Consider the following 57136-nt stretch of genomic DNA (forward strand, 5'->3'; position numbering starts at 1 on the left):
AACGGCTGCGTGCGGACGTCGTCGATGCTGCGGATCAGCACCTGCGCCAGCGGAGCCGAGATCGGGATGGCCAGTGTGGCCACCGGCAGGACCAGCCCCAGTGCCTCGGGCGGGTTGATGACCGGGATGAGCTTCAGCTGGAAGGAGAAGACCTGGATCAGCACGATGCCGAGCCAGAAGACCGGCACCGAGATGAAGAGCGAGGGCAGCGACTGGATCGCGTTCCGCAGCCAGCTGAAGGGTGCCAGGCTGGAGAGGAACGCGATGGCCACCGCCAGGACCACGGCTGCGAAGAATCCCAGTCCGGCCAGGGCGAGCGTGGCCGGGACGTTGGCGGCCAGCTGCTCCACAACGGGAACACCCGCCTGCACCGAATAGCCGAGGTTTCCGGTCAGGAAGCCGCCCAGGGAGTGCACGTACTGCAGGATCAGCGGCGTGTCCGCGCCGTAGGATGCGCGGATATCCTCGATCTCCGCGGGGCTTAGCCCCATGTCAGGATTTTGGTACTTGATCAGGAGGGCGTCGCCCGGCAGTGCCTGGAGCAGCACAAAGGCGATGGTGAAGGCAGCCCACAGCACCAGTACGGCCTGCCCTATCCGGCTCAGAAGGTAGCGCTGCATGTCAGTGCTTTGCGAGCCAGACGCCGTACAGGCTTGGGCGGCCTACAGCTTCGAACGCCAGTCCCTGCAGGTACGGGGCGGCCGCGAAGACCTGGGGCTCTTCGAAGATCGGAATCACGAGGGCCTGGTCGATCAGGTGGTTCTGGATGTCCGCGACGTCCTTGAGCCGCTGCTCCGGATCGGTGCGGGCGGTTTCTGTTTCCAGGAGCGTGTTGAGCTTTTCATCCACAAAGCTCTTGACCTTCTGGCTGCTGCCGCCCTTCTGCAGCAGCGCATCACGGTTCTTGGGATAGAACTGGCTCTTGATGACGTCCGGATCGGCCCGTCCCACCATCGCCACGGCCACCGGGGTTTTCTCCGGGTCGAGGTTGTCCACCGTCTTGCTGCCGGAATCGCCGGCCAGGACGTTGAGCTTCACGCCTACCTTTTCCCACTGCTGGGCGACGAGCTGCAGCACCGCCTTGTTCTGGGGCTGCGGCAGGGATTCGTAAATGGTCAGCGACAGCGTGGCGCCGTCCTTGCTGCGGATTCCGTCAGCGCCGACCCTCCACCCGGCCTCGTCCAGCAGCTCCTTGGCCTTCTCGGGGTCGTGGCCGAGCTTGGCGGAGAGGTCAACGTAGCCGGTTGCTTCCTTGGCGAGAACCGAGGTGGCCGCCGGGTAGTTTTCCGAGAAGATGGTCTCCACGACCTCCTTCGTGTCGGTGGCCTTCAAGAGTGCCTGCCGGACCCGGACATCAGACACCAGGGCGTTGTCGGGGCGGAACACGACGCTGTCGTTGACGCCGCGGGTGCCGGGAGCGAAGAGCTTGTAATCCTTCGCAGCGACCTGCTTCTCGTCGTAGGCCTGCACCTGCCGGATCAGGTCACCCTGCCCGGCCAGCAGCGAGCCGGTGCGCACGCTGTCCTCCGGGGTCACCACGATCTTGACGGTGTCGAGGTAAGCGCGGCCCTGGTGCTTTGCCGTCTTCGGCCCCCAGTTGTAGTCTGCCCGGGCCTTCAGGACAACTTCCTTGCCCAGCACTTCGCTGGCGACGGTGAACGGACCGCTGCCAATGATGTTCTTGGCGTTCCCCAAATCGTCGAACTTCCGGTCCAGCGTGCTGACGGACACGATGCCCGAGCCGATGGTGGCCGTGCCCTGGAGGAAGCCCGGGGAGGACTTCTTGAAGTGGAACTTCACAGTTAGCGGGTCGATGACCTCGCTGTGGTCGTAGTTGTTGATCACCTCGGACACGGGCTGGTTCAGCGCCTTGTTGCCGAGGCCGTACGTGTCGAAGTTACGGGCGACGGCGGCTGCGTCCACCGGCGTTCCATCGGAAAATGTGACCCCGCTGCGGAGCTTGAAGGTATATTCCGTCAGCTGGGGGTTACTGGTCCAGGATTCCGCCAGCCACGGCTCGATTTTCAGCGTTTCCGGGTCCTGGTAGGTCAGCTTGTCCGTGATCTGGTTCAGGATCCCGCCGTTGGGGTAGAACCCGCCGGCCGGGGGATACAGGTTGGTGTGTGCCTGCTGTTCCAGGTACACCAAGGTGCCGCCGGTAACAGGCGTACCCGTGGCGTCAGCGGCCGTCGTGGCGTTCGTGCCTCCGCTGCAGCCGGCCAGGACGCTGGCGAGTGTCAGTGCGGCGATCCCGGCCGTGACGGCCCGGACGGTTTTGGGAAGAGCCAAGGTGGTTCCTTCTTTCAGATGCGGGTCGCGAAGCTCAACCAGGGAGCGGCGTGTGGAAGTCTTGGCTTCACCATAGGAGCGCGCGGGGTCGGGTGCGAAGCCGCCTGACATCGGCGGTCACCGCAGTTCGCACGGCGCAAAGTGCAGTCATTTTCCGCAATGCTGCGCGGGCCTTCGAACGGGCAGCGCGGAGATCAGGCTGTGACGGAGGCGGACCACGCCGACCATGAAGCGACGTGCAGGGACAAGCCGATTCCGATTCCGTGGGCGGCCGCCCGCAGTACTTCAGCAGGAAGATAGGGCACAAAGCTGTGCGAGGTGGGCGGGCAGTGACCGGCGTGGGCCCGTTACGCCCTCGCGGTGCGGTGCCTAGGGGGTTGGGTCGCCGAGGGTGCAGGGGTCGGTGTTCGCCCCACAGATAATCACGGCTACACGTTCGTCTTTCTGGGGCACATAGGCGCCGGAGGTGAGAGCGGCGAGGGCCGTCGCGGCCCCGTATTCGGCGGGGATGCGGTACTCGCTCCATAACTGTGCCCGGGCGGCGATGATGGCGTCATCGTTGACCAGCACGGACACAGGCGGTTCCTGCGAAGCCATGCTGAAGGCGATGTCGCCCAGGCGGCGTGCTCCCAGGGAGTCTGCGGCGACACCGGAAACGGTGACGTCGACCGGCCGGCCTGCCGCCAGCGCCGCATGCAAGGTAGGGATAGTGACGGGTTCCACCGCCACGATCCTCGCCCTGCCCGCTGCCGCCGCAGCCAAGCCCGCGTACAGGCCGCCCCCGCCGACGGCGACGACGATGGTGTCGATGCCGGGTTCGTCCTGGAGGATTTCCTCGGCGATGGTGCCGGCTCCGGCGGCGATTTCGGGCTGGTCGTAGGCGTGGCAAAACAGTGCACCGCTTTGGGCAACGTACTCCTGTGCTGCCTCGTAGGCATCGATGTACTCGGCGCCGGCTTGCCGGACCGTCGCCTTGTACGCAAGGAGCCGCTCGACCTTCACGCGCGGGGCGTTCTCGGGTACAAACACCGTAGCGGGGACACCCAGAGCGGCGGCGGCGTATGCGTTGGCCAGTCCGGCGTTTCCGCCGGACGCGGCGACGACGCCGACGGCGGGGTCGAGCTCTCCGCGCTCCAGGGCGGCGAGCTGACGGTTGAAAGCTCCACGGGCTTTGAAGACCCCTGTGTGTTGCAGGAATTCGCACTTGAGCCACAGCGGAGCAGAGGAGCTGCCGCCGCGGAGCAGGGGCGTGCGCCGGACATGTTTGCTGATTCGCCTCTCGGCGGCGAGTACGTCATCTCGTGTGATCATCGGTTGTATCCTGCCACGTGTTGGTCGAGTTGGTAGCTCTTGGGCGTTTGGCAGGATAGAGGAAAAAGTCAGCCCAAGGGCGGCAGGTCCGTCTGGCGCCGCTTTTCCGTTCGGCGGCGGGCAGCCTCCTCGACCAGTTCTGACATCCACGGACGGTGCCCCCGGTGGAACACCATTCCTTCGGGCAGTCCCTGGACGGACGGGGCGGAATTGTCAATGTCGATGGTGATGCGGCCACCGCCCAGCGGGGCGTTGGTGATGTGCAGGTCCCCGAAGGACTCCGGAAGGACGGGATCCATCCACACACCGCCGGCGGAAACGACGGGGTCATACCGCATCAGGCTCGTCACCAGCTGGATCGGCGCCGTCGCTGCCCATGCCTGCGGCGAGCACGCCGTCGGATAGGGGACGGGGGCGGTGATCTGTTCCCGGCTGAATCCGCAAAACAGCTCCGGGAGACGACCGTCGGAATGCTCGGCTGCGTCCAGCATGCCGGTGGCGATCCGTTGCGCCTCGGCCACGAAGCCATAGCGGAGCAGGCCAGCTGCGACGATTGCATTGTCATGGGGCCACACCGATCCGTTGTGGTAGCTGGCCGGGTTGTAGGCGCCCATGTCGCTGCCTAGTGTACGGACACCCCAACCGCTGAACATTTCCGGGGACATCAGCCGCTCGGCCACCTGTGGGGCTTTGTCCTCGTCAATGAGGCCTTGCAACAGGCAGTGCCCCATGTTCGACGCGCATGCGTCGACCTGCCGCTTCTTGCCATCAAGGGCGATGGCGTAGTACCCGCGCTCGGGTATCCAAAATTGCTCGTTGAACCGTCTCTTCAGCTGCGCGGCGCGGTCGGCGAGTTCGTTTCCCAGAGCTGTGTCCCCGGCGTCGTACGCCAGCCACGCGCGCGACAGATAGGCGACGTAGACGTAGGCCTGGACCTCGCAGAGTGCGATCGGAGGCTCGGCCAGCGTGCCGTCAGCGAAGTTGATCCCGTCCCAGGAATCTTTCCAACCCTGGTTGATTAGCCCCTGGTCATTGAGGCGCTCGTACTCGACGAACCCGTCCCCGTCCTTGTCCCCGTAATTCATGATCCATTCCAGGGCAGGGTCTGCATGGGCAGCAGGGCAGCTATGGTCTCGGCGGCGAATCCCCAGCGGCTGACCGCTCCAAGTACCATCAGGAACAGGGGTGTGGCATCGACGCTGCCGTAGTAGTTTGACTTGCCGCCCAGCGATAACCCGCTGGAAACGTCGAGCCTGACCTCGTGGAGGATCTTGCCCGGTTCCTCCTCCGACAGCGGGTCCACCGCCTTCCCTTGGCGGTCTGCCAGGGTCTGCAGCGTGCCCAGGGCCAGGGAAGGATCCACCGGCAGCGCCATCGCTGAAGCCCACAGCGAGTCCCTGCCGAACAGCGTCATGAACCAGGGTGCGCCGGCTGCCACCACCACACGGTCCGGATGGTTAGGGTCCTCGATCCGGAGGGCGCCCAGATCGTCGTAACTGCGACGCAGAGTCCGTTGAATCGACCGGTTGCCCATCTGCAGCACCGGAATCTTCGCCACCCACTCCCGCCGGCGCCGGTCCCGGGGGGACAATCCGTCCCCGTCAGGATGGACAAAAGCCGCCGGGGAAATGGCTCCCTCGGTGCTGGGCACCACGGTCAGGACGGTGCTCCAGTGGCCGTGCGGCGGGACGGATACGCGGTACGTCAGGGCCCCGGGCCCAACGTCTGCACCAGGTGCCTGGATGGCGACGCCCTTCCGGACGTCCTGCCAGGCCGCCCGGATGGTCAGCGCGCTGCCATCGGTCTCGCGGATTTCGTCCCAGTGCCGCTGGATCCGCGCCTCTTTCACCTCGAAAAGATCGGCGAAATCCGCCTCAATCTTCAGGGAGATCACGCATTCGGAGGGCTTAGGGGAGTAGTTGCGGACGGTGACCTGCTCCTGAAATCCCGCCCCCACTTCGCGCAGCCGCTCGACGATCAACGGGCTGTCCGCATACCCGTCCGAGCGGGAAACCCGCCCGACAAACAGGGCACGGTAGGGCTCCTTCGTCTCCGCAGTCAGCGGCTCAAGGGGCTGGCCGTTAATCATGAGGCTCCAGCCGGAAAGGATCCGGGCGTCCTGGACGAAAAGGCCATGCGGATGTTCGGCATGGATGTCCCCGTTGGGCAGTGAAATACAGAAGGACGATCCCTCGACCAAAGTGACAGTCCCGGCCCCGAGCGGACCGGCCGCCGTATCAGCATTCCAACCAGCCATCGCGGACCCCTCAAGCTGCCGTTGTCCCTGGAGCGCGCCCGCTGTCAGCGCCACTTCTCCACACGACGCTACCCTTGCTTGCGCCCCCAAACCAGAGCCCTGCTTCGCGTTTCAGCGGCAACGGTCCTGCTGGAATAAGTGTCACGCCGCTGGCTGAACGGCGCTCCCGAACAGGATGTCGCCGGCGCCGGTCGTGGGGTAGGGTCGTCCGGTGACTTCTTACGGCATCCTTGGAGTTGGTTCAATCGCGACGGCGATCGTCACTGGGCTTTGTGACGGGGTGGTCGACCCGCCAGAGATCGTGCTTTCCCCAAGGAATGCCGAACGTGCGGCAGAGCTCGCGGCCCGGTTGCCATCGGTGCGGGTGGCCAGGGACAACCAGCAGGTCGTGGACGACAGTGAGGTGGTGGTCGTCTGCCTGCTGCCCATCCACGCCGCAGAGGTGCTAGGTGGGCTGCAGTTCCGCGCCAACCACGCCGTGGTCAGCGCGATAGCCGGACTCCCTCTCGCGCAGCTGGCCGGACTGGTCGCGCCCGCGACGGACATCGCACGAAGCATCCCGCTCAGCGCCGTGGCGACCCGCGGAAGCGTGACACCCGTGTTCCCGGCGACGCCGGCGGCAACGGGGGTGTACGACCGGCTTGGCGGGAGCCTGGAGATCGCCAACGAGGTGGCATATGAATCGGTGTCCGCGGCATCCGCCACGGTCGCGGCGTACTTTCGCTACCTCGGAACGATCGCAGACTGGCTGTCCGGCCGCGGCATTCCGACAGCAGCGGCGCGCCGCTACGTCGCCGACACCTTCGCGGCCCTGTCCGGCGAACTCGACTCGCCTGGCGCTGACTTCACTGCCCTCGCCCAGGCACACACTACGCCCGGAGGGCTCAACGAGCAGTTCGCGCGCGACCTTGACGCCGCAGGAACGTACGACGCTGTGCAGGCCGGCCTCGACGCGCTGCTTGCGAGGATCGCTGAGAAGTAGCAATCGATAGTCCGGCGGACCCAGTGGCGCGCTTCCTTGGCTTCACATGTGAACTGAGCCAGTAACGCCGGCCGCCGCGTAGCCCCGCCTGACAGCAGGAGGAGAGCTGTCCAGTTAGGGGGATGCTGAACGATGGATCGCTACCCCTGGCTGATGTCGACGCCGGTGATCGGCGCGCCCGCGCGCTCGTACATGAGGGAGACCGCACCTTTCGGGAACGACTGCGGCGGCTGCGCGAGCCGGAACGCCGCCGGCACGCCAGTGCCGTCGGCAAACAGCCGCTTGCCCGATCCGAAGGTGAGCGGGTAGAGGAAGAGGTTCAGCCGGTCGACGAGGTCGGCGTCGAGCAGCGATCGCGCGAGGTCGCCGCTGCCGATGACGTGGATGTCGTTGAACCGGTTCTTCAGCGCGGCCACCTCAGCGACATCCGATAGCGCCGTGGTGCCCTCCCACGCGGGGTCGGTCAGGGAGCGCGACACGACGAACTTCGGCAGGGCGTTGAACGTCACCGCGATCGGGTCGTCGTCGCCCCGGGTGGGCCAGAACGCCGCGAAGATGTCGTAGGTTTTGCGTCCGAGCAGCAGTGCGTCCATGCGGTTGATGCCGGCGCCGATCGCCTCGCCGGTCTCGTCGTCGAAATACGCACCCTGCCAGCCGCCGAACTCGAAGCCGCCCTCGCGGTCCTCGTCGGGGCCACCCGGCGCCTGGTACACGCCGTCGAGGGTGATGAACAGGTCGACCGAGAGGATTCCCATGGCGTGCTCCTTCGCGTGAACGGCGGCCGGATGCCGCCTTTACCTGGGCGTCGATGGGGATGGCCCGGAATCGACATCTGCGTGCCACATTATCGACCAACGCACGGCAGGTCGAGAGATGGGCGCCGGAAGGAATCAGATAGAGGGGGAGGGAACGCTCGGCTGGGATTCCCAGCCGAGCGTTTTGCCTGCTGGACCACGCAGCATGATGCAGCCCTTTGCTCCGCTATCGGACGGATGTCAGTTCTGCTTCTTCCAGGACCACAGTGGCCTCCCCGCCTTGGTTGTCGACGCCTTGGTTCTCGGCACGGGATGCCTTGTCGTGGCGGCGCCCGAGGACGGCGGTTGCGATGGCGTTGCCGAGGATATTCGTCGCTGTCCGGCCCATGTCGAGGAGTTGGTCAATGACGAGCAGTACGGCGATTCCGGCGGCCGGGATACCGAACGCAGGTACGACGGCAGCCACGACGACGAGCGAACCGCGGGGGACGCCCGCCATGCCTTTGCTGCTCAACAGCAGCATGGCTGTCATCGCGATTTGCTGACCGAGGTCCATGTTGACGCCGTAGGCGTTCAGCAGGAACACCGAGGCGAACGTCATGTACATCATGGAACCGTCAACGTTGAAGGAGTAGCCGAGCGGAAGGACGAATCCGGTGGTCCGCTTGTCGACGCCAAACGTGGTCAGCCCTTCAATGAGTTTCGGGAGTGCGGCTTCGCTGCTCGAGGTGGCGAAGGCAATGACCATGGGTTCCCGGACGGCGCGCACCAGGCCGAATGCCGCCTTACCGAGGAACAGTGTGGCGACGGCGATCATAATCACCCACAGCCCGGAGAGGGATACGTAGAAGCCGCCGATGAACGAGGCGTAAGTTGCGAAGGCGTCGAATCCTTCGGCGGTGAAGGCTGCGGCAATAGCTGCAAAGACGCCGATGGGCGCGGCAAGCATGACGTACCCGGTGACCTTGAGCATGACTTCCATCAGTTCATCGACGGCATTCGCGATCGAGGAATGCCCCTTCTTGCGCATGTTCAGGAGCGCAATGCCGAACAGTGCCCCGAAGACGAGGATCTGTAACGGGTTGTTGCTCGTCAGTGCGGCGAAGACGCTGGTAGGGATGATGTTGGTGATGAATGACGGATAGTCAATGGGTTTGGATTCGATTCCAGCTTCACCCGTGGGCGCCAGGTGCAGACCCGCGCCGACGTTGAGGAGGTGTGCCGTTATGAAGCCGAAGGCTCCTACCAGGGCGGAAGCAGCAATGAACCAGAGCAGTGAACGGGCAAAGAGCTTCCCGACTCCTGCTGATTTGGCTGCTCCGGCGATGCCGGAGACCAATGTGGCGAAGATCAGCGGTGCGATGATCATTTTGATCAGGTTCAGGAACATGTGTGTCACGGTGTCCAGGATGGTGACGAGTCCGTCACGCGTACCTTCGCGGAGGAGCCAGTGAGACAGCAGTCCGCCCGCGATGCCAGCCACGAGTGCGGCAAGAATCCATAACGTTGTCTTGTTTTTCATGATGAGTCCTAACGGTCAAACGTTCAGGGCTGATGCTGGCCAAGTTGGATTGAGAGTGTGGGCTGCATCTCACTGCGTCCAGTGTGCAATATATCGCATACTGACGTCAAGGGCGCGTGGATTCCCTTCCCCGCCTTTTATGAACTCCACGACTGGGATGTTTTACCTGATACGCAGTGTGCAATATATTGGAGGCATGGACACATTCCCGGTAGGAACGATTCCGACGACGACTCTGTTCGACGAGACAAGGCACGCGCCTCCGCCCATGGTGCCCATACCCGCCGTCGGCGGTGTTGGGGTAAAGGGAGCCCCGGCTGCGCGCGGTGTAGTAGGGATTCTCGGAGGCATGGGTCCTGAAGCAACGGCCGATTTCTATCTCAAGCTGGTGCACGCGACCCCTGCTTCGCGAGATCAGGAACACTTGAGGGTGTTGATCTGGTCAGACCCCACGATTCCCGACAGGACAGAGGCGCTTCTTACGCAAGGCGCAGATCCAACACCGGCCTTGATTGCCGGCGCCAAGCTGCTCAAAAGTTCGGGGGCTGAGATGCTGGCGGTCCCATGCAACACTGCCCACGCCTTCCTTGCGGCCGTTCAGAGCCAGGTTGACGTTCCGATCATCCACATGATCGAGGAGACGGCCAAGTATGTCCGGCAGCTTGCGCCACCTGTCCAAAAGGTGGGGCTGCTGTCGACGACCGGTACCCAGAAGGCCGGCCTGTACCAGTCCTGGCTCGAAGCGAACGGTGTCGCTGTCATTACACCCGCAGATGACTGCCAGGAGGATCTTGTCATGGGCTCCATTCGGGCCATCAAAGCGGGCAAGTCCAGCTCGGAGGTCCGGCCGCAGCTCACGCGCGCTGCACTGGGGCTTATCGAGGCCGGTGCCCAGGCCATCATCGGGGGCTGCACAGAAGTTCCTGTTGGACTTTCAAGCGCTGACATTCCGGTGCCGTTCATCGACCCCGCTGAGATTTTGGCGGCCGCGGTGGTCCGGCGCGTTCTATTGGGGCAGTGACGCAGAGTACAGTATCCAATATGCCACTAGTTCGCGCCAGCACTGTTGAACGACCCAAGATGAGCGACGCAGCTTACGAACGCCTTCGGGATGCCATCGTCCGGGGCGAGCTTGCACCGGGTGAGAAGATCAGAGACGCAGAGCTCGCTGAAATGCTCGGACTCAGCAGAACCCCGGTGCGCGAAGCCATCACGCGGCTAGTTGACAGCGGACTCATAGAGTCCAAGCCCGGCGTATACACGCGGGTTTCGACACTCAACCAACACGACGTGGCAGCCAATCTGGCTGTCCTGAAGGCGCTCGATACCGTGGCGATGGCCGCCGCCGTCCCGCAACTTACCGAACGCGACTTCCACACAATGCGGCAGGCAAACCGCAACTTCGCTGCGGCAGTGAAAAAACAGGACGTCTCCAAAGCCTTGGCGGCCGACGACGCCTTCCATGGCGTGGTCATCGACGCCGCGGGAAATCCTGTCATCAAGCGCATCATCGAGCAGCTCCACCCGCAACTCCACAGAATCCTTTACCGAAAGTTCTCAGGACTCTTGGGCGGCGAGGAAACCATCAAGCACCACGACGAACTGATCAGCGTCTGCGAACAACGCGACGCCGAAGCAGCCGCCGCGATGTCAGGCGAACACTGGTCGCGCCTCGGAGACCTTATCAGCGGCCTCTTCGACTCCAACGAGCTCGACAGGTAGGGCACGTTCGGCACCCTATGGCTGCCATACTCCCTGCTCGTCAGGCGGTCGCGGCGGCGGCAAATGTGGAGTGGGTGGACGGGTTCCCGTCCAAGGATGTCGGTGATGTCGGTGCCTGTTTCCTCGAGGAATCCATGGCGTGCGGCGGAATGGATGGAGAGCAGCATAGGGGACTGGAAGGGCAGCAGCGGTGCAGAGTCCAGGGCCGGCCGCAGTGTGCTGAGCTTGCCCGGCCGGTATTCCGCCCCCACCGTGTCAGCCAGGTCCTGCGCCGTGATGACGGTGTTCCCCACGAGGTTGTAGGTCTTGCCTTGGTGCTTTTCGGGGTTCCAGGCGATGATGGCCGCCGCTTCTGCCAGATTATCCCGGGCGACCGCGGCGACGCCGCCCTGCCCGAATGGTGCCGAGACGACACCTTCGCGGGGGGCCAGGAGCTGGCCGATCAGTTCCGCGTAGAGACCGTTCCGCAGAATCGTCCACTGCGCCGTTCCGCTGCGGAGGCGGCGTTCTGTCCAGCGGTGGGCCAGCGCGAATCCTAGGTGGTCGCCGGCATCGGTGAGGCTTGTGTACACGATGTGTCGGACCCCATCGCGTTCGGCCGCCGTGATGGCGTTCTCATGGCGGGTGACAACCACGTCGTCTTCTTCAGTTCCGGCGGACACCAGGACCAGCACAAAGACTCCATCGGCGCATCACGGACGCTGTACGATCTGCAGAACCCTGACCAGCAGATCCGCTGAAACAAAGCGGGGCTCAGCGAATTCCGCTATCAACTATCAGCGTGATGTGGACGGGATTGCCGGAGACGACCACGGCCTCGGAAGCCGTCGAGGCGTAACCGCCGACATTGGTCGCCCGAATGACGTAACGGCCCTCGGGCAGCGTCAGGCTGAAAGCCCCTGCCGTGTCCGTGAGCGTCGAGCTGCGGACGCTGTCTCCCTGCAGGGCAACGACCGCCGCCCCTGATACGGGGCGCGGCGGACACTCCTGGCCAACACGTTCGACCGGACACACCGGTGCCGTCAGGACGTAACCCGCGACCAGCCCTGAATGGCCTGTCACCCGCCCGGATTCGTTCGTGCACCCGCCGAGCAGGACCAAAGCAGCGGAGAGCAACACCAGTCCGAAGCGCGTCAGCATCACTCATCACCCGATCCCGAACACCATGAAGCGGGTCCTGCGTTCTCAACGGAAGAGCGGCCTCCAGTGCTTCAACGCTTGTTTACCACACAGAGTATCCACGCTTCGCGAGCCGGAATATAGAGCGATGGACACCCGTCTCCGGAGGCAATAAAAGGTCCGTCACCCATGCCTGGCGGTTCTTTGCCAGAAAAGGTATTGCATTTATCATACAATGATGTATCTTTAGTGGTGTAGGTCACGTTGTTGAGCAGCGTGGCAAGGGAGGGTGGCAAGGATGCGCGGTGCGAGACCCCTGTGTGGTCCGTTGCCATCACGCCGCCTCCCTAGAGCAAGGACAATCTCATAGTCGTATTGGGCGGGCCATGGCGCGCTGATGGCATCCGGCGGACTTGAATCTGCACAACATGCCCATCGCTTCGAGCACGCCCAGTGCCTTCATTGACCGGGAGGTCAACATGCAGCAGCGCCAACTTCTCAGCGCCGCGAACAAGGCGGAATCCATGTCATGCACCCCAGCCGTCAGGAGTGAACAGTGTCAGCGATAGATAATGCAACTGCCCATCGGGGCGATGCCTCGGCGGCAGGCAAACGCCGCTTCCTGATCAGAATGGTCACCGTCCTGATCGGCGGGATGGTCCTGGACGGTTACGTCCTTGGCATCATCGGACCGGTGTCGGGGAGGATGGCCGAGGACCTCCAGCTCACGGCGTTTTGGCAGGGGCTGATCGCCGCGGCCGCCCTGATCGGCATCCTGATCGGCTCACCGATCGGCGGCTGGGCCGCCGACAAGTGGGGCCGTAAGCCGATTTTCATGTTCGACATCGGCCTGTTCGCGATCGCGTCCGGAATGCAGTTTTTCGTCGACTCACCGGCACTGCTCATTGTGGTGCGGCTGCTGATGGGCATCGCGATCGGCACCGAGTACGCGGTCGGTTGGCCCCTGATGGCTGAGTTCTCACCCACCCATCTGCGGGGAAAGCTGATGGCCGCAATGGGGATCGCCTGGTACGGCGGCTTCATGATCGCGTTCCTGGTCGGCCACCTGCTCAATGAGTACACCGATCTGAGCTGGCACTTCATCCTGGGTACGAGTACGTTCATCGCAGTGGCCATATTCCTCGCCCGGCTAGGCATGCCGGAGTCACCACGCTGGCTGTGGAGCGTGGGCCGCAAGGACGAGGCCCGAGCCCTCGCCAAGAGGTACATGCCCGACGACGCGCTTGACGACGTCCAGCACGAGGACGTTCGCAAGGGCAGCTTCGGGATGCTGTTCTCCAAGGAGTACTGGCGCTCCACACTCTTCATTTCAGGGTTCTGGTTCTGCGCCGTGACACCGTACTTCGCGATCGCCACCTTCGCCGACAGCGTGTTGAATCAGTACGGCCTCGCCGGAGGGCTCGCCGGCGGAGTCGGGCTCTCCGCCGTCGCCCTGGCTGGGGTCGTCATCACGTTCCTGCTGATCGAAAAGGTCGGCCGACGCCTACTGACCGTCCCGACCCAGTGGCTGTGCGCCGTCGTCCTCGCGGTCATCGGCCTGTGGTCCGGCGCGCCGGCGCCCGTCGTGCTCATCCTCTTCCTGGTCTTCTCGTTTTTCAACGCGGGGTACAACACGTTGACGAACGTCTACCCGGGCGAGGTCCTTCCGACCGAGATCCGCGGGATCGGAACCGGTTTCGCGGCAGCTGTCAGCCGCGTCGGGGCAGGCATCGGCATCTTCCTCCTCCCGATGTCGATGGAGAGCCTCGGCGCCGGCCCCACCATGCTGATCGCCGCCGCAGTCGCCCTCGCCGGCGCCGGACTATCCCAGTGGCTCGCTCCGGAAACAAAGGGAAAGACCCTCACCGAGGCAGCGGCAGGCTACGCGCACTAAGGCTGACTCTCGACATAGCGAACCAGGCTCGTGGCCCTGTTGGACGAAATGATCGTTCAGCAGGGCCACGAGCCCTTCATGCTTTATTGGCGCAGGCTGATGAGCTTCCAGGGCAGGCGAGTCGGATTGCCTGGTGAGACATCCAAAGATTCCTCCACGCGGCGCATGTCATCGTCCAGAATCAGGGTGCCCGAAGCAATGCGGGCGTCATTGGAGGCGATGACCCGGCCGTTCGGCCCGAGCAGCACCACCGAAGGGTCGCGTAACTGGAGCGCCCGGAGAAAAACGCCCTCGAGCTTCGCCAGGGTGAGGTCACCGCCAAGAATATGGGTACCGTGCGGTGTAGGCGCGGGAACGCAAAGCGTAATGATGTTGACGTTGATGCCGCCGAAGTCAACGTACGGGCCCACTGCGACGGGCTTACCGCTTGCGGAGGGGGCTGTGAACCATTCCCGGCTTGTGTAGTCGTAGTAATTTAGCGAGTCCGGGTTGAGGTCGTGCGTGACGAAGCGCGGCTCACCCGAAGAACCTGCGGGTTGCGCCCGCCACCATTCGAGCCAGTGCGGCGCTTCGGCGAGGCTCCCGGGAGCGTAAGCGATTCCGGCTCCGACGATCACGCCGGAGTGTTGGGAGATGAAGTCTGCCAGGTCCTGTTTCAGGAAATGGAATGCACTGCGCCGCGGAACGCCGCGGGCGTTAAATGCCGCAGCAGTGACTGCGCCGGCGATCTTCTCCAGATCCTCGAAAACGCTGCCGATACTGAACGAGATGGCCTCCGCCGTCCGCTCAAGGGTTGCCCGCACCGTTTCCACGTCACGCATCTTCGCCAGCCTGCATCGTCAATTTCAAATGCTGCTCTATCAAGTATTCAGTCTCGCTTCTACTGTGGAGTTCAGCTGCCTCTGCGGCGGCGTCGGGGTCGCGCTCCTTGATCGCGTCGACGATCGCCATATGCTGCTGCGCCAATATGCTCTGGCTGCTGGATTTTTCTGCGTGGCCCCACCACAGAGTCATCAACTCTGCCTCAAGTTGAAGGGCTGCCGATGTCAACCGGCTGGACTGCGAGGCAATGCTGACCGCCACATGAAAACGGCTGTCCATCCGGCGCCGCGCCCGTTCATCAGCGGTGTCCGCGTGGCGTTTGGCCAGATCCATCAGATGGGCAACGTTCTGGGGATCTGCACGGCTGGCGGCGAGCCGGGCGGACATCGACGCGATAGCGGCCCGTAGGTCACCAAGGTCCCTGAGGGATTCCGTGCTGGTGTCCCGAAGTTTGTGCCGCAGCTGAGTGTCGGTGAGTTCGATCTGGCGGCGGATGACACTTCCGCCACTGCGGCCTCGACTGGTCTCGATTAAGCCCTTTGTCCGGAGGGCGGCGAGGGACTGGCGCAGGGTTATCGGCGAGATACCAAGTTCTCCTGCAAGTACAGACTCTGTCGGCAGCCTGTCGCCTTCGGCCAGAATCCCCATCAAAATCGCGGTTTCTATTTGATACGAAACCTGGTCGGCGCGGCCCAGTCCTTCGGGCTCGCTTCCGCGCAACAGCAAGAGCAGATCCAAAGCGCGCGTGGAGATTGCCGTGTTCTGCATTCCCGGTTCCCTCCTGCTGGTATGGGAGCGAGCTAACGAGCGCACTTTCCCTATTACGTTGAATCTTTACACATTCAATGTTTATTGGTAAAGGCTCGGCCAAGCAGCCGCGACACGCCTGTTCACTGATTTGAGAGCCTGCCATGCGGACCGCAGGTAACAGTGGCTTCTCTGCTAAAAAAGCTATTCCATTAATCCTACAATGATGTATGCTTTAGATTGTGATCAGGGGCACACTTCTGATGCTGGCGGACAAGGCAGCTGGCTCCACGAAGCCGCCTCAACAGACTCGCCGTCACCCCAGGCTCGATGCCGTCTGCTGATGGCAGCCCTGGCACCCTTAGACCCCTCGAGAATGAAAGTTTTCACTATGAAAGATGTAGTCATCGTCGGCGCTGGACTCGCCGGTCTTTCGGCCGGGTGGCGCCTGCGTCACTGGGATACGCTCCTGCTGGAGGCGGACGGGCGTGCCGGCGGGCGGATTCGCTCGGAGCGCCGGGGCGCCTACTGGTTGAACTGGGGAGGACACGTCTTCGCCGGGGCCGGATCGTCCACGGATTCCTTGCTCAACGAGGTCGGCGTTACGGCTGTTCAGATCCCCGGATCCCTCCAGGCATTGTCCATGAACGGCAAGTTCATTCGCAGCGGACACATCGCCACGTACCCATTCCGCATCCCCATGTCCCTCTCGTCGCGCATCGACACGCTGCGGGCCGGCATGAAGGTGGTAAGCGGCGTCGCCAAGTACACGGGCGTCGTGAGGAAGCGCGCCGGGGAATCCGGTGCCATGCGGCAGCAGCGCATCTATGACTTCGAGAACGACAGTTCGTTCCTTGACTTCATTGGAAACCTGTCAGAGGACGCAGCCGCACTGTTCAAGACCACTGTCACACGATCAGCCGGTGACATGGACGAAATCTCCGCCGGCGCGGGAATCGGGTACTTCAGCCTGGTGCTGGGTATCGGCCAGGGGCTCAACCGGGGCATCGTCGGTGGCCCGTCCACACTGACCGAGTCGATCGCGGCCTCACTGGGCAACCGCATCCAGCTCGGAGCCACCGTGCAGGAGGTGGTGCACAGGAAGAACTCCGTCGTCGTCAGGTACAGCCAAGACGGGGTCGACCGTGAAGTGGAGGCCCGCGCCGTCGTTCTTGCGACCACCGCTGATGTGTCGCACAAAATTGGCGTGGACCTTCCCGCGGATCTGCGCGGTGCACTCGGCCAAGTCAAGTACGGCCCGCACGTCAGCACGGCCTTCCTGACCAACGAGACATCAGCCCGGCCCTGGGACGACATCTATGCCATCGCGGCGCCGAAGCGCTCGTTCGCGATCGCGCTGAACCAAGCGAGCATCGTCCGTGGTTCCGAGTCCGTGCGGAAGCCCGGCGGCAGCTTCATGACGTTCTCGCCGGCCGGCCTGGGGCGCGCGCTGCTGGACAAGAGCGACGAGGAAGTCACTCAGACCCACCTTGCCGATCTGGACCAGGTTCTCGGCCACGGATTCGCAGACAGCGTCGTCGAGGCCAGGACGGAACGGTGGAAGAATGCTTCCCCCTACTGCTTCCCCGGAAGGGCCAAACTCCAGTCGACGCTCATGCGGGGGACGGACCGCGTGTTCCTGGCGGGAGACTTCCTCGGAACCCTCTACACCGAAAGCTCAATCACCACCGGCTTCTCGGCGGCCCAGGAAGCCGCCAGCCTGCTGGCCACGGAGCGGCAGGCACCGCCGCACGCCGGCTTCTCGATCGTCGCCTGAACCAATACTTCCCACAACCGTACAGAAAAAGAGGAATCACTCATGGCCAAAGAACTCAGCGGTGTCCTGACGGCACTGTCCACCCCCTTCAACCAGGACGAAACCATCGACGTGGCTACCCTGCGGCTGATCGTTGACCGCTCCATCGACGCCGGCGTCGACGGCGTCGTCGCCGCAGGATCAACCGGCGAAGTCGGCGCCTTGTCCTCCGAGGAACGCCTGCTCCTTATCAACACGGTTATCGAGCAGGCAAACGGGCGCGTTCCGGTCATCGCCAACACCGGCGCAACCTCAACGGCCGAGGCCATCCGGCTCTCCCAGGCGGCCGAGAAGGCCGGCGCCGACGTGCTCATGCTGATCACGCCCTACTACGAGCCGCTGTCCCTGGAGGAAACGGTCACGTACATCAAGGACGTCGCCCGGTCCGTCAACATTCCGGTCATGCTCTACAACATCCCGGCCGTCACCGGCGTCAACCTGGACCCGGCAACGGTCCGCGCGCTGGCCGAGGACGTGGAGAACATCAAGTACATCAAGGACTCCAGCGCGAACTGGGAACAGGCACTCCAGCTGATCCACCACCACAGCGATGTCATCGGCACCTTCATCGGATGGGATGTCTACCTCTACAGCGCCCTCGCCGAAGGCGCAGCAGGCGTCATGGCCGGAACCGCCAACGTCGTCCCCAACGAAATCGTCGCCGTCAGCCGACTGATCGCCGACGGCGACCTCACCGGAGCCCGCGAACTCTGGAACTCCGTGTACCCCGTCATCGATGCGCTCCTGTCCGTGCCGTTCATCCCCGCCGTCAAGGCCGGCCTGACCTTCCAGGGCCTTCCCGCCGGCTCGCCCCGGCGACCCACGGCCGACCTCAACGCCGAGGACCTCGCGCGGGTCCAGCACGCCATCTCCGCCCTCAACGTGAAAGTGGGATAAGACCATGACCACGACTGAAACAGCATCATTTACCGTCCGCAGAGCCGAAGGCGCGCTCACCCCTTCCCTGCCTCCTTTCGGCCAGTTCATCGGCGGGGCGTTCGTCGCGTCGAGCTCCACTTCGACCGTCGATGTGGAGAACCCGGCCACCGAGAAAATCCTCATGCAGGTCCCCTCCGGTTCGGTCGAGGACGTCGACGCCGCCGTCGCGGCCGCGGTAGCGGCCAAGGCCGGCTGGGCAGCGAAAACCCCCAACGAACGTTCCTCGGTCCTGCTTCGCATCGCAGACATCATCGAGGCCAACCGCGAACTGCTCGAGACCCTCGAGGCTGCCAACACCGGCAAACCGGCCGCGGTGGCCGAAGACGATATCTCCAGTGCGATTGACACCTTCAGGTTTTCAGCAGGCGCGGCCCGCACCTTCACCGCACCCGGCGCGGGCGACTACGCAGAGAACCACACCTCCGTGATCCTCCACGAGCCTGTGGGAGTCGTGGGCGTGATCACGCCGTGGAACTACCCGCTGCTGATGGCCGCCTGGAAGATCGCCCCGGTCCTGGGCGCCGGCAACACCCTCGTGCTCAAACCCTCGGAGCAGACGCCGCTGACCACGCTCAAGCTGGCTGAGCTCATCGCCGACGAGGTTCCGGCCGGTGTCCTGAACATCGTCACGGGCCCCGGGCGCGTCGTGGGAAACCGGATCTCGGAACACCCCGACGTCGACCTCGTCGCCATCACCGGAAGCGTTGGCAGCGGCCAGAAGGTCGCCGCCAGCGCAGCCTCAACCGTCAAACGCGTGCACCTGGAACTCGGCGGCAAAGCGCCCGTCGTCATCTTTGACGACGCCGATTTGGAGGCAGCCGCCAAGGGCGTCCGCTCCGCCGGGTTCTGGAACGGTGGGCAGGAATGCGGCTCGGCGTGCCGTGTCCTGGTCCATGAATCGGTCGCAGAGAAGTTCACTGAACTGCTGGTGCGTGAAGTGAGCGACATCTCGGTCGGCGCCCCCGGTGCCGGCGACGACGTCGAAATCGGTTCCATGATCTCGGGGTCCCACTACAAGAGGGTGCTGGCTGCACTTGACGACATCCGCAAGGAGGGCCTGACCATCGCCGTCGGCGGCAACGCCCTGGAGGGACCGGGCTACTTCATCGAACCCACTGTCGTGACCGACGTGCCCGCCGGTGCCGCGGTCATTAGTACGGAGATCTTCGGCCCGGTCGTGTCGGTGGAGACCTTCAGCACCGAGGAAGAGGCCGTCACACGGGCCAACGAAACCGTCTACGGCCTTGCCGCCTCGGTGTGGACCACCAACGCGGCCCGCTCCCTCTCCGTTCCGCGCCGGCTTGACTTCGGCACGGTCTGGGTCAACTCGCACCTCGTTATCGCCAACGAAATGCCCTGGGGCGGATTCAAGGGCTCCGGCTACGGCCGGGACCTCTCCACCTACGCCCTCGAGGACTTCTCCCGCACCAAACACGTCATGTACAACCACGGCTGAGGCTGCTTCATACTTCTGGCCCCAAAAGATCATGCACCCCGGATTTCCGGGGTGCATGATCTTTTGTCCATCGGCTACTCGTCCCGGCCAGAGTGGAATGCCTCATCCGAGGTCTTCGAACCTCACCCGGCGCCTCGGCAAGCTCGTAGCCCACAGAACCGCGGCAACCCCTGCGGCCAGTTGAACAGCTACGAGAATGGCCGACGCCTGACCTGCGTACAGCGCGCCAGCGAGAGGTGCGGCGCCGAGGATGAAGGCATCGGGGCCACGGATCAGACCAGCCAGGGCGGTTGCCTGAACTGATCGGGGCGAGGACAGGTCTTGTTCGGGGCGGAATGCCCATCTCACGCTTGCCCCGGCCATCCCCGCGATGGCGACTCCTATCTGCAGGGCGAGCAGCGGTCCGAGAGGATCGAAAAAGGCAAGTGTAAGGAAAGTGCCCGCCCCCCAAACTGCCAAGTAACCTGCCGGGATGAGCAGATGAAGCCTCCGGGCTTTCTGTGCACTTAGCGGAAAACACGACTCGAGGGCAGGCTGGTCGGCAAAGGGTATGGCGGCCGTGGCCGCGAGCCGGCACGCGATGCCAGCACAGACCACGACGGAAAGGGACAATGCTGCGTTGCGGGAGATTCCCTCAACGCTTAGCGCCGCCGCCGGGATCAGGCAGAGGGCTATTGTCTTGCCGGCAAGGCCCGGCGTCCGGAGAAACGCTGTTCCAATTGCCGAAAGGAAGGCTCCAGTGATCCCGGGGAGCCTTAGCAAAGGCTTGCGGGAGGATCCACTGCTACCAGAACGCAGGGCCAGCCCAGCCGACCTGAAATCCATGAAATACAGCGATGCCGCGAAGTAGCCGGAGGCGTTTCCTGCCTCTTTGAGCTCCTCAGCCCGGAAGAGGTGAAGCCGCCGACCTATCCACGACAACCACAGTGCCACGGCCACAAACGCCGGCGCTGCGATCTGCCAGGGTGCATCTCCGGTTAGCGCCAGCACCGGCCAGAAAGTTGGCAGGAACTGAAGCGTCTTGGTGAACGGATCAATGTTCCCTCCCGAGGCATAAACCAGCGCGGAAATCAGAATTGCGAGTGGCGCGGCCACAATGAGCGCGAGGCAAACCTTGAGGGTCCGCGCCCGGAGTCGCTGAAGCTGTACAGTTGCCGCGACGCAAAAGCATGATGCCCCGAGCAGGCCCGACATCACCAAGGCCGTCAGCAATGACATCCAGTTATCAGATTCAGCGACGGCAAGGGGCATAAAGCCGACTAGTGCAACAATCACCGCCACCGTAAACAGCCTGAAATACCGGCTGCGCAACATGCTGCGCTGGTCCAACGGCAACCCCAGCCACCAGAAGCCCTGGGGCCCGGTGACAGACATGGGTCCCATGCGGACGAGCAGAGTCACACCCAATGCAGCCACAGCAACCATCGAAACCGACAATGCGTCGTTAAGGGGCACCAGGCCTGCCGCATCATCCAGGCTGCCGGGCTCTCGCTGGGTAAGAGCTTCCCGCACGACACCCAAAAGGGCCACTCCGTACATGGCAAATACGAACACCCAGAGAGAGGCTATGTAGATATCGCCCATTACCTCCCGCATCCGCCCCCCGCGGTCGGGGTGGGAACGCAGCCGCGTAAACCGCGACGGGCTGAAGGGCTTTTCTACCCGGGCAGCAGCCCGCGCCGATGTTGTCACAGTCACGCGATCTGCCCAGCCTGGAAAACTTCGGCGGGCACCATGCTCGCGCGAGCACCCGCAACGAGGTAGTAGTCCGCAGCATCTTTGACCAGTTCGAGATCGTGGGTCACCACCAATGCACTCGCCGCACCGCCTGCTACGGTCCGGCGCAGGCGGTCCGCGAGTTTGCTCCGCATTTCAGCGTCCAACCGCTGCTCTGGTTCATCCAGGACGAGGAGTTCGAATGGCCTGATGAACGCCGCAGCAAGTAGGACACGGCGCCGCTGCCCGGACGAAAGTTCGTGCGGCTGCGACCGGGCATGCTTCTCGAGCCCAAAAAACGACAGCTCATATTCCACGTTTGCCGCCACGTCCGGCATGCCGTGACCCCTCGCGATCAGCTCCAGATGCTCGGCGACGGTCAGCGAAGGAAAGAACGCGTCCTCATCGAATACGGCGGAAACAGCAGAACGGTACGCTGCCGTCCTGTCGTCCACCGCCGCCCCCCTCAGCCGCACGGTCCCGGCGAGGGGAGCCTGACGGCAAAGTATCGTCCTTGCGATGGTTGATTTCCCGGAGCCATTCGGACCGACTATCGCAATCGTCTGCCCCAACCCGAGCTGAAACGTGATGTCATCACAGATGCTTGCCCTGCCGTAGCCGGCGGACATGTTGTTGCAGCTCAGCAGCACTTGACTTGTCTCTGACACGATGTTCTCCACTCCTTCAGAGCACCAGTCCGGCATTCCGATAAATAGTCAAGGGGTCGATCCCCGACACAGTTAGCATTTCAGCGATGACGGCTTTCGCTGCACTTGACGGCATATCCTTCGTATCGACGAGTGCGTTGGCCAGAACATGGCTTCGATGTTGACCAAAACTCATCCCGCGGAAAATTCCAGCGGATCGAGGCTCTTGCCCGACCGACACTCCCGCGGCAATTCGGCACGTGATTGCGGATGTCTCGGGATTCACGGCTGCGGACTCGACCAATGATTCAAACACAGAGCGCAGTTCGTCGTTCCATGATTCCAGATAAACGACCAAGGCATCCCGTCGGGAGAACATCGCCTCGGTTGCAGCAACTTTCGCGTGGAAATTCATAATCCCTGCACGGGGAAGGGAGCCAACGAGATTCTTCCAAATAGCTAGCGCTGAATCCATGTCTTTCGCATTGACGTACACCCTCCACGCGACCGACGGATCATCGAAGGGCAAGTGGCTGTAGTAAATGTAGCCGGGAGAAATGTAGGGCCTGAGCTTAGGCACGTGGATCCAGTGCCTTCCGCCAGGCAGACAATGCTCCCGGAGGCGGAACCGCACCCGTATTCCCTGAAGAGAAGTCAAACCGCAGTCTGCATTACCAAGGCACGGAACCTCTCGGGCGGCCAGAGGGTCCTCCGTAACAGCACGAAGTCTTGCGTAGAAGCCGTCATCGTGAAGATCTTCCTTGGATAAGCTCGGTGCAAGCGTCGGCCCGTCACCGTGCCATGCCCGGTAAATATAACTGCGTAAGCTATGCCGCAATTCGCGGGCTGACGCATTGGCGTGGGACTCGCCGCGGGCTGTAAACATTCTGCAGTCGTCACTAATCTGTATCTCGCGTCGGATCTGGAGAACTACAGGATCAAGCATTTTGTACCCTTGCCTGGAAGTCAAAACCGAACGCGTTGGCAGCAGCAGGCAACTGTTGGGCAATCTCCAACGCGATGGCTACGATTCCGCGGTCGATTCCTGTCAGTTGAGTGCTTATCGCACTCCGGGAGCCAACCCGCTCCAAGAGGTGCCGAAACATATAGTGCGCGACCCGCCGTCCGAGCAGCTTTAGATGCCCCAGCTCGGCCACCCGGCGTGAACTCGTGAACTCCGTCAAGTATCCGTCGACGACAAGCCCGATGGCCCGACTTGCGCGCCGCCCGGCCGAAATCATCAGCGCACCTACCGCTTCGTCGGGTGCAAGGTCAGACTCGTCCAAGTTGTCCAAAACGCCGTAAACCGTCTCGGACAAAATGTCTCCGAAGAACATCCCCAAGTCACGGGCGCGGTCTCCCGAGCGCATCTCCTCCCAATCGAGCAACATCACCCGGTCGTGCACGCACAAGGCCTGGTCCAGGCGCAGGTCGTAGTGAATGAGAACCGGTTCGGCCGGGACCTCATGGGCATCGAGATCCACCCTTCCGTCGGCTGCAGCCTTCTGCAGGATCCGCCACAATTCGACCTCAGCTGCACTCAGCGACCAGAATGCCTCGAAGCTGAATTCCTTCAAGATGTCCATTCCCGTCCGCGGTACCTCCCGAGGCGTGGCAGGCAGACCTTCGGTGCCGCCCGAATGAAGTTTGCCGAGCACGCTACCGAAATCTGCCCACAGCAGATCCGAGTCCTGACCCGACTTGAGTACCAGGGGGAGTGGTTCTCCGCCGGAAAACTCATAAACTGCCAGCCTTTGCGCCGGGTCGATGCCGATCAGACCTGGGGTGGGGAGCGGTATGCGGCTGAGCCTTCCCTGGGCATCCTCCAGAATGGACATACGTCCCGCCGATCCTTCCCCGTCCCTCAGCCGCTTAATGAAGTAGCGTTGGCAGCTCGAATCCTGGACAACTATGTTGAGGTTCCTGCCCTTGAGCGGGGTAGGTGTCGTCACCAGCGTGAGCGGCCTACCAAGTATTCGTTCGGCGGCTCTCATTGATGCTTGAGTTCCTCCGCTATCCGGCATGGTACTGCCCTCCAAGGTTGCTCGACCCGCTGAGGACGAAACTCAGGACTGACCCGCCTTCACCCAAGATCTCGGGGCCGATGAGATCCAATGCTTTCGTGGCGTGAACCTGATCAAGGTCTGGGTGCAGGCGATACTCGACGTAGTGGTAGATGATTCGCAATTGAGCGGCGATCTTCAATGACTTTTCCGTCGCCTGGTCGTCGGGCGACACGGTTTGGGACGCAGCACGTTCGTATCCCTGGCGCACCAGGCGGGCCGCCTCCGCAGCGTCGCGAGCGGAAAATGGCGTCAGCGGTGATAGCGCAAACTCGATGAAGTCGCCGATGAGCCAACCCACGTCAAAGCCCCGTGGTGCAGCAACTGATGTCGGGTCCCGAAGTACCACAGGTCCGGTCGGCGAAAGCGTAATGTTGGCGACAGAAAATTCGCCATGGCTGGAGCCGGACGCCGTCTCCTGTAGGTACCAGACCTCCAGGTCCTTAAGCCATTCAGCCCCAAGAGTCGCCACCAGCTCCGCACGAATCCGAACGCTCCCTTCAACAACGTCAAATGACGATTTCCAGCCCAACAGAAATGCCACTACGGCCGGCACCGGGTTCTGGACAAGCGCCTGCTGGGTCTGTTCAAACTGAAACGCCCCCTCCCCAAGATCGCTGAGGAGTTGGGGGAGTGAAGGATCTGCGCCGTCAAGGGTCGTCTGGAACAACGGGTGTATGGACGTTGAGGCTTCGAGAGTATGAAACCACTTTCCCTCGTGGCACCGCCCTGCGCTGAAAACCAATTTCCCCACACGTTCGAATTCCGGCGGCGCTTGCCAGGACTGGGGGCTGAGGTCCTTGTGCTCGCGGACCCATACATGCCTGTCCTCGAGAGAATAGATTTCGGTCGAACGCCTGTGGTTGGCGTTCCTGTGGAGAAGGACGGGACGGATCGGCTCAGCCAATGAGCGCCTCCGCAAGATCGACAGCAGCCGAGAACGGCCCGCATGCACTGTTTTCGGTGCCCCCGGTACCGTTGCTAAATGCCGGCGCAAAGGGAAGGACATGGGTTCGTTCCATCTGCGCCAAACGGTTGAGCCAAACGTTGGGTTCGATGCCTGGGGGAAACGACGGGGCGAAGACAATCGGCGCTGAAGTGCAGTGAAGTGCCAGCAAAGAAGGAGATTCGGCGAAACCCGCGGCGAATTTGTTTACGTAACTGAAAGTCGCCGGATGAACCACAGCCGCGTCGGCCCACGTTCCGAGGTCAACATGCGGTGAACTGCCGTCGGGGAAATCGGACCAAACGTCAACGTTGACCCGGGATTGGATCAGGGTCTTGATGGCAAGGGGCTGCACAAACCGACAGGCAGACTCCGTCAGCACAACGTGCGGCTCTATGTGAGGCTTAGCCACTCGGAGCCAATTGAGGTGAAAGGGCGCAAACATGGCGCTGGCCGCGCCGGTGACCACGACTAGAAGTTTCATTTTTTATCTGTGTCCTGTGCCGGAGAAGATCGTTAAGTGTTGAGTGGCCAAGGGCGCGTCATTGAGATCGGCCAAAATATCGCGGGGCCGAAAGTCGTTTATTTCTTGAACGCGTTCGCCGATGAGCGCTGGCTCTGTAACGCTGGCTAGCAGATTGGCTATCAGGTCCACGAGGACGCCGGGATTGGAAGCTCCCAGCCTTAGCCAGCGGGAGAACCCGGAGTAGATGGAATACACGCTGTCTGACGATAGGGGTTCCGTTGCCCGTTGGATGCCGTCGAGAGCGTCCATCTCGTTTTCCGACGGGATGGAGAACGATAAAAGATTTAGGCCCCCTCCGCGCCCATGGAGAGGAACGTTGATCAGGGAATAGGTGATCGGGCGCCGCATGACAATTTCTTCGTACAGCAGTGAGCCCGCACCGCCGGCAGCGAACTGGTGAATTGCCAGGGTCGCCAGGGAAGCGCCGAGGGCGCGGGCGGGCACAGGCAGCGAAAAAAGTACGGTACTCCGGTCCCCTGGAATGTGGATCCGCTGGGCTGAACGCACCCCAGCATGGACGGGGGCGTAGGCAGCGACTTTCCGTTCGACCTCAAGGTCAAGCTGATCCAGCACGGTGGACAGCCATGGCCCGTCGGCACCCTGGATGACAAGAGTCAGCTGAGCCAGGAAGGGCTCGGCATTCGCAGCCGGTACGGACTCCTGTGAGGGACTCTCCTTCCACCGGGGAGACTTCGTCCACGCAATTGGAAAGTGCAGGTGCAGCGGATTGGGCTGTTCCTTGTCCAGGTGGTCATCAGCAGGCGCGTTCGCGGCTTCCCTGATCGCCATCCGTACTCCGTCGGCGATGCCGGACAAGACAACAAGCAGGTCCCGATCCGCGGTCCTTGCGGCGACCACCATAGAGTCAGTCCTGGCGATCACCTGAATTGTCGCCGGCAAACCGCGGAGGTTCGTTCTGACGCTGTTCAGCAGACGTTCGGCTGGAGGGCCATCCACCGACGTTCGTACCAGGAATCGCAGGTCGTATACATTCAGCGCCGAAGGAGTTGGAATGATGACCGGGCCGGTTGGCGATAGAGAAATAGGAACGCCGATCGGTTTCATGCTGACATTCCTGATTCTGATTGCTGTTGGTCTAGCGACTCCATGAGTAGGCTCGCACCTCTGCAGAGGTGTGCTGGGCCTAGGTTTTCGAAGGCGGCACGAAGCGCTCTGCTTCCAGTGCCCGGACCGCAGAGGGCTGTCAGTCGTCCAAGCGTCGACGTACGACCTTGCTGCCCGGAAAATTCGTGATGCATGGCAAACCGGAGGTGCCTTCTGGCCTCGCAAACCTCGTCTTCCGTAGCGGTGAGTAGTCGCGAGACCGTAGCGCGGACGTGATGAATGTCAATTACTCGTCCCATGCGGTCAGACATGACCAGAGTCTCCGGAGAGCGTGAACGTAAAGGCCCGAAAAACCCGAGCGACATGTCGATATCAGGCAGACTCATCTTCAAGGCCTCGACGGCAAACCACACTGCCATGTAGTCCGCGAGCGACAATTCCGGCCCAGGCAATATCGCGCCTGACGACCCGGCTACTATCTGCTCCGAAGGTTTATGCCACTGAATCGGTTGCGTTTCTCGATCGGCGCTGGCGTAAGTTTGGGAATAGGCGGGAAGTTCAATTCTATCCAAGTAGTTTATGACATCAGAGGAGCGGAAATCTCCGGTAACTGTCAGAACGCAATTCGAAGCACTAAAGGCGGATGCCAAGAAGTCGTGAACGTCACCGTATGCGCCTCGCAGTTCTTTCACGCCGTAGCCAAACCCATCGTGCGAGAGACTCCACTCGCGATAGAGACTCTGGCTGAGGTCTACCCATGGTTCCCGTCTGCCATGATGCCGCGCGAGTGAGTCCCGAACCTCCGCATCGACGGCACTTATGGCCGAGAGATAAGCCTGCTCCCCACCGAGCGGACGCCCGGGCAGGTGCAGCTCCAACGCAGCAAGAACGTCGGCGGCGTCGCACAGAAACGTGATCTGCGTACAGTTGGGCATCGTCTTGGCGCCCGCAATTAAGCCCTGGCAAGCGGCACGGTGTTCGACACTCCCCGAAGTGTCAGTCGTGCCTTGCTCAAATACCAGGTGCTCACCCACGTGAACGAGGCCTGCCAGACCTGCGGGGTCGTCCCTAAATCCCGACTTGTACGTCCAACATATGGCGACGCTGCCGGCTCCACGATCCTCATACAGTTCCACAGCCAGTCCCGTGCGGTGGGTAAATCTCACGAACACTCCTCCCAGGAGAAGCCGCCCGGCAATGGAACACTGCCGGGCGGCCGTCGATCACGGTCTCCTAGCAGAGGAAGGAGCTCGTTGCGAAGAGCCACGGCGTGGCGGGAGTCGCCACGGTGGCCGGCGTCGTGCCCGGTGCTTCTGCAACTGCAGACGCTGCCACGTCCTGAGCTGAAGCCAGGTTCGAGTACGACGCCATAAACGCTTCGATGTTCGTTTCCAATTTTCCCCCTATAAAAAAACTGCTGCTGATGCGGCAGTTTGCTTTTCTTGTAAGACACTATTCCGGATAGCAGAACGAACCTAACATCGCCTATCTGAGCGGGTCAAATCGTAACTAAACTCGATGGATATAAGCCTATATTCACCCTAATTTGCTTCTTGAGCTCCGATATATGGTCCATTAAATTTCGTCAAGTCATACGGCATTCATCTCTGCGGAAGGCGTCATGAGGGAACGGCTCGAAGGCCCTTTCCAGGCAGCTGAGTCAGGGGCCTGCATCGTCAACTTTTGTTGACGCCGGCATCGACGTCAACTAAAGTTGACGCATGGAGGTGGAGCGGATGAAAACGCTTGTGGCATCGATGGACGGCAAGGGTCCAGCCGAGGCACTGTATGCCGTGGCGGAACTGCAGAAGGAAGTTGGCCGCACCGAAGCGTCCCTGGTCCGCAAAGCCCGGCAGGCGGGCTTGTCCTGGGAGGCGATCGCATTGTGCCTCGGTGTCAGCAAACAGGCCGTCCACCGCAAATACGGCAAGCAGTAAATCCGGCCCATATCGGGCCTAGCTTCCAGGCGCCCGGTATCCCCGGGTGTCTCAGGCCAGCTTCAGCGGGTTTTCGACGAGTGCTCGGGTATACACGGCCGGGTCCACGTTGCCACCTGAAGCGACGATCGCTACCGTCTTGCCCGCGAAGTTGGCCTTCTTCGACAGGACTGCTGCCAAGGATGCCGCGCCGCCGGGTTCGATCACCGTTTTCAGGGTGTAGAAGGAGGTGGCGACGGCCGCCAGCGCTTCGCCGTCGTCTACCGTGAGTGCCTTCACGCCGTGGCGGAGAAGAACTTCCAGGGGAAGCTTTCCGGCGACGGGACCGCTGATGCCGTCCATAATCGTGTGACGCACGGCAGGGTTGCTGCGTACTTCACCGGCGGCGAGCGAGTGCGCCATTTTGTCGTAGCCCTGCGGCTCAACGATGTACTTTTCGATCTCCGGGAAGAAGTGCCCCATCGCTTCACTGACGCCGGATGCGAGGCCGCCTCCGCTGCAATTGATGACAACGGCATCAGGTTTCTGGCCTGCCGCGATCAGCTGCTCAGCCATTTCCAGGCCAGTGGTTCCAGCACCCGCCATGATGGCGTGGTCGTCGAACGGCGAGATGATGGTCATTCCTCGTTGGGCTGCGATTGCTTGGGTAATCTCGGCGCGGTCTTCCGTGGCCGGGTCATAGAAGACAACCTCTGCGCCCCACCAGCGGCAGTTCTCAACTTTGATCCGCGGTGCGTTGCTGGGTACAACGATGACGGCAGGGCAACCAACGATGCTCGCGGCTGCGGCGACGGCCGAGGCATGATTGCCTGCCGAAAATGCCGCGATTCCGTTCTTGCGGTTGTCCTCGCTGAGCCCCAGGACCTTGTTCAAGGCCCCGCGGATCTTGAAGGAACCCGTCAGCTGAAGAGCTTCCGTTTTGACCCACACGCGGGCACCGGCTGCCTTGTCCAGCATCGGCGAAGAGAGCAGCGGCGTCCTAACAACGTAGTCCGTGATCCGGTAGGCGGCCTGTCTAATTTGCCCGATGCTGAACACGTCCATGGGCTGCTGGTCAGTCATTGTCTTTCACCAGTTCAAATACGGTCGAAATCTCGACGGCTGCCTGCCGGGGAAGCGCATAGACGCCGACGGCGGTCCTGACGTGCCTGCCATTGTCACCGAGGGCACGAAGGAAGACTTCGGATGCACCATCCATGACCTTGGCCTGTTCGCCGAATTCAGGGACACACCGGAGAAAACCGCTCAAACTGAGCAGACGAAGACGGCTGAAGTCCCCGCCGCACGCTGCCCCCGCCACGGCAAGGGTGTTCAGGGCGCACAGTCGTGCAGCCGCTTGGCCGTCCTCGACGGTGAGCCCATCGCCCACGACTCCTGTGAATTGCATTTCTTCCCCCACGCGGCAGATCTGGCCTGCAACCAACAGTTGATTCCCCGACCAAACGAACGGCACGTAGCTGCCGCCGGGTCGCAGAGGCTCATCAGGGAGCCGAAGGCCAATCGAAGCTAAACGGTCATCAATTGTTTCCATCAAGTCGTCTTTCTCATCGTGGAAGTAATGGAGCTGGGTCACTCCTTTGACACGGTACGTCGTCAGCTGCGCACCCGCGCGTTCCCCTGCTGAGTCGGGACGAGCTTCAGAACAAGCATCCAGCAGACAGGCCTGCCATCAAGCGAAGGCATCAGCTCTCCTTGCTGCAGGTAGCGGTACGGCGTGGGGTCGCCGTCGGGACGCCACCAACCACTGGCCGGTGCATGGTGGCCAGTCATTGCTCCCAACTCAGGACCTTTATTGCTGATGATCGGTGTAACAACCACCTGGATACCTTTCTACTCGGGTCGGCTGTCGAGGAAGTTCGACGGCGGTCCGTCGCCAAAGCTGCACGGCGCCGCCGTCGAATGCGGAGTCAAAGGGCGGGTACCGCGACCTGCCGGTCCGCCGCCTTCGCGACGGGTTTCCGGCCCTTTCGCAGCTTGTTCTCGACGGTCACGGCGAGTTGGGACAAGGCGAAGTTGATGGCGATCATGACCGCCGCCACGACGAGCAGCGCGGGAATGTAGTTGGAGTACGCCGACCCCGCCTGGATGCCTTGCCGTACTGCTTCGACGTAGGTGATCTGATAGCCCAGGGCCGTGTCCTTGAGCGCGACGACGAGTTGCGCAACGATCGGGGGCAGCATCGCAGTGATGGCCTGCGGCAGGAGGACCATGCGCATCGTTTGACCGTTTCCCAGGCCGAGGGCGATCGATGCTTCGCGTTGTCCCCGGGGCAGCGCCTGGACGCCCGCACGGACGATTTCGGCGATCACCGCGCCGTTGCAGAGGGTCAGGCCCGTGACGACCGCGGCCATCGCGAGCTGGGTGGAAGGGAAGAGGGAGTAATTGGCGAAGACCTGGAAGCAGAAGATCATCAGGATCAGCAGCGGCATGGCGCGGAAGAACTCCACGACGGCCGTGCATCCGTACCTTACGGACCTCTTCTCTGACATCCGTCCGATGCCGAGCAGGATGCCCAGGACTGTGGCTAGAACTACGGCCAGCGCTGCGGCCTGCAACGTTCCGATGATGCCCGGCAGCAGGTACGTGCGCCACATGTCGGCGGTCAGGAAGGGCAGCCATTTCTCGGGCGCGAGCTGGCCCTTCCCGCTCAGTGCTGAGAGGACCCAGACGGCGCCGGTGGCAAGGCCTGCCAGGCAGGCGGCGCTGATGATGAGGTTCAGGATTTTGCCGCGGGGGCCGGGCTCGTCATAGAGGGTTTTGAGTGCGGGTTTGGTACTCATGTTCTTACCGCCAGTTTCTTGCTCAGGTGGCTGAAGGCAGCGCCGGTGGGGAGGGTCAGGCACATGAAGCCAAGGGCGAAGATCAGGCCGACCACGATCAGGGCCGAGGTGTTTTCGATGACTTCCTTCATCAGCAGCGCGGCTTCCGCGACGCCGATGACGGAGGCGACGGTCGTGTTCTTGATCAGTGCGATCAGAATGCTGCCCAGCGGCCCGATCACGGCCCGGAAGGCCTGGGGCAGCACGATGTACCGAAGTCCCTGGGTGAATCCCAGGCCCAGGGAGCGGGCGGCTTCAGACTGTCCCACGGGGATCGTGTTGACCCCCGCACGGATCGATTCGCAGACGAACGTTGCCGTGTACAGGCTGAACGCCAGCACGGCGAGGCGGAAGGAACTGTCCGTAATGGAGGTCGGGGACTTCGCATCGACCAAGGTAATGCCCAGCTGCTGGGCCAGGCCGAAGGAGGCGAACAGGACCACGAGCGTCAACGGCGTGTTCCTGACGATGTTCACGTAGGCGGTTGCCACGGTGCGCAGCGCCCAGACCGGGGAGACGCGCATCGCGGCCAGTAGCGTGCCCAGCACCAGCGCACCCACGGCGGACAGCGCTGCCAGTTGAATGGTACGGATGAACGCCGTGAGCAGCTGGTCGCCGTATTCAGTGAGGATTTCCATGGATTGGCTCCGGATTCCTTGAGGTGCTTTTAGTACCTGTTGACTGCCGGGGCCGCAGGCTGCTGGTATCCGGAGGGACCAAGATTCTTTGCGAAGGCCTTCGCCCACGAACCGTCCTTGATCATGTCGTCGATCGCGTCGTTGATCTTGGCCCGACCCGCGGTGTCGTCCTTTTTCAGCCCGATGCCGTAGGAGTCTTTGGTGAAGGGCTTGCCGACGACCTTGAGCTTGCCGGCGTTGATTGCGGCGTAGCCGGCCAGGACGACGTCGTCCGTACTGATGGCGTCAACGGCGCCCGACTTCAGCGCTTCGACACAGGCTGCGTTGGTGTCGTACTCCTGCAGCTGCACATCCTTGCTGTAGTTCTTCTTGATGTTTTGTGCGGGAACGGATCCGGCGGTTGAGCACAGCTTCTTGCCGCCGTTGAGGGATTCGGGACCGGTGATGTCTGTGTTGTCGGCGCGGACCAGCAAGGATTGTCCCACTGTCAGGTAGGGGCCCGCGAAGCTGATCTTCTGCTTGCGGGCGTCGTTGATGGTGTAGGCGGCGACGATGTAGTCCACCTGGCCGTTCTGCAGCAGGTTTTCGCGCTGCGCGGTGGGCGCTTCCTGCCACTTGATCCCGGATTCCTGGACGCCGAGCTTCCCGGCGACGTACTTTGCGACATCAACGTCGAAGCCGCTGAAGCTGCCGTCCGGGTTCTTCTGGCTAATGCCGGGGCGGTCGAAGACAATGCCGATGGTCAACTGGCCGGCTTCCGCCCTGGCCTCCACGCCCTGGGCCTCGCTGCCGGCCGCGCTGGAGCAACCGGTGGCCGCACCCGCGACGATGAGGGCAAGGGCGGGCAGGGCAATGAGGGACTTGAGTTTCATGATGGATTCTTTCTGCGCTGCTGGGAGGGATTGGTTGCTACAGGATCAGTGGCTGAGGATTTTGCCGAGGAAGTCCCGGGCTCTCGCGGTGGCCGGGGCGGTGAAGAATTGTCCCGGTGTGGTGTCTTCCAGGATCTGGCCACCGGCCATGAAGACCACGCGGTCTGCTGCCCGGCGGGCGAAGCCCATCTCGTGGGTGACGACGAGCATGGTCATGCCTCCCTTGGCCAGGGACGTCATGACGTCCAGGACTTCGGTGACCATTTCCGGGTCGAGGGCCGAGGTTGGTTCATCGAAGAGCATCACCTTCGGTTCCATGGCCAGCGCCCTGGCAATGGCCACGCGTTGCTGTTGTCCCCCGGAGAGCTGGGCCGGAAGTTTGTCGGCCTGGTTGGCGATGCCCACCCGTTCCAGCAGGGCCATTGCCCGGTCCCGGGCGGCGACCTTGGACAGTCTGCGCACCTTCAGAGGTGCCAGCATCACATTTTCAAGAATGGTCTTGTGGGCAAAAAGGTTGAATGACTGGAAGACCATTCCGACGTCGGCCCTGTAGCGGGTGAGGGCTTTGCCCTCCTGGGGGAGCGCCCTTCCGTCGATGGAGATCGATCCGGCATCGACGGTCTCCAGCCTGTTGATGGTCCGGCACAGCGTGGACTTGCCGGATCCGGACGGTCCGAGGATGACGACGACCTGGCCGCGAGCAACCTCGAGGTCAATGTCGCGCAGGACGTGGAGCGGCCCGAAGTGCTTGTTGACTCCCTGCATTGAGATCATGAGCTGGGAACCTCCGGTTTCGGCGTCGCGGTCGAGGGTCGTTTCAGGGTTCTGTGAAATAGTCATGGGTCACCATCCGTAGCGCTGAAGGGTGGGGAGCAATCCGAGGAGTTCGGCAGTGGAGGCGCCGTCCATGATCCTGTGCCGGAACTCTTCCTCTTTGGCTTCCCGTTCCTCGGCGGACTGAAGAGCGTCAAGAACCTCGCAGGCTTTGACCACCACCAGCCCGTCACGATCGCCGACAATGATGTCGCCGCGCTCCACCGTGCTACCCGCAAGGTTGATGGTGCCTCCGATCGAGCCGGAATCCACCTTGGTGGTTCCCCGAATGGAGATCCCGCGCGCGAAAACCGGGAACTCTGCCTTGATGATCGCTTCGGAGTCGCGGATTGATCCGTCGATGACAAGCCCCGCGATACCGGCACGTTGAGCGGCAAGGGTGAGCACGTCGCCCCAGGGGCCGGCGTCGGTGAATCCCTTTGCGTCGACTACGAGTACGTCGCCAGGCTGGGCCATCAGGACGGCCTGATGGAGCATGAGGTTGTCACCCGGCGCGGTGTTGACCGTCAGCGCGGTTCCCACCACTTTCATGTCGGGATGGATCGGACGGATCGCCGAGGCGATGGATCCCCTTTGACCCTGCGCCTCGTAGACAGTGGCCGTTCCCAGCGACAGCAACCGCTGTAACTGCTCGCTGCTAACCGCCCCTTGTGCCGGGGCGTCATTGTGTTCCTGAATTCTTGTCATTGGGATCGGCGTGCTGCCTGGTCTCCTTCTGGTTTGCGACGGCGGACGGGAACCGGTGTCTGACGGGACTGAGTTGAGGCAACTGTGCCGCGCCGCCGCTTGGGCGAACCTCCGCACTTCGCTGTGCCTCACGTCACACTAAAGCACAATGCGTCAGCACTCGCAACTACGAGTACACTCGCAATATATTCAACAAACGTCCACCAGTTAGGCGATATGCGCCCGGAATCCACGGCGTCGACCGCAGAAGGACGCGGCAAACTAGCGCCCTTAGGGGGTCAAGAGCATGGCTCTTGTCAACTTGCGACTACTGTCTTAGTTTTAAGTGGAAACCACAAATATTGGAGAAAAGTTGAACTTGTATCGCGCATCAGCAGCCATTGACCGTGTCGTCACCACATCCCTCCGTCCCATGGGGGGAGCGGCACCGGCCGGGGCTCTTTCGCTGTCCATGGGCGAACCGGACTTTGATACGCCGCCGGAAATCGTCGATGCTGCCGTGGAAGCCCTCCACACCGGCTGGACGCACTACGGGGATGCAAACGGTGATCCGGAACTGCGGCAGCACATTGCGGACGAGGTTTCGTCGGCATCCCGGCACGCGGTCGGGCCCGAATCCGTCCTGGTCACTCACGGAGGGTCGGCAGCCATCACGGCAACAGTCCTCGCGTCTGTAGATCCCGGAGAAAGGGTTGTCATTCCGGAGCCTACCTACTCCCTCTATCCGGACGCCGTGCGGCTGGCCGGCGGGGTTCCGGTCTTCGGGCCCACCAGGCCCGACAACCAGCTTGATGTGCCCGCCTTGCTCGACGCCGCTGCTGGCGCCCGCCTGATCACCCTCTGTAATCCGGTCAATCCCACCGGCGCCGTTTTCAGCAGGAGTTCCCTCGAGGAACTCGCCGAGGGGCTGGCAGGCACTGACACGTTGGTGTTGGTCGACGAGGCCTATGCCCACCTGGTGTACGACGACACTTTCGTCTCGTCACTGGCCATCGAGTCGCTGCGGGAACGCTTGGTCTATTGCCAGACTCTCTCTAAAACGTACGCGATGACGGGGTGGCGGATCGGCTATCTGGTTGCGCCACCGGAGCTCATCGGTTCAATCCGTGCCGTGCACAGGACCATGAACAGCGCAGTCAATGCCGCGGCGCAACGCGCAGCGCTGCAGGCGCTCCGGCTCGGCCCGGGAATTTCGTCCAACATGCTGGAGGCCTACAGGGAACGGCGCGACTACGTGGTGGAACGGCTGAAAAACATCCCTGGAGTGGAGTTCACCGAGCCGGCGGGAGCTTTTTACGCCTTTTTCCGCTATCCCCAGGCCCTGCCATCCCCTGAAATGTTGGACCGATTCAAGCAGTATGGCGTTATCCTCCGAGCTGGAAGTGAGTATGGTCCCTCCGGGGAGGGGCACCTGAGGCTGTCCTTCGCAGCAGATCTCGATACCCTAAAGACTGCCCTTGATCGCATTGAACAAGGAATATTGGAGATACAGGGGTGACCGTCCTGGCCGCTGAACAGCTTTCAAGCCCGCCGTCGGTGCGGAGTCGTCGCGACACCGTCCGAAACAAACGGCGGCTCCTCAATGCTGCCGGAGAACTTCTGCGCGAGGATCCCCAGAACGCCTCCATGCCTGCGATCGCGCAGAAAGCCGAGCTGTCAGTGGCCACCGCCTACCGCTACTTTCCGACTCTGGAAGAGCTCCACAAGGAGTATCTGCACGGTGTTCTGGTAAACCTGCGCGATTACAGCCTCGGTTCCCCTCTGCATGGAAAAGCTTTGTTTGAGGATGTTGTGGCCCGCCACGTGAAGCTGCTGGAGACCTACGGGCCGGCCATGATCCAGCTCCGGTCCCGGGAAGGCTTTTTGACAAGGCTGCACCGTGGCGACGAAGTGATAGGCACGCTCCACGAAGCATGGGAGCGCCCAGTGCGGGAGGTCATTAGGGAGCTGGGCCTCTCCGAGGGTCTTTTTGACTTCGCCCTCATGTTCTGCAATTCGCACTTTGATCCCCGTGAGGTGGACGACCTCTTGAAAAACCGTGGCAGCCTCAGTGAAGCGGCAGCCATCAGGATGTTCATCAACGCGTTTTATGGCGCCCTCAAGGGCATGGCCGAAAGCTAGTCGGCACGGGCCGGGCTACTCGGCGGACGGCCGCTTACGTTGTCGTTTGGTCGCCGCCCGCCGTTCCTTTGCGGCGAGGCGCCGGCGGTTCGAGCTCCGTGTGGGTTTGGTCGCACGGCGGGGAGCAGCTTCGGGAGCTAAACCCTCCGCCACGAGGTCGGAGAGCCTGGCCAGGGCGATCTCGCGGTTGCGCAGCTGAGAGCGCTGCTCGGAGACGGCCACGGTGATCACCCCGTCGATGAGACGCCGCCCCAGGCGCGTGGCCAGCATCAGCCGTTGGCCCTCCGAAAGCGCCGCAGAGGTGCCGACGTTCCACGAGAGCTCGACCCGGCTGTCCGAGGTGTTGACGTGCTGACCGCCTGGTCCGGATGAGCGCGAGAACCGCCAGCCGAGTTCCGACGACGGAATCGTGAGCGCGGGTGACACTTCCAGATCCATGCCACCAGCGTTGCACGATATGGGCTCGTTCGAAGACCGCGCGGGCTGCAGGGAGAACGATGCTCTTAGGGGGCTTCGCCCGGTCAGGGTGCCGGAACAATCCAGAAACCGGCGACGGCGGCGGTCCCCGGTTCGGTGCTCATGCGAAAGCCGTGTGCGGACACCGGGCCCACTTCAAGGTTCACCTTCGTGCTCGTCACCGTTCCGCAGTCGAGGGCCAGCTCATGTGCGGTTCCTCCCCGACGGTCGGACTGCGAGATGGAGAGTGATGCAGCGCGTACGCCTACGCACGCTGCGGTCACCGTGTAGCTACCCTTTGATATTCCAATGACCGAGGTCCTGAAGCCGTCGCTGCCCAGTCCGCCTGATCCGGCCAGCACGACGCCCTCAGGCGAAGGGCCCAAAAGGCTGTCCAGCTGGGCCTGGTTTCTGGCCGCGACCTCGGCAACGCGCGGGTCGGCAGTCGGCGGGCGAGGGGGCGCGGGCCGCGACGGTTCGGGTGATGCCGCCGCCGGAGCCGGGCTGTCGTCGGCGTATTCACAAGCCCCCAGGGCCATTCCGGAACAGGCCAAAACCAGCAGCCGCCCCGTAGGCCGGATCCATCGGTTTCCCCCCATGCCCCAAAGCCTACCGCGGTCCGGCCGGCCCTTACCGTGTGTCAGGCAGGAAGCCGTTTCAGCCCATAGGTCAGCAGCACTATGCCGGACGGAAAGTGGCGGCACTCCCGGAGCTCCAGCCTCGTCCACTGGCTGATCCTGCCAAAGAAGGGCACTCCGCCGCCCAGGATAACCGGCACGATAGCGACGCCCAGCTCATCCAACAAACCCAACTCGATAAACTCAGTGACGAGCTGGCCCCCTCCGAAGACGCAGATATCCTTTTCGGCAGGGATAGAGGACTGGATCCGGGCAACAAGATCGCCCAGATCCCCTGAAAACAGCTGCGTGTTCCCTGTGGTGGCCAGAGTTTCGTCATGGGTGACAACGTGGGTGGGAACCGCAGAGCCCCCGCCGCCCATGCCCGCCACTTCGCGGTACGTATTGGCCCCCATGACGTAGGCGCCGGTTCTGCGCTCAGTCGCCTCAAAGCCGTAGTCCTCATCCTCGGCCATGGCATCGTTCAGCCACGACAAGTCCCCGTTCTCAGAACGGATGTACCCATCGAGGCTGACGGCCATTCCGCCGAAAACGGTGCTCATGAACGCAGACTAAGCGCGGAGATGCGGCGTTTCCTTGGTGACTCTCTCGATATCGGTAGCGGTGGCCTCGATCAGCTGATGCGCCAAGTCTGCCAGCGCCCGTGCGGTGGCCAACTCGTCACCGATCACGGGGACATCCGAGTCCCTCGGATTCAGCCTGGCCATTCCAACCCCTATCAGGTCGGACCGGTTTTCCGCGTGCAACTGCGCCTTCGCCCGTGTTTGGCCTTCGTGCTCGTCAATGACGATGTTCACGGACCAACCCTTCTCACGCATGGTGGTCGCCTCCTCCATCAGAATTCAACAATGTCAAGCTCGATTCACCCCGTCAAGGGTCTGCCACTAGGGCTGCGGCGCACGCGGCTGTTGGCTGGACAGAACGGTGTCAGGTTTCGTCCAGCCTGGTTTGGGAGACTTGGACAGGGCGCGCGATTGGTCGCCCTCCAATCACATGCATGTCAACACGCAAGGGTCGGTTCTTGCCTTTCGCCTGAAGCTGGAACCGGCCAGATAGAAGCTCCGGAGGTTATGTGACGTTGCTGGCTGGTGGGACGGTGGCGACGGCCGTCCTGCAAACTACCGAACGCCCAAGGCTGGGCGGCCTGGACGTCCTTCGCGGAGCTGCCGTCGGTGCCGTTCTGCTGGGACATTCCTGGCCCGGGATTTTTCAAGGCGCCGGAATCGTGGGTGTCATTGTCTTCTTTGTGCTGAGCGGCTACCTAATCACCGGCGTGCTTCTCAGGGATGTCGAAAGGCACCGTGAAATCCGTTACGGCCGTTTTTATGCGCATCGGGCGTTCCGCCTCCTGCCGGCGCTCATCGCCTTCCTGGGCGTGTACGCCATTGTCGAGTTGGCGGCCGATGTGCTCGGTGATCGATCCAAGGGAATAATCGGGTACACCCTCCTCGCCGGCTTCGGCCACCTCAAAGACATACCGCTGCCGTTCGACGTCAGCATGGCCATCGGCCCCCTCTGGACACTGGCCGCGGAGGAACAGTTCTATCTCATCTGGCCAGCACTCCTGGTTTGGGCCCTGCGGCGGAACCGTCAGGCACGGCTGCTTTGGTGGTCCGCCGCCGTCGTCCTTTCCTTGATGACGGCGACTGTGCTGGCGATGCTCGTCCTTGCACCGCACCTTCACTCCCTGGTCTACGCCCTGCCGACGACGTGGGGCCTCGGGCTTATTGTCGGTTCGGCACTGCGCCTGTACCGGAACCACATGTTCAGCTGGTTCTCCGGCGACCGGCTCAGACGGGCGGCCCTGACCGGATCGATCCTCGTCCTGGCGGCGCTCGTCTTCTTCCCCAAGGCCAACGAGACGCCGGTCTTCTTCTTCGTGGGAGGCCCCCTTGCCATGGCTGCGGCAGCAGTCCTGGTGGTACTGGCCGCCTCCCGCACCCGCCCGATGCCGACCTGGACACGCCCGTTGCAGGCGCTGGGAACAGTGTCCTATGCCGCCTACCTCTGGAATTACATCGTCATCCTGTGGCTCAATGGCGGATCCACAGCCGATCTGCCGCCGCTGGTGGCTGTCTCGGCCATCGTGCTGACCCTGCTGATAGCGGTCATCAGCTGGCACACCGTCGAAAGGCTGGGACGAATGGCGCGCGAACGCTTCGACCGGCACTATGCTGCCGCTCAGGACCGGCGCCGCTAAGCCTTGCCTCGCAGTTCGGCCTGTGCCAGCAGCTCCGTCAGCCATGGCCGGTGCTCACGGTGGAAGACAATGCCGTCGGGCAGCCCATGCACGGTGGGTTCGGAACCGGCGATGTCGATGGTGATCCGGCCGCCGCCCATCGGCGCGTTGGTGATGTGCAGGTCGCCGTAGGATTCCGGGAGTACGGGATCCAGCCAGAAGCCGCCGCGGGAAATATGCGCGTCGTACCGCATGAGGCTGGTGACCAGCATGATCGGTGTGGTCGCTGCCCAGGCCTGGGGCGAGCATGCTGTCGGATACGGCACAGGCTGGGGGACCTGGTCCCTGCCGAAGCCGCAGAACAGCTCCGGGAGCCGGCCGTCGCTGTAGTCGGCCGCCTCCAGCAGGGCAGCTGCGATCCGTTGCGCCTCCGCCACGAATCCGTAGCGCAACAGGCCCGCCGCGATGATGGCGTTGTCGTGGGGCCAGACGGACCCGTTGTGGTAACTGGCGGGGTTGTAGGCGCCCATGTCGCTGGCGAGCGTCCGCACGCCCCAGCCGCTGAACATCTCGGGGGACATCAGCCGCTCGGCCACCAGCGGCACCTTGTCCTCATCGATAATGCCGTGCCACAGGCATTGCCCCATGTTGGACGCGCATGCGTCGACGGGCCGTTTCTCGCCGTCCAAAGCGACGGCGAAGTAGCCGTGGTCGGGCAGCCAGAACTCCTCGTTGAACCTTTTCTTGAGCCGCGCCGCTTGGTCAACGAGCTCGGCCGCTAAAGGCGTGTCGCCGGCGTCGTATGCCATCCATGCCCGGGAAAGATACGCGCTGTAGACGAGTGCCTGGACCTCGCAGAGCGCGATCGGGGGTTCCGCCAGTGTGCCGTCGGCGAAGTTGATGCCGTCCCAGGAGTCCTTCCAGCCCTGGTTGATCAGGCCCTGGTCGTTGAGGCGCTCATACTCGACAAACCCGTCGCCGTCCTTGTCGCCGTAATTTCGGATCCAGTCCAGCGCCCGGTCCGCATGGGGCAGCAGCGCGGCGATGGTGTCTTTGCCGAAACCCCAGCGGCTCACCGAACCGAGCGTCATCACGAACTGCGGGGTCGCGTCGACGCTGCCGTAGTAGGCGGACTTGCCGCCCAAGGAAAGCCCGCTGGAGACACCGAGCCTGACCTCGTGCAGGATTTTTCCCGGCTCTTCCTCGCTCATCGGATCCACGACCCTGCCCTGGCGGTCGGCGAGCGTTTGCAGGGTGCCCAGGGCGAGGGAGGGGTCCACCGGCAGCGACATTTCCGATGCCCAGAGCGAGTCGCGGCCGAACAGGGTCATGAACCATGGCGCGCCGGCGGCCACCACGATCCGCTCCGGATGAGCCGGGTCCTCGATGCGCAGTGCGCCCAGGTCGTCGTAGCTGCGCCGCAAGGTCCGTTCGATGGAACGGTTGCCCATGTGCAGCTTGGGAATTTTCGCCACCCACTCCTCGCGGCGGCGGTCGCTTGGAGACAACTCACCTGCCGCCGGACGAACGAACGATGCTGACGGCGCGGCGGTGCCGTCGACAGCAGGCACCACGCTCAGCAGCGTGCTCCACTGCCCGTGCGGCGGGACAACTGTCCGGTACGTCAGGGCATCGGGGGCGACGTCGGCGCCGTCGGCCTTGACGATGACGCCCTTGCGGACGTCCTGCCAGACAGCCCTGATGGCCAGCGAGTCGCCGTCCGGCTCCCGGGTCTCCTCCCAGCGCCGCTGGACCCGCGCTTCCTTGACTTCGAACAGATCCGCGAAGTCCGATTCAACGCTGAGCGAAACCACGCATTCGGCCGCGTCCGCGGAGTAGTTCCGGATGGTGATCTCCTCCCGGATCCCGGCGCCCACTTCGCGCAGGCGCTCCACGATCAGGGGACTGTCCGCATAGCCGTCCGAGCGGGGAACGCGGCCAATGAACAGGGCCCGGTAGGGCTCCCTCGTGGCCGCAGTCAGTGGTTCCAGGGGCTGGCCGTTGACGCTCAAGTTCCAGCGGGACAGGATGCGGGTGTCCTCATGGAAAACCCCGTGCGGATGTTCCGGATGTATGTCCCCGTTCGCCAGGGAAATGCAAAAGGATGAACCCTCCACCAGCGTGACCGTGCCGGACCCCACAGGTCCGGCTGCCGTGTCTGCATTCCAGCCAGCCATCACCGCCTCCTTCGGCTCAAGACGGAGGCGGCGGAGAGTGAACCAGAGTCCAACCGCTGATCGCCGCCTTGCTCTGTGGTAGACGCTACGCTTGCGCTCCGCTTGATGCTAGGCACCTTGATGCTACGTACTTGATGCATGGCTAGCGGTCTGCACCTGGCCTTGCATCCCGGCCGTTCCCGGTACTTACTAGGTGATGGGAGGTCTGGCCACGCAGGTAGGGATGCCGGTGGCCAGGCATCCCGTCGGCGCCAGCCGACCCAACAACTGAAGCCGGAGGAGAAAATGTTTGCTCGAGTCAGCACCTACAAAACCAGCCTCGGCACCACCGGAGAACCTTCGGAGGACACCGTGAGGCGCGTGCTTGAACTGCCCGGCTGTGTTGGCCTCTACTACCTGAAGGGAAAGGACGACAAATCCCTCTCCATCACGCTGTGGAATACGCAGGAAGCCCTCGCCGAGAGCCAGGAGCCCGCAGGCAGGATCCGCTCCGAAACCAGCCGCGAACAGGACATGCAGATCCTGGACGTCGAGGAATTTGAAGTGCTGACCGAGCATCTGAAGCAATGAACGGCGGATGGCCGCCAGCCTGCGGCTGAGGCCGCTCTGGCGGGCTCCGGCGAAGGGGACGAGAATGGGCTCGTGCACCCTCGTCGCCCCAGCGGGGACGTAGACGCGATGAACGCCGACGCCCGAAAGATCCAGCGCATTTATCTTACGTTGACGCTGGGCAATACCCTTGCGGCCTCGTTCATCTGGGGGATCAACACCCTCTTCCTGCTGGATGCCGGGCTCAGCAACCTCGAGGCCTTTGCCGCGAACGCCTTCTTCACGGCCGGCATGGTGCTCTTCGAGGTGCCCACCGGCGTGATAGCCGACGGCTGGGGGCGCCGAGCTTCATTCCTGCTTGGCACCGTGACGCTGGCCGTATCGACATATCTCTACTACATGCTTTGGCAGTTTTCCGCCCCGTTCTGGATGTGGGCGGTGGTGTCCGTATTGCTCGGACTGGGCTTCACCTTCTTCTCGGGGGCGGTTGAGGCCTGGCTCGTCGACGCGCTGCGGTTCTCAGGCTATGAAGGCGGGCTGGAGACGGTGCTCGGTCGGGGACTGATGGTGTCCGGCACCGCGATGCTTGCCGGCTCGGTGGCCGGTGGCGTGGTGGCGCAGGCCACTGACCTCGGTGTGCCGTTCCTGCTGCGGGTGGGCGTGCTGTTGGCCATGTTCGCCGTGGCCTTTTGGCTCATGCACGACGTCGGTTTCACGCCGGAGCGGTCCACCCACCCTCTTCGTGCCACCCGTGCCGTACTCTCCGCCTCGATCGAGAACGGATTGAAGAACCCGCCTGTACGGTACGTGATGCTGGCCGCGCCATTCACCGCGGGCGTCGAGATCTATGTGTTCTACGCCCTGCAGCCGTACCTGCTTGAGCTGTTCGGCGACCCGCACGCGTACTCCGTGGCGGGCCTTGCGGCGGCGATGGTGGCCGGGGCAGAGGTGCTCGGAGGCTGGATGGCGCCCCGGGTCCGGCGCCTCGTCCGTAAACGCACGACGGTGTTGATCCTGACCACCATCATGAGCGCGCTGATTCTGGTCGTGCTCGGGTTCATTCAGGTGTTCTGGGTGGCGCTGGTGCTGTTGGCGCTCTGGGCGGTGGTTGCCGCGGCGGGCACCCCGGTCCGGCAGGCCTACCTGAACGACATGATCGCCTCGAAGCAGCGGGCAACAGTCCTGAGCTTCGACTCACTGGTGGGATCAAGCGGTGGCGTGGTGGTGCAGCCGCTGCTCGGCCGGGCAGCCGATGTGTACGGTTACCCCGCGTCGGTGGCGATCGGCGGCGTGATCGAGCTGATCGCGGTGCCGTTCCTGCTGGCCAGCCGCCGGCAGGGCCCACCGGCAGATCTGGCCAGTGCCGCGGCCAGCACGACCGACGCGGAATCCCCGCCGGCGTAGACGATCTCGGGGTCGCCCCTGCGGCCTGAAGGCTATTGAGTGTCCCACTGCCGCGGAGTAGCGTGGCAATACCGTCAACCGCACCACCCAGACCCGGGAGCGACCATGCCTAATGTGAGACGTCGCCTGGCTGCCGTCACGGCGGCCGTGACCATGAGTGTGACCAGCGGAGCCGTCATCAGCCCCGCGTTCGCCGATCAGCTGGAGACCAAAAAGACCGCGACTGCCACCGGCTACGGCGGCGCGGTCAGCACCGTGGACCCGGAGGCGTCCGCCGCGGCGATCGAGGTCCTCCGCGAGGGTGGCAACGCCGCCGACGCCGCCGTCGCGGCCGCTGCGACGCTGGGCGTGACCGAGCCGTACAGTGCCGGGATCGGCGGCGGGGGCTACTTCCTGTTCTACAACGCGAAGACCGGCAGAGTTGGCACGATCGACGGCCGCGAGACCGCACCGGCCGCAATGCCGCGGGACGCGTTCATCGATCCGGCCACAGGCAAGCCCTACAACTTCACCCCCGAGCTGGTCACCAGCGGCGTCTCCGTAGGCGTTCCCGGCACGCCGGCCACCTGGGAGCGTGCACTCAAGCGGTGGGGCACGCTGGACCTTGATGATGCCCTCGAGCCGGCCATTGAGGTGGCGGACCGGGGCTTCCTGGTCGACGAAACGTTCCGCCAGCAGACCAAAGACAACGAAAACCGCTTCAGGGCGTTCACCTCCACGAGCAAACTCTTCCTCCCGGGCGGCAAGCTGCCCGCCGTCGGAAGCGTCTTTAAGAGCCCCGACCTTGCCAAGACGTACCGGCTGCTGGCGGACAAGGGCACCCGCGCTTTCTACCACGGCCAGCTCGCGAAAGAGATCGTAGCCGCCGTCAAGGCGCCGCCCAAGACTGCCACCACGAAACTGCCCGTCCCGGCAGGCCACATGACCACGGCTGATCTTGCCGCCTACCGCTCCCTGGATCAGGCGCCCACCCACGTGGAGTACCGCGGCCTGGACGTCTACGGCATGGCGCCGTCCAGCAGCGGCGGCACCACGGTCGGCGAGTCACTGAACATCCTGGACACCTTCAACCTTTCCGGGATGTCAACGCCCGACGCCCTGCACCATTACCTCGAGGCCAGCGCCCTCGCGTTCGCGGACCGCGGCAAGTACCTGGGCGACCCCGCGTTTGTCGATGTCCCCACGCGCGCCCTCACCGACCCGCTGTTCGGCAAGGAGCGCTCGTGCCGGATCGACCCGAAGCGCGCGGCCGTGAAGCCCGTCGCACCCGGAGACGCGTCCACGTACGACGGCGTGTGCCCGGCTGCCGCCGCGGCGCTCGCCGACGAGAAGGACACGGAGAACATCTCGACGACCAACCTGACGGTCGCGGACAAATGGGGGAACGTGGTCGAGTACACGCTCACCATCGAGCAGACCGGCGGATCCGGCATCGTGGTCCCGGGCCGCGGGTTCCTGCTGAACAACGAGCTGACCGACTTCTCGACCGTGTACGACCCCAAGGATCCGAACCGGATCGAACCCGGGAAGCGGCCGCGCTCCTCGATGTCGCCGACCATCATCCTCAAGGACGAGGAGCCCTTCCTCGCGCTCGGTTCGCCCGGCGGGTCGACCATCATCACCACAGTCCTGCAGACGATCATGAACCGCGTGGACCGGGGCATGAGCATTTCCGAGGCGATTGCCGCACCTCGTGCGGCGCAACGGAACACAGCCAATATCAGCGCAGAGCAGGAGTTCATCGACGCCTATGCACCCGACCTGGAGCCACGTGGCCATGTGTTCGCCAAGGCGGGGGACTCGTTCACGTCGCTACCAGAAATAGGCGCGGCGACGGCGATCGAGTTCAAGCGCGACGGGAGGATGGTCGCCGCGGCCGAGCCGGTCAGGCGCGGGGGCGGCTCGGCGATGGTGGTCAAGCCCGCGAGGTGAGGCCTGGGCCGATCGGTATCTCCAGGACATTGTCGGCCTCAATCCAGCTGCTTGGCGTGCCGAGCTGCGCGCACTGGCGCTGCATCCGCCAGGCAACTTTCTGCGCCCCCGGGCCTGCGAACCGGGTCTGCATGCGGGTGATCGTTGTCGGATACAGACGCAGCGTGGAGGGCACGCTTCCCCTGGTGTCCAGGAGGAAGACGAATGACTGGTCGTTGCGTTCATTCGGGTCCACGGCGTAGTCATCCACGAAGTCGCCGGCACTGTAGACAACAGGCCGGTTCCGGTAAATTCCGACGCCGCGGAAAATGTGGGCCGAATGCCCGAATACCACGTCGGCACCGGCATCTATCAGTGCCCGTGCCAACCTTTGGTGCTCAGGCGGGACATCGGATCCCCAGTTGCCGCCCCAGTGGGCCGAAACGATCAGCAACTGGACCCTGCCCTTCGTCCGCCGGACCAGTTCCAGCAAATCCGTCACCCGGCGGTCGCCAGGTTCCACAGGGACGTAGTAGATTCCGGGGTCGCGGCCGGTTGCCTCCCAGTCCGGCTCATTGTCAGTGAAGGCAATGAAGCCGACGGCATGTGGACCCACCCGCCGGACTGCCGGCCGCCGGGCCGCCTCCAGGTCCATCCCGGCGCCGGCCCGCAGGATCCCGTGCTGATCGAGTACCCCTAACATCTCCCGCAGCGCATCAACTCCGAAGTCCAGCACATGGTTGTTGGCCAGCGAGACCACATGGATAGCCGCCGACCTCAGGCTCTCGACGTTCTTGGCGTCCGAGCGGAAGCGGTACACCTTGCGGGGCGCAGGTTTTCCGTGGTCAGCCAGGACGCACTCGAGGTTCGCGAACGTGATGTCGGCCTGGCGCAGGAGTGGCAGGGTATCGCCCCAGGGATAGGCGGGATCGGCCGTCTTCAGCCGGTCGTTGACCAGCCGGCCCAGCATGACGTCCCCCAGGAGCGCGATCTGCATGCCCAACCTCCATCTTGCAAGGCCTTTGATATCAGGATGCACCGGCTGCTTGCCCTGGTGCCAGTCAACCGGCGGAGGCCATACCCGCCGTCGAAAAAGCGCAGGAGCTTCAACGGTTCCCGCCCAAAAAAGGCCTCGCAAGGTCCGGATTCGTGAGGGATAGTTGGAGCAGGAGCAGTGGGCCGCAGCGCCTTATTCCCTGGGTGGCTGAGTCTCCGGTCGGGAAGGGGTCTGCGGCCGCCGTGTTGATGGGAACGTCGCGGTGGTGGGCATGTTCGCGGACAGGGCTGATGCAGGGCGGCAGCTGGGGCTGCGGCTGGAGTATCTGCGCGGAGGCGGCGCCGTCGTACTGGGTGTGCCCCGCGGCGGAGTTCCCGTGGCATTCGAGGTAGCGGGGGCACTCGGCGCGCCCCTGGATGTGATCCTGGTGCGCAAGCTGGGGGTTCCGTTCCAGCCCGAGCTCGCGATGGGAGCCATCGGCGAGGGCGGGGCCAGCGTCCTGGACAAACGCGTCCTCTCACTCACGAGGGTCAGGCAGGAAGACCTGAAGGCTGTTGAAGAACGGGAGCGGCGTCTGCTTAATGACCGGGTGGCACGGTTCCGGGCCGGCCGGACCCTCATGGACCTGAGCGGCCGCACGGCCGTGATCGTAGATGACGGGATCGCTACCGGGTCAACCGCCCGCGTGGCCTGTAGCATCGCGCGCAAACTGGGGGCTGCGAGGGTGATTCTGGCCGTTCCCGTTGCCCCTGCCGACATCCTCGGCACATTTAAGGAGGCGGACGAAGTGGTGTGCCTCGCCACGCCCCGGCAACTGACCGCCGTCAGCCAGCATTACCGTGACTTCTCCCCGACGACCGACGACGAGGTGGCGTGGCTGCTGGACGCGTCCGCCGAGCGTGTGCAGAGAGCCTCTTCAGCCTCCGGCAACCCCGGCCTCGACCAGGACGTGCAGATCCACTCGGACGGGGTGCGGCTCCAAGGCCACCTGGCCCTTCCCCGACCGGATGCAGCGGTAGTGGTGTTCGCCCACGGCAGCGGCAGCGGCCGGCACAGCCCGCGAAACCGGTTCGTCGCCTCGATGCTCCAGCAGGCGGGGCTGGGGACCTTGCTTCTGGACCTGCTCAGCCCCGGGGAGGAACTGGACCGCGCCAACGTGTTCAACATCGAACTGCTTGCGCGGAGGCTGACCGCAGCCACAGGCTGGCTTGGCAGCCAGCCGGACACGGCCTCCTGCAGCGTGGGATATTTCGGCGCGAGTACAGGGGCAGGTGCCGCGCTGTGGGCGGCTGCCGAACAAGGGGAGAAGATCGGCGCAGTCGTCTCGCGGGGAGGCCGGCCGGATCTGGCAGGTCCCTGGCTTGCCCGGGTCCGCGCCCCGACGCTCCTGATTGTCGGCAGTGCAGACCACCAGGTGCTCGAACTCAACCGCCGGGCGCAAGCCCAGATGCGCTGCCCCAACCGGCTGGAACTTGTCCAGGGTGCAACCCACCTCTTCGAAGAACCCGGAACGCTGGAGCAGGCGGCAGTTCTGGCCAGGGACTGGTTTGTGCAGTATCTGCCTTGGGAGCGGGATGCGCCATCCGGGTCCGCCCCGTGAGCAACGCGCCGACCTGCGGCAGCCTGCACGGGAGGCCGCCACAGTGCTTCCCGCCTTCACAGTGTTTCCCAAGGGGGCTCCCGCTCTGTTCCCACGTGACGTGACCATGGTTAAGGCGTGAGGTTCTGGAGAGAGAGCATAGTTCCCGTTCTTGCAGCCCTTGCGGTGGCTCTTTTGGGCGCGGCGGGCGCCTCAGGAGTGGACCAGATGGCGAACGCAAGGGTGACGAATCCGGCCTGGCTCGTGGTCCCTGCTGGCGCGGCGGATGGGCACCCGCCGCTGCGTCACCTGGTCCTGCGGGGCCTGGCCGCGGGGTCATTGCCCGGAGGGTTCCCGTACGACGAACCGCGGGAAGAAAAGTACGACGAGGACTACGACGAGGCACTTCACGACGGGCCAGCGACCCGCGCCGCACAGGGGTGACGGCAGAACGGGGCTACGCCTCCCGCCACAGGGGCAAGGGGACGACTCCCCGGCTGCGCCCTGACTCGTCCAGCAGGTGGCCGAGCCGCTTGTAGGTGCGCACCACGGCCTGCCGCGAGATCACCGCGCTGCCCGGCGCCCGGGATGCCAGTTCCCGCTCGTGCCCCTGGACTTCGAGATAGTCGCGCACCCACAGCGTCACCACCAGATTCTGGGCACCCAAAACCTGCGCACTCAAGCGGCAACTCGGCAGGCCGGCGAAGTAGCGGCCGATGGAATCCACATGGGTCGCGGGTACGTTGAGGCTCAAGCTCACTTCCCGCAGGCCCTGCTGGACGGCGACGGAAGTATCGCACCTCATCGTCATGTAGCCGGACGCCAGAAACCGTTCCACCCGCCGTCGGGCAGTCTGTGGCGAAACGCCGGCGGCTGAACCCAACTCTGCCCAGCTGGCCCGCCCGTCGCGGGCTAGCTCCTCCAGCAGGGAGGCGTCCAGCCGGTCCGGGGCGTAGGCGGGCGGCGGCGGTGCGGACTCCTTCGCCATGAGCCTCGCCCGCGCCGGTTCCAGGGTGCCGCTGCGCCACTCCGAGGCCTGCCGGTAGAGCTGCGTGACGAACACCACCTCTCGGCGCGTGACCCCCGGCAGGTCCGCGAAAGAGCCTGTGACTATCGCCATGAGTTCCTCATGGCTTGATGCGAAGCAGTCCACGAACAGGTCGTGGGGTCCCGAGACCAGGGAGACCGTCCCGAAAGCGGGCTCTGCACAGAGCCGCTGGATGAGGGCCTCGTGCTCGCCCGGCACCGAGGACAACTGGATGAAGGCGGACCAGCCGGCGCTGAGGTAGCGGGGCCCGGGAGACGGCGTGATCCAGGCGAGTCCCTGCTCCGCGAGCGCATGCCAGCGGCGGGCGATGGTGGGCCCGGACAGGCCCAGGGCGTCGCCCACGCGGGACCAGTCGGCCCTCGGATTGATCTGCAGGGCATTTACGATTTCGAGATCCAGTTCAGAGATCATGGCTGATTCTTTCAGATTCGTCGATGCAAGGGGGATTTCGAGCAATTTACCGCGGGTGCATGGAGCTATGGCTAACGTTGTGACTCGCATCACCACCGGGCGTAAGGGCCCCGAACCCCAAGGAAGCACATGACAAGCAAAACAGCGCCACCGGCTACGGCGGCGATCACCCGCAGGACCATCACCGGCATGATCGTGGCAATGGCCGTGATCGAATCACTCAGCGGCGTCACCCAGGGGTATTTGAACCCCATCCTGCCCGCGCTCGGGCCTGTCTTTTCGATTGATGACCCGACGATCAATGGCATCTTCCTTGTCGCCAACGTCAGTTTTGCCGTGCTCACACCCATCATCTCCAGGCTCGGGGACAGTTACGGATACCGGTTGGTGCTCCGCTGGTCCACTGCCGTCGTGGCCGGGGGAGTATTCATGATGGCGCTCTGGCCGTCCCTGTGGACGGTGACCGTGGGCGTCGTGCTGCTTACGTGCGTCGTGGGCTTCATCCCGCTAATGATGGGAATCCTGCGGGTCACCAGCCCCGCCTCCACACGCACCGGCGTCAGCGTGATGATCGGTATGCTGATGATCATGGTCGGCGCCGGCGGGCTGCTGGCGGGGGTTGTGGGCGTCAGCGACCCCACCCTCGGGTTCTGGGTGGCCGTTCCGTTCGCCGTCGCCGCCCTGGTGTGTTCCTTTCTGCTCCCCGACGCAGGAACTCCCACCCGGGAGGGACTCGCCCTGGTGCCCCTGACGGCGTGTTCGCTCGGGCTGATCTGTTTCGTCGTGGCCCTCTCGATGGGGCCGGACTGGGGCTGGCTCGACGCGCGGACACTCGGATCGGGACTGCTCGGACTGGCGCTGCTGGTCCTCTGGGCCGTGCTCGACGCCGGCGGGCCGGAGCGCGGGAAGAGGTTCATGGACCTGCGCATGCTTGCAAATCCGCGTATCCGCGCCGTCTCGCTGGCCACCTTCTTTTTCGGCTTCGCGTCCATCAGCTACTTCGGCACCAACGGCATCTTCCTGCACGCCAACCCCGACAAGGCCGGCTACGGATTTGCCCTCAGCCCGCTCATGATTGCCATCGTCCTCGCCGCCGCATCCGTCCTTTCGCTCGCGTCTTCGCTGTTGACCGCGCGGGCGCTCAGGGCGTTCGGCGAGCGCGCCACGCTGGTCTTTGCGGGCCTGCTGCTGGCGGGCGGTTTCGTGGTGATGATGGCGGCGCACACTTCCCTGGCCGGGTACTGCGCCGGTTTTGCCTTGTTCAACCTCAGCCTGGGCATGTACCAGGCCGGGACCCGCGCGCTGTCGGTTGAAGGTGTGCCGCTGGAGGAGACGTCGACGGCGGCCGGACTCAACGAGTTGGCCCTCTCGGTCGGCATTGCCATGGGGGCCGCCGTCGTCAAGCTCCTCTCTTCGGCGTCGGCCGAGTCCGGGCGCATCACTGAGAGCGGCCTCGTCTCCATCTGGGGAGCGCTCGCTGTTGCTGCTTTGATTGCGGCCGCAGCGTCCGCACGCTACCAGAAGCAGCAGGCCGCGGAGGTGGGTGCATGAAAGCGGCAACAGTGATCCAGACGGGCGTTGCCTCTGCTGCCGAGACCGGGATCCAGGGTCGCATCTGCGCGGCATTGGAGCGCTGGCAGCCCAGAATCCTTCGCCTGAGCCATGCGATCCATGCCGATCCCGAACTCAGCGGCGAGGAGTTCCGGGCCGCCAAACGGGCCGGCGCGCTGCTGCGCTCCGGGGGCTTCAGCTTTGACGCCGCCCAGCCAACGCTGCCGGCTGCCTTCAGCGCCCGGTATGGAAGCGGTCAACTCGTGGTGGCCCTGTGCGTCGAATACGACGCGCTGCCGGCCATTGGACACGCCTGCGGACACAACGTGAACGCCGCCAGTGCCGTGGGGGCGGCGCTTGCACTCGCCGCCGTGGCGGACGATCTCGGCATCACCGTCAAGGTGCTCGGCACCCCCGCCGAGGAGACCACCGGCGGCAAGGCCGACCTCATCAAGGAAGGCTTCTTCGATGACGTGAGCCTGGCAATGATGGCCCATGCCGGCGCCGAGGACGTCGTCGGCGGCTCCTCCCTGGCCATGAGCATGTGGGATGTGCTGTACGAGGGTCGCCCGTCACACGCTGCGGCCGCGCCGGCTGAGGGAATCAACGCACTGGACGCGTTAGTGGTCGCCCAAACCGCAGTTGCCCTGGCCCGGCAGCAGCTTCCGTCCGGATCCGTTGTGTCGCTGATCGTCACTGAGGGCGGGAGTGCCGTCAACGTCATCCCGGATCGCGCCCGGGCCAGCGTGGAGATGCGCTCGTCCAGCCTGGCGACGCTGCGGGTCATCGAGGAGCGTGTGCGGCGCTGCCTGGAGGCCGGCGCCCTCGCCAGCGGTGCCACGCTTAAGGTCACCCCTGTCGGCAACGCGTATGCCGAGCTGAGGCAGGGCCGTTTCCTTTCCGAGGCGTACCGCGAGGCGATGACGGCCCGGGGGAGGAGAGTGGAATTCAACGACAGTCCGGTGGCTTCCACGGACATGGGCAACGTCTCGCAGTTGGTGCCGAGCATCCATCCGTTGCTCGGCTACGACGTGGGAGGCGCAGCCCATCACACGGCGGACTTCGCCGCCTTTGGGTCCTCCGCATCCGCCGACAGTGCCGTGATGGACGGCGCGTTCGGCCTGGCCGCGGCCGCCGCAGCGGCGGCAAGGGATCCCAGGCAGCGGGCCCGCCTGCTGGGCGGCAGCCGTGATTGATGGAAAGGTCCGGCCAACGTGCAGGCCGGACCAGCCTCGGCGCACCCACTCAGGTGTGCCTCTGCGCCACACTTTCGAGCCAGGCCGTGATGAGGGGCACGACCACGCCGCTGTGCATGGCGCCCAGATGGTCAAGGCCGGGAAGTACCCGCACGTCCCATCCTGCCGCTGTCAGCTCCCCCTCGTGGGCCGCAAGGGGCGCGCCGATTCTCACCTGCACGCCGCCCCAGAGGGGGGAGTAGTCGATCTGATCGTCTGATCCGGCAAACGCCAGCCGCGGCAGGCCGGGCACCACCGCTGCGGCTGCATCATCGAAGTCCTGCAGCGCTTCGTAGAGGGTCAGGAATTGGCGGGTCTGTGCCTCGTCCGTTTGAATCGCCGCGGAATCCCAGTCGCCCGGCTCCGGAGCCTCGACCGCTGAAGCCGCTGGCGCCGGGGCCTTCGCCGCCATGGAGTGCGCTGCCCTGGTGACCGCGAGCATGCTCTCGTACGGACCGTCGAGAGGCGGGAAGCCGCCCATGATCAGCGCCCAGAGACGGTCGGTGCGGATGGCCAACTGCAGCCCGCACAAGGCGAGCCATGAGTACCCGTAGTACCCGAACTCGCCAGCGTCTGCCGCGTCAGCGATGGCCAGGAGATCCGCGGTGACGTTCTCCGGGGTGAGGGTATCCGGCGCCGGATGCGCCATCCGGTGCCCTTCGTAGTCTGCCGCGATGACCCGATAGGACAGGGACAGGCCCGCTCCGAGCTTCGGCCCCAGGTCCGGGTCTGCGCCCCATGCGCGCATCGTCTGAGCCTCGGACTCGGTGCGGGGCTCGACCCTCGCGGGGATGAGGAGCGCCCTGCCCGTGCCACTGACCGCGATGGGAATCCTGGACCCGTCATGGAGCACCGCTTCAGCGCTGTAGTTCATCGCTCCCTGCCGTCCCTGCGTGTACGAGTGGTTTGGTTGCCGGTTACCGGTTGCCGGCCTCCATCCGGAGGCGGTGGTACTCCTCGCGGGGCATGGGCGCCGCGCCCGGGGTACCCAGCTCGTTGAGGGGGATGCGGTGAGTCTCCGGGGCAGACCACGCGGCAAGCGCACCGATTATCGTGATTCCAAAGCAAATGGACCCGATGACAAATGGTACGTTCGCGGACCCCGGCGGGGCGACGGTTGCGAAGAGGGTGGGCAGGAATGCCGTGAGCACAAGGCCAATATTCTGCGAGACGGCGAACCCGGTGACACGCGTGCGGGAGGGGAAGAGCTCCTGGAAGAAGCTGGCGAAGGTCGCGTTCCAGACCTGGTAGAGCGTGCCCCACATGAGGATCGCCAGGACAACAGTGAGCACAACATTGTTCTGGCTGACCGCGTGCAGGTAAGAGTAGGCCAGGGCGCCGGATCCCAGGGAGCCGATAATCATCAGCGGCCGGCGGCCAAACCGGTCGGAGAGATCTCCAAACCAGGGGATAAGAGCCAGCGCCACCACGTTGGCCAGGACAGGGATCCAGAGGTACACGCTCGTGCTCATGCCGACGCCGTAGCCCGGCTGCGTGGCATACGCCGCGCCGAAGACTGCCACGGTCACGCCAACGACGTTGACCAGTGTCATGCAGACCGCGCGCAGTACGTTGAGTCCGCTTTCGCGCATGACCTGGACAATTGGTGCCTTGGGGATCTCCTGGTGCGCCTTCTCCTTCTCGAAGACAGGGGTTTCCTCAACCCGCCGCCGGATCATGTATCCGGCGAAAACGACCAGGGCACTGAGGAGAAACGGGATCCGCCATCCCCACGATTTGAAGGCCTCGTCGGAGAGCACGGCCGAGAGCGGGAGGAAGACCGCAGCCGCGATAATCTGCCCGGCCTGTGTGCCCTGCAGGGCGAAGCTCGCATAGAAGCCGCGCCGGCCGAACGGTGCATGCTCCACGATCATTGCACTGGCGCCACTCAGTTCTCCGGCCACGGCAAAACCCTGGACCAGCCGCAGGGCAACCAGCAGGGCAGGCGCCAGGATGCCGACTTGGCCGTAGGTGGGCAGCAGAGCCACCGCGAACGTCGACACGCCCATCAACAGCATGGCAAGAACCAGCACGTTCTTCCGGCCGTGCCTGTCACCCCACTGGCCGAGGACGAACGCACCGATAGGCCGGGCGACGTAGCCCACGGCGTAGGTGCCCAGCGAGGCGATGAGCGCCACGGCCGGGTTCCCCTCCGGGAAGAACACCCCGGGGAACACCAATGCGGCGGCCTGCGCGTAGATGAACCAGTCGTAGTACTCAAGGGCGCTTCCGACCCAGCCGCTCGCGGCCGCCTTCCTCGAGGTTCCGGTGGAAGCACGCTGTTCACTGGATCCCGTCCGCTTGCGCGTCTGGCTCTGCATATTGTCCTCCTTTGGACAAGTCGTCTGGCGCGCTGGACGCGTTGCCCTTCGTCGGGGTCCGCGCCAGCGGAAGGCGGCGGCTCGGCGTGCATTTTCGACCGGCACCGCGCTTGGTAAGCGCTTTCCATGAGACACCCTGAGGGCGTGGGCTGTCAAAGCCTATTTGTTGCGCCCGTCACATTGCCGCCACCGAGCCGCCGCCGTCCTCCCGCGGCGGCGAGGGGTAGCCTCTACATCAGGAAACCCTCGCGCTGGCCAGGAGCGGCAGATGACTGAGAAGATAACCGGCGGGCTGGCCGACTTCGCCGCAGACGATGTGGCGCGCGCCGGCGGCAAGGGCGCGAATCTCGGCGAATTGGTGCGGCACGGCTTTCCCGTGCCGCCCGGCGTCGTTCTCACCACGTCCGCCTACGCCGCGTTGCTGGCGGACACCGGACTGGGCCGCAGGTTGGACCGGCTGCTGGAATCCGGATCCGACGGATCCACGATCCGGGACGAATGTGCCCGCACCGCCATGCCGGAGCGGATCCGGGCGGAGATCTCTGCCGCGTACGCCTCCTTGGGCGCCGGCCCGGTGGCGGTCCGGTCCAGTGGCACCGCCGAGGACCTGGCCGGCGCCGCGTTCGCCGGACAGCATGACACGTATCTGAATGTGCTCGGCGAGGATGCAGTGCTTGCGGCGGTCACTGACTGCTGGGCCTCCTTGTGGACAGACCGCGCGATTGCCTACCGGAAGCGCGAGGGGATCGCGCCGGGCAAGGCGGCGATCGCCGTCGTGATCCAAAAGATGGTTCCGGCGGACACCGCCGGTGTCATGTTCAGCGCCAATCCGGTGACCGGCGAGCGCGGCGACATCGTCGTTGACGCCAGTCCGGGGCTGGGTGAGGCAGTGGTTTCCGGACGCGTCACGCCGGAACACTATGTTCTGGACGGCAGCGGCCGGGTCAGGGCATTCACTCCGGGTGGCCGGGAGGTGGCCATCCGGGCTGCTGCCGGCGGCGGCACGCAGGAGTACGCCGCACGCGAGAGCACCGGGCCCGCCCTCACTCGGCAGCAGCTCACGGAACTGGCGCGGCTGGCGCGCCGCGTGCAGGACCATTTTGGCAGGCCGCAGGACATGGAATGGGCCATCGCCGGGGGCCGCCTCTACCTGCTCCAGGCCAGGCCGATGACCGCACTTCCGCCGCAGCCGCCGCGGCTCAGCCGCTTCCAGCGGCTGGTGGGCCCGTTCTTCGTCGAGATGTTCCAGGAGCGTCCTTATCCCCTCGACGTATCGGGGTGGATGCAGCGCGGAATCCTGGCGATGCTTCACGGCATGGCCGGCAGTGTCGGCATCGTCTTCCCCTCAGTGGCTCAGATCCTTCCGGAAGAGGACGGGGTGGTCATCCGGATGGTACCGCCGGTGCCGAGGCCCACACTGCGCGTCCTGGGAGCGCCGGTCTCGCTTGCACGCCGGGCACGGCAGTTCGATCCGGCCCGGTGGACCGAGGACCCCAGGTTCGCCGCATTCCTGGAGAACGTCCGGCGGCTAGGGGGCGGCGAGCCGAAGTTGCTGTCGTGGCGCGAAGTCATTGCGCTCGCGGACGGTGCCTTTGACGCGATGCGGGGGATCACTGAACTCCGGAAGTCCTACCTGCCCGGCGTTGCGGTCCCCGTGCTCAAGCTGCGCGTGATGCTGCTGCTTCTGGGGAAGTCGCGTCTTGCCTCGGCCCTCATCGCCGGCGCCGAAACCCGCACGAGCCAGGCGAACCGGGCCCTGGAGGCCCTGGCCGAACGCGTGCGGTCCAGCCCGAGCCTGGAGCGCGCCTTCACGGGCCTGCGGCCCGGTGAACTGTTGGAGCAGCTAGGGCATAACCAGGAGTTCAGGGAGTTCGACGCGGCATTCAGAGCGTTCCTTGCCGAGTACGGTCACCGCGAAACCGTCAGCGTGGTGTTGAGCAGCACCCCGACCTGGTCCGATGCGCCCGAGGTGGTCCTCGGCCTGATCACCGCGATGCTGGGCGAGCGGCGCGCCGCAGCGGACCAAACCGGAGTGGCGCTGGCGGAGCTGTCGCGGCATCCTGCCCTTCGCTTCGAGCCGCTGCGCCGTCATCTTCTGTCCGTCGTCGACGCCGCGAAAGCAGGCATGGCCTTCCGCGAAGACAGCCACTTTTACGCCACCATGGTTCTCCCGCCGCT

Annotated in this window: 53 protein-coding genes and 1 pseudogene (1 of these 54 cut by a window edge); 21 read left to right on the forward strand and 33 right to left on the reverse strand. The window is 63.9% G+C overall.

The features are described 5' to 3' along the window. The 4 genes and pseudogenes from JYA52_RS09245 to JYA52_RS09260 all read right to left on the reverse strand — a co-directional run. Positions 1–620 (reverse strand): ABC transporter permease (locus JYA52_RS09245; RefSeq protein WP_205652893.1); only part of this gene is annotated, 620 nt, incomplete at its 3' end. Between the two features lies 1 nt (position 621). Then, complete coding sequence (locus tag JYA52_RS09250; protein WP_205652894.1) at positions 622–2289, reverse strand: TIGR04028 family ABC transporter substrate-binding protein; 1668 nt, start codon at positions 2287–2289, stop codon at positions 622–624. A gap of 369 nt (positions 2290–2658) precedes the next feature. Beyond that, complete coding sequence (locus JYA52_RS09255) at positions 2659–3600, reverse strand: threonine/serine dehydratase (protein ID WP_205652895.1); 942 nt, start codon at positions 3598–3600, stop codon at positions 2659–2661. Positions 3601–3668: 68 nt separating this feature from the next. Then, a pseudogene (locus tag JYA52_RS09260) lies at positions 3669–5857 on the reverse strand (amylo-alpha-1,6-glucosidase). A gap of 211 nt (positions 5858–6068) precedes the next feature. Here JYA52_RS09260 and JYA52_RS22930 point away from each other — a divergent pair. Then, positions 6069–6839 carry an NAD(P)-binding domain-containing protein gene (locus JYA52_RS22930; RefSeq protein WP_205652896.1) on the forward strand — a complete coding sequence of 257 codons (771 nt, stop codon included), beginning with the start codon at positions 6069–6071 and terminating at the stop codon, positions 6837–6839. A 140-nt stretch (positions 6840–6979) separates the two neighbouring features. Here JYA52_RS22930 and JYA52_RS09270 read toward each other — a convergent pair whose 3' ends face one another. Together JYA52_RS09270 and JYA52_RS09275 are read right to left on the reverse strand one after the other, a co-directional pair. Next, positions 6980–7594: a dihydrofolate reductase family protein gene (locus JYA52_RS09270; protein ID WP_205652897.1), complete on the reverse strand. Its 615-nt coding sequence runs from the start codon at positions 7592–7594 to the stop codon at positions 6980–6982. Positions 7595–7820: 226 nt separating this feature from the next. After that, positions 7821–9116: a dicarboxylate/amino acid:cation symporter gene (locus JYA52_RS09275; protein ID WP_205652898.1), complete on the reverse strand. Its 1296-nt coding sequence runs from the start codon at positions 9114–9116 to the stop codon at positions 7821–7823. 139 nt (positions 9117–9255) lie between these two features. On the opposite strand from JYA52_RS09275, the gene cuyB reads away from it, so the two are divergent. The 4 genes from cuyB to JYA52_RS09295 are packed head-to-tail and all read left to right on the forward strand — an operon-like array spanning position 9256 to position 11578. Beyond that, positions 9256–10137 carry a cysteate racemase gene (cuyB, locus tag JYA52_RS09280; RefSeq protein WP_205652899.1) on the forward strand — a complete coding sequence of 294 codons (882 nt, stop codon included), beginning with the start codon at positions 9256–9258 and terminating at the stop codon, positions 10135–10137. A 59-nt stretch (positions 10138–10196) separates the two neighbouring features. Continuing rightward, positions 10197–10838, forward strand: coding sequence for a GntR family transcriptional regulator (locus JYA52_RS09285; protein ID WP_205652900.1), 642 nt, complete (start codon positions 10197–10199; stop codon positions 10836–10838). A gap of 17 nt (positions 10839–10855) precedes the next feature. Continuing rightward, on the forward strand, positions 10856–11377 hold the full coding sequence (locus tag JYA52_RS09290) for a hypothetical protein (protein ID WP_205652901.1): 522 nt from the start codon (positions 10856–10858) through the stop codon (positions 11375–11377). Between the two features lie 36 nt (positions 11378–11413). Beyond that, the gene (locus JYA52_RS09295) at positions 11414–11578 is read left to right on the forward strand and encodes a hypothetical protein (RefSeq protein WP_205652902.1); all 165 of its coding nucleotides are present in this window, start codon (positions 11414–11416) and stop codon (positions 11576–11578) included. 13 nt (positions 11579–11591) lie between these two features. On the opposite strand, the gene JYA52_RS09300 is transcribed toward JYA52_RS09295, so the two are convergent. Then, positions 11592–11978 carry a carboxypeptidase-like regulatory domain-containing protein gene (locus JYA52_RS09300; protein WP_240460154.1) on the reverse strand — a complete coding sequence of 129 codons (387 nt, stop codon included), beginning with the start codon at positions 11976–11978 and terminating at the stop codon, positions 11592–11594. Between the two features lie 535 nt (positions 11979–12513). Here JYA52_RS09300 and JYA52_RS09305 point away from each other — a divergent pair. Continuing rightward, complete coding sequence (locus tag JYA52_RS09305) at positions 12514–13851, forward strand: MFS transporter (RefSeq protein ID WP_205652904.1); 1338 nt, start codon at positions 12514–12516, stop codon at positions 13849–13851. 83 nt (positions 13852–13934) lie between these two features. Here JYA52_RS09305 and JYA52_RS09310 read toward each other — a convergent pair whose 3' ends face one another. Both JYA52_RS09310 and JYA52_RS09315 read right to left on the reverse strand, forming a co-directional pair. Continuing rightward, the gene (locus JYA52_RS09310; protein ID WP_205652905.1) at positions 13935–14672 is read right to left on the reverse strand and encodes a cache domain-containing protein; all 738 of its coding nucleotides are present in this window, start codon (positions 14670–14672) and stop codon (positions 13935–13937) included. Continuing rightward, the gene (locus tag JYA52_RS09315) at positions 14665–15441 is read right to left on the reverse strand and encodes a FadR/GntR family transcriptional regulator (RefSeq protein WP_205652906.1); all 777 of its coding nucleotides are present in this window, start codon (positions 15439–15441) and stop codon (positions 14665–14667) included. The genes JYA52_RS09310 and JYA52_RS09315 overlap by 8 nt, the downstream gene beginning before the upstream one ends. A 370-nt stretch (positions 15442–15811) precedes the next feature. Here JYA52_RS09315 and JYA52_RS09320 point away from each other — a divergent pair, with 370 nt between their 5' ends. The 3 genes from JYA52_RS09320 to JYA52_RS09330 are packed head-to-tail and all read left to right on the forward strand — an operon-like array spanning position 15812 to position 19631. After that, positions 15812–17197: a protoporphyrinogen/coproporphyrinogen oxidase gene (locus tag JYA52_RS09320; protein WP_205652907.1), complete on the forward strand. Its 1386-nt coding sequence runs from the start codon at positions 15812–15814 to the stop codon at positions 17195–17197. Positions 17198–17239: 42 nt separating this feature from the next. After that, the gene (gene dapA / locus JYA52_RS09325; RefSeq protein WP_205652908.1) at positions 17240–18133 is read left to right on the forward strand and encodes a 4-hydroxy-tetrahydrodipicolinate synthase; all 894 of its coding nucleotides are present in this window, start codon (positions 17240–17242) and stop codon (positions 18131–18133) included. A 4-nt stretch (positions 18134–18137) separates the two neighbouring features. Further along, complete coding sequence (locus JYA52_RS09330; protein WP_205652909.1) at positions 18138–19631, forward strand: aldehyde dehydrogenase family protein; 1494 nt, start codon at positions 18138–18140, stop codon at positions 19629–19631. Positions 19632–19733: 102 nt separating this feature from the next. Here JYA52_RS09330 and JYA52_RS09335 read toward each other — a convergent pair whose 3' ends face one another. The 8 genes from JYA52_RS09335 to JYA52_RS09370 all read right to left on the reverse strand — a co-directional run bounded on the left by JYA52_RS09335 (position 19734) and on the right by JYA52_RS09370 (position 27989). Continuing rightward, complete coding sequence (locus JYA52_RS09335) at positions 19734–21215, reverse strand: DUF6297 family protein (RefSeq protein WP_205652910.1); 1482 nt, start codon at positions 21213–21215, stop codon at positions 19734–19736. Between the two features lie 110 nt (positions 21216–21325). Next, positions 21326–22027 (reverse strand): ABC transporter ATP-binding protein, encoded by a 702-nt coding sequence (locus JYA52_RS09340; protein WP_205652911.1) that lies wholly within the window; start codon positions 22025–22027, stop codon positions 21326–21328. A gap of 4 nt (positions 22028–22031) precedes the next feature. Continuing rightward, on the reverse strand, positions 22032–22574 hold the full coding sequence (locus JYA52_RS22935; RefSeq protein ID WP_205652912.1) for a T3SS effector HopA1 family protein: 543 nt from the start codon (positions 22572–22574) through the stop codon (positions 22032–22034). 358 nt (positions 22575–22932) lie between these two features. Beyond that, positions 22933–24018, reverse strand: a complete 1086-nt coding sequence (locus JYA52_RS09350) for a phosphotransferase (protein ID WP_307869344.1) — start codon at positions 24016–24018, stop codon at positions 22933–22935. Then, positions 24008–24964 (reverse strand): hypothetical protein, encoded by a 957-nt coding sequence (locus JYA52_RS09355; RefSeq protein ID WP_205652914.1) that lies wholly within the window; start codon positions 24962–24964, stop codon positions 24008–24010. Before JYA52_RS09355 ends, JYA52_RS09350 begins: the two co-directional genes overlap by 11 nt. Continuing rightward, complete coding sequence (locus tag JYA52_RS09360; RefSeq protein ID WP_205652915.1) at positions 24957–25487, reverse strand: flavoprotein; 531 nt, start codon at positions 25485–25487, stop codon at positions 24957–24959. Before JYA52_RS09360 ends, JYA52_RS09355 begins: the two co-directional genes overlap by 8 nt. 3 nt (positions 25488–25490) lie before the next feature. Further along, entirely contained in the window at positions 25491–26594 is a 1104-nt protein-coding gene (locus tag JYA52_RS09365) for a peptidase M16 family protein (protein ID WP_205652916.1), read from the reverse strand. Between the two features lie 1233 nt (positions 26595–27827). Continuing rightward, the gene (locus JYA52_RS09370; RefSeq protein ID WP_205652917.1) at positions 27828–27989 is read right to left on the reverse strand and encodes a hypothetical protein; all 162 of its coding nucleotides are present in this window, start codon (positions 27987–27989) and stop codon (positions 27828–27830) included. A gap of 326 nt (positions 27990–28315) precedes the next feature. Here JYA52_RS09370 and JYA52_RS09375 point away from each other — a divergent pair, with 326 nt between their 5' ends. Continuing rightward, entirely contained in the window at positions 28316–28531 is a 216-nt protein-coding gene (locus tag JYA52_RS09375; RefSeq protein ID WP_104174334.1) for a death domain-containing protein, read from the forward strand. 51 nt (positions 28532–28582) lie between these two features. Here the strand turns inward: JYA52_RS09375 and JYA52_RS09380 are convergent, their stop codons facing one another. From JYA52_RS09380 to JYA52_RS09410, 7 genes are all read right to left on the reverse strand, one after another. Continuing rightward, positions 28583–29593 (reverse strand): threonine ammonia-lyase, encoded by a 1011-nt coding sequence (locus JYA52_RS09380; protein ID WP_205652918.1) that lies wholly within the window; start codon positions 29591–29593, stop codon positions 28583–28585. After that, positions 29586–30104: a RidA family protein gene (locus tag JYA52_RS09385; RefSeq protein ID WP_205652919.1), complete on the reverse strand. Its 519-nt coding sequence runs from the start codon at positions 30102–30104 to the stop codon at positions 29586–29588. The genes JYA52_RS09380 and JYA52_RS09385 overlap by 8 nt, the downstream gene beginning before the upstream one ends. Before the next feature lie 334 nt (positions 30105–30438). Continuing rightward, complete coding sequence (locus tag JYA52_RS09390; protein ID WP_205652920.1) at positions 30439–31311, reverse strand: amino acid ABC transporter permease; 873 nt, start codon at positions 31309–31311, stop codon at positions 30439–30441. Continuing rightward, a complete protein-coding gene (locus tag JYA52_RS09395) occupies positions 31308–31988 on the reverse strand; it encodes an amino acid ABC transporter permease (protein WP_205652921.1) in 681 nt (226 codons plus the stop codon). Before JYA52_RS09395 ends, JYA52_RS09390 begins: the two co-directional genes overlap by 4 nt. A 29-nt stretch (positions 31989–32017) precedes the next feature. Then, positions 32018–32860 carry a glutamate ABC transporter substrate-binding protein gene (locus JYA52_RS09400; RefSeq protein ID WP_205652922.1) on the reverse strand — a complete coding sequence of 281 codons (843 nt, stop codon included), beginning with the start codon at positions 32858–32860 and terminating at the stop codon, positions 32018–32020. A 45-nt stretch (positions 32861–32905) separates the two neighbouring features. Next, positions 32906–33634 carry an amino acid ABC transporter ATP-binding protein gene (locus tag JYA52_RS09405; protein ID WP_205652991.1) on the reverse strand — a complete coding sequence of 243 codons (729 nt, stop codon included), beginning with the start codon at positions 33632–33634 and terminating at the stop codon, positions 32906–32908. Between the two features lie 69 nt (positions 33635–33703). Further along, positions 33704–34381, reverse strand: coding sequence for a 4-carboxy-4-hydroxy-2-oxoadipate aldolase/oxaloacetate decarboxylase (locus JYA52_RS09410; RefSeq protein ID WP_205652923.1), 678 nt, complete (start codon positions 34379–34381; stop codon positions 33704–33706). 352 nt (positions 34382–34733) lie between these two features. Here JYA52_RS09410 and JYA52_RS09415 point away from each other — a divergent pair, with 352 nt between their 5' ends. Continuing rightward, positions 34734–35879 (forward strand): pyridoxal phosphate-dependent aminotransferase, encoded by a 1146-nt coding sequence (locus JYA52_RS09415; protein WP_205652924.1) that lies wholly within the window; start codon positions 34734–34736, stop codon positions 35877–35879. Then, positions 35876–36502, forward strand: a complete 627-nt coding sequence (locus JYA52_RS09420; RefSeq protein ID WP_205652925.1) for a TetR/AcrR family transcriptional regulator — start codon at positions 35876–35878, stop codon at positions 36500–36502. The genes JYA52_RS09415 and JYA52_RS09420 overlap by 4 nt, the downstream gene beginning before the upstream one ends. A gap of 15 nt (positions 36503–36517) precedes the next feature. Here the strand turns inward: JYA52_RS09420 and arfB are convergent, their stop codons facing one another. The 4 genes from arfB to JYA52_RS09440 form a co-directional block, all read right to left on the reverse strand. Then, positions 36518–36940: an alternative ribosome rescue aminoacyl-tRNA hydrolase ArfB gene (gene arfB, locus JYA52_RS09425; protein WP_205652926.1), complete on the reverse strand. Its 423-nt coding sequence runs from the start codon at positions 36938–36940 to the stop codon at positions 36518–36520. Positions 36941–37023: 83 nt separating this feature from the next. Then, positions 37024–37557, reverse strand: coding sequence for a DUF6023 family protein (locus JYA52_RS09430; protein ID WP_205652927.1), 534 nt, complete (start codon positions 37555–37557; stop codon positions 37024–37026). Between the two features lie 41 nt (positions 37558–37598). After that, on the reverse strand, positions 37599–38138 hold the full coding sequence (locus tag JYA52_RS09435) for a dihydrofolate reductase family protein (RefSeq protein ID WP_240460144.1): 540 nt from the start codon (positions 38136–38138) through the stop codon (positions 37599–37601). 9 nt (positions 38139–38147) lie between these two features. Then, entirely contained in the window at positions 38148–38414 is a 267-nt protein-coding gene (locus tag JYA52_RS09440; RefSeq protein WP_205652928.1) for a DUF1876 domain-containing protein, read from the reverse strand. A 254-nt stretch (positions 38415–38668) separates the two neighbouring features. On the opposite strand from JYA52_RS09440, the gene JYA52_RS09445 reads away from it, so the two are divergent. Then, complete coding sequence (locus tag JYA52_RS09445) at positions 38669–39796, forward strand: acyltransferase family protein (protein WP_205652929.1); 1128 nt, start codon at positions 38669–38671, stop codon at positions 39794–39796. Here JYA52_RS09445 and JYA52_RS09450 read toward each other — a convergent pair. Then, on the reverse strand, positions 39793–41952 hold the full coding sequence (locus JYA52_RS09450) for an amylo-alpha-1,6-glucosidase (protein WP_205652930.1): 2160 nt from the start codon (positions 41950–41952) through the stop codon (positions 39793–39795). The two genes, JYA52_RS09445 and JYA52_RS09450, sit on opposite strands and share 4 nt — an antisense overlap. 285 nt (positions 41953–42237) lie before the next feature. On the opposite strand from JYA52_RS09450, the gene JYA52_RS09455 reads away from it, so the two are divergent. From JYA52_RS09455 to ggt, 3 genes are all read left to right on the forward strand, one after another. Then, on the forward strand, positions 42238–42522 hold the full coding sequence (locus JYA52_RS09455; protein ID WP_205652931.1) for a hypothetical protein: 285 nt from the start codon (positions 42238–42240) through the stop codon (positions 42520–42522). A gap of 108 nt (positions 42523–42630) precedes the next feature. Then, positions 42631–43905 carry an MFS transporter gene (locus JYA52_RS09460; protein ID WP_205652993.1) on the forward strand — a complete coding sequence of 425 codons (1275 nt, stop codon included), beginning with the start codon at positions 42631–42633 and terminating at the stop codon, positions 43903–43905. A 105-nt stretch (positions 43906–44010) separates the two neighbouring features. Then, on the forward strand, positions 44011–45837 hold the full coding sequence (gene ggt / locus JYA52_RS09465; protein WP_205652932.1) for a gamma-glutamyltransferase: 1827 nt from the start codon (positions 44011–44013) through the stop codon (positions 45835–45837). Here ggt and JYA52_RS09470 read toward each other — a convergent pair. Then, positions 45821–46813, reverse strand: coding sequence for a CapA family protein (locus JYA52_RS09470; RefSeq protein ID WP_205652933.1), 993 nt, complete (start codon positions 46811–46813; stop codon positions 45821–45823). The genes ggt and JYA52_RS09470 overlap by 17 nt on opposite strands. Before the next feature lie 271 nt (positions 46814–47084). Here JYA52_RS09470 and JYA52_RS09475 point away from each other — a divergent pair, with 271 nt between their 5' ends. After that, positions 47085–48413, forward strand: a complete 1329-nt coding sequence (locus JYA52_RS09475; protein ID WP_240460145.1) for a phosphoribosyltransferase family protein — start codon at positions 47085–47087, stop codon at positions 48411–48413. Positions 48414–48620: 207 nt separating this feature from the next. Further along, entirely contained in the window at positions 48621–48836 is a 216-nt protein-coding gene (locus JYA52_RS09480) for a hypothetical protein (RefSeq protein ID WP_205652934.1), read from the forward strand. 13 nt (positions 48837–48849) lie between these two features. On the opposite strand, the gene JYA52_RS09485 is transcribed toward JYA52_RS09480, so the two are convergent. Continuing rightward, entirely contained in the window at positions 48850–49851 is a 1002-nt protein-coding gene (locus JYA52_RS09485; RefSeq protein WP_205652935.1) for an Lrp/AsnC family transcriptional regulator, read from the reverse strand. 129 nt (positions 49852–49980) lie between these two features. On the opposite strand from JYA52_RS09485, the gene JYA52_RS09490 reads away from it, so the two are divergent. Then, the gene (locus tag JYA52_RS09490) at positions 49981–51402 is read left to right on the forward strand and encodes an MFS transporter (RefSeq protein WP_205652936.1); all 1422 of its coding nucleotides are present in this window, start codon (positions 49981–49983) and stop codon (positions 51400–51402) included. After that, on the forward strand, positions 51399–52598 hold the full coding sequence (locus tag JYA52_RS09495) for an amidohydrolase (RefSeq protein ID WP_205652937.1): 1200 nt from the start codon (positions 51399–51401) through the stop codon (positions 52596–52598). The genes JYA52_RS09490 and JYA52_RS09495 overlap by 4 nt, the downstream gene beginning before the upstream one ends. A gap of 49 nt (positions 52599–52647) precedes the next feature. On the opposite strand, the gene JYA52_RS09500 is transcribed toward JYA52_RS09495, so the two are convergent. Continuing rightward, positions 52648–53511, reverse strand: a complete 864-nt coding sequence (locus JYA52_RS09500; protein WP_205652938.1) for an alpha/beta hydrolase — start codon at positions 53509–53511, stop codon at positions 52648–52650. A gap of 43 nt (positions 53512–53554) precedes the next feature. After that, positions 53555–54958, reverse strand: coding sequence for an MFS transporter (locus tag JYA52_RS09505; RefSeq protein ID WP_205652939.1), 1404 nt, complete (start codon positions 54956–54958; stop codon positions 53555–53557). A gap of 268 nt (positions 54959–55226) precedes the next feature. Here JYA52_RS09505 and JYA52_RS09510 point away from each other — a divergent pair, with 268 nt between their 5' ends. Then, a protein-coding gene (locus JYA52_RS09510) for a PEP/pyruvate-binding domain-containing protein (protein ID WP_205652940.1) crosses the window boundary here: on the forward strand, positions 55227–57136 show its 5' portion. Its footprint extends 580 nt past the window's final position; the window shows 1910 of its 2490 coding nt (coding positions 1–1910); its start codon is at positions 55227–55229; the stop codon falls past the right edge of the window.

The organism is Arthrobacter pascens (assembly GCF_017052465.1).
In the GTDB taxonomy this organism is placed as follows: Bacteria; Actinomycetota; Actinomycetes; order Actinomycetales; family Micrococcaceae; genus Arthrobacter; species Arthrobacter pascens.

Coding starts and splice junctions, on each gene's coding strand:
- JYA52_RS09395 (WP_205652921.1), bottom strand. CDS start 31,988: ATGGAAATCCTCACTGAATACGGCGACCAGCTGCTCACGGCGTTCATC.
- JYA52_RS09290 (WP_205652901.1), top strand. CDS start 10,856: ATGGCTGCCATACTCCCTGCTCGTCAGGCGGTCGCGGCGGCGGCAAAT.
- JYA52_RS09360 (WP_205652915.1), bottom strand. CDS start 25,487: ATGAAACTTCTAGTCGTGGTCACCGGCGCGGCCAGCGCCATGTTTGCG.
- JYA52_RS09400 (WP_205652922.1), bottom strand. CDS start 32,860: ATGAAACTCAAGTCCCTCATTGCCCTGCCCGCCCTTGCCCTCATCGTC.
- JYA52_RS09500 (WP_205652938.1), bottom strand. CDS start 53,511: ATGAACTACAGCGCTGAAGCGGTGCTCCATGACGGGTCCAGGATTCCC.
- JYA52_RS09380 (WP_205652918.1), bottom strand. CDS start 29,593: ATGACTGACCAGCAGCCCATGGACGTGTTCAGCATCGGGCAAATTAGA.
- JYA52_RS09330 (WP_205652909.1), top strand. CDS start 18,138: ATGACCACGACTGAAACAGCATCATTTACCGTCCGCAGAGCCGAAGGC.
- JYA52_RS09405 (WP_205652991.1), bottom strand. CDS start 33,634: ATGATCTCAATGCAGGGAGTCAACAAGCACTTCGGGCCGCTCCACGTC.
- JYA52_RS09455 (WP_205652931.1), top strand. CDS start 42,238: ATGTTTGCTCGAGTCAGCACCTACAAAACCAGCCTCGGCACCACCGGA.
- JYA52_RS09410 (WP_205652923.1), bottom strand. CDS start 34,381: ATGACAAGAATTCAGGAACACAATGACGCCCCGGCACAAGGGGCGGTT.
- JYA52_RS09480 (WP_205652934.1), top strand. CDS start 48,621: ATGGCGAACGCAAGGGTGACGAATCCGGCCTGGCTCGTGGTCCCTGCT.
- JYA52_RS09375 (WP_104174334.1), top strand. CDS start 28,316: ATGGAGGTGGAGCGGATGAAAACGCTTGTGGCATCGATGGACGGCAAG.
- dapA (WP_205652908.1), top strand. CDS start 17,240: ATGGCCAAAGAACTCAGCGGTGTCCTGACGGCACTGTCCACCCCCTTC.
- JYA52_RS09495 (WP_205652937.1), top strand. CDS start 51,399: ATGAAAGCGGCAACAGTGATCCAGACGGGCGTTGCCTCTGCTGCCGAG.
- JYA52_RS09470 (WP_205652933.1), bottom strand. CDS start 46,813: ATGCAGATCGCGCTCCTGGGGGACGTCATGCTGGGCCGGCTGGTCAAC.
- JYA52_RS09435 (WP_240460144.1), bottom strand. CDS start 38,138: ATGAGCACCGTTTTCGGCGGAATGGCCGTCAGCCTCGATGGGTACATC.
- JYA52_RS09460 (WP_205652993.1), top strand. CDS start 42,631: ATGAACGCCGACGCCCGAAAGATCCAGCGCATTTATCTTACGTTGACG.
- JYA52_RS09505 (WP_205652939.1), bottom strand. CDS start 54,958: ATGCAGAGCCAGACGCGCAAGCGGACGGGATCCAGTGAACAGCGTGCT.
- JYA52_RS09365 (WP_205652916.1), bottom strand. CDS start 26,594: ATGAAACCGATCGGCGTTCCTATTTCTCTATCGCCAACCGGCCCGGTC.
- JYA52_RS09430 (WP_205652927.1), bottom strand. CDS start 37,557: ATGGGGGGAAACCGATGGATCCGGCCTACGGGGCGGCTGCTGGTTTTG.
- JYA52_RS09315 (WP_205652906.1), bottom strand. CDS start 15,441: ATGCAGAACACGGCAATCTCCACGCGCGCTTTGGATCTGCTCTTGCTG.
- JYA52_RS09300 (WP_240460154.1), bottom strand. CDS start 11,978: ATGCTGACGCGCTTCGGACTGGTGTTGCTCTCCGCTGCTTTGGTCCTG.
- cuyB (WP_205652899.1), top strand. CDS start 9,256: ATGAACTCCACGACTGGGATGTTTTACCTGATACGCAGTGTGCAATAT.
- JYA52_RS09450 (WP_205652930.1), bottom strand. CDS start 41,952: ATGGCTGGCTGGAATGCAGACACGGCAGCCGGACCTGTGGGGTCCGGC.
- JYA52_RS09390 (WP_205652920.1), bottom strand. CDS start 31,311: ATGAGTACCAAACCCGCACTCAAAACCCTCTATGACGAGCCCGGCCCC.
- JYA52_RS09310 (WP_205652905.1), bottom strand. CDS start 14,672: ATGCGTGACGTGGAAACGGTGCGGGCAACCCTTGAGCGGACGGCGGAG.
- JYA52_RS09440 (WP_205652928.1), bottom strand. CDS start 38,414: ATGCGTGAGAAGGGTTGGTCCGTGAACATCGTCATTGACGAGCACGAA.
- JYA52_RS09270 (WP_205652897.1), bottom strand. CDS start 7,594: ATGGGAATCCTCTCGGTCGACCTGTTCATCACCCTCGACGGCGTGTAC.
- JYA52_RS09490 (WP_205652936.1), top strand. CDS start 49,981: ATGACAAGCAAAACAGCGCCACCGGCTACGGCGGCGATCACCCGCAGG.
- JYA52_RS09335 (WP_205652910.1), bottom strand. CDS start 21,215: ATGGGCGATATCTACATAGCCTCTCTCTGGGTGTTCGTATTTGCCATG.
- JYA52_RS09475 (WP_240460145.1), top strand. CDS start 47,085: ATGTTCGCGGACAGGGCTGATGCAGGGCGGCAGCTGGGGCTGCGGCTG.
- arfB (WP_205652926.1), bottom strand. CDS start 36,940: ATGGATCTGGAAGTGTCACCCGCGCTCACGATTCCGTCGTCGGAACTC.
- JYA52_RS09320 (WP_205652907.1), top strand. CDS start 15,812: ATGAAAGATGTAGTCATCGTCGGCGCTGGACTCGCCGGTCTTTCGGCC.
- JYA52_RS09485 (WP_205652935.1), bottom strand. CDS start 49,851: ATGATCTCTGAACTGGATCTCGAAATCGTAAATGCCCTGCAGATCAAT.
- JYA52_RS09285 (WP_205652900.1), top strand. CDS start 10,197: ATGAGCGACGCAGCTTACGAACGCCTTCGGGATGCCATCGTCCGGGGC.
- JYA52_RS09350 (WP_307869344.1), bottom strand. CDS start 24,018: ATGCCGGATAGCGGAGGAACTCAAGCATCAATGAGAGCCGCCGAACGA.
- JYA52_RS09255 (WP_205652895.1), bottom strand. CDS start 3,600: ATGATCACACGAGATGACGTACTCGCCGCCGAGAGGCGAATCAGCAAA.
- JYA52_RS09275 (WP_205652898.1), bottom strand. CDS start 9,116: ATGAAAAACAAGACAACGTTATGGATTCTTGCCGCACTCGTGGCTGGC.
- ggt (WP_205652932.1), top strand. CDS start 44,011: ATGCCTAATGTGAGACGTCGCCTGGCTGCCGTCACGGCGGCCGTGACC.